This is a genomic window from Roseibium sp. RKSG952 (assembly GCF_009711355.1).
This window is the reverse complement of record NZ_SMMF01000948.1, coordinates 57077-113093: the sequence shown is the minus strand read 5'-3', so window position 1 is coordinate 113093 and position 56017 is coordinate 57077. Positions and strand designations below refer to the sequence as shown.

Here is a 56017-nt window from a genome sequence, read left to right as displayed (position 1 = left end):
AACCGGGATCAGTACCGCTGTGGCGGAGCGGACTGCTTGGTATCTCGGGCAGCTTGCCCACACTGTCACGATGGACGTTCCTTCCTTTTGGGCGCCGCTGAAACTTGTCACCACCGGAGATCCCTACACAATCAGTGCCGCAGAGCAGGAGAAGGCTGCGAAAAATCCGCGCTGGGTGCCGGTGATTTCGTCGTCCACAAGTTCATCAACATGCGCGCACATCACGACAGGCACCGTTTCCGAAGCGGCCTTTACACTGCTGCGTTTCTGCCTTTGGCCGGCGGCCCGCGAGATTTGGACCGAAGGTGTGCTCGGCGGGTCGGGAACGCCCGAAGTCGTTCGGTTTTCAGAACTTCGCTGGACAGAACAGGGCCTGTCCGGGATGGGAATGGTGCCGATCCCGCTGGAAAAACTCGCGGCAAAAGCGCATGAAATGGGTTTTATAACCGGTGTCATGGTTCACACCTTCAATCGTTGGGGCTGGACCACCGCAAACTTTGATATCGAAGGTGAAACCTGGAATGCGGCAGTGGACGCCATGGCAATCCAGAAGGGAACTGATGACTGGGATTTGCTTGATCGCCAGACTGTAGCGTTCCCGCCGGCGGGCTTCGAAAGGATCGGCGGGGATTATTCCCCGAGGGTCAGAGAGGCAGGTGGCGACGCAAATCAAGCGGGGTCCGGCACCACGGCGGCCACAACTGCCAGCGAGCAGGGTGCAGGATCACAAAACCCGCTAGGGGAAGCGGTTTTCTATCCGCCTCCGGGCCTGGAGCGTGTAGGCGTCAACTATTCATCGACGGCAGGTGCGGTTGCCGCCATTTCGGTCAACAAATCCAGCGGGGAGGTCGAGGTTCTTGGCGTGCACCAGGTGCTCGAGTGCGGGCGGCAAGTCGTTCCCGAACTTGTGTCGGGACAATCGGAAGGCGGCATCGTGATGGGGATCGGGCATGCCTTGCGGGAATACCTGCCCCTCTACGAGAATGGGCCGGGCAACGGAACCTGGAACATCAATCGCTATCGGGTCCCGCATGTGCCGGATGTGCCGGTCTGGCAGATCAACACGGACGTGTTGCCTCCCCTGACCGACACCGATCCGCCGAAAGGCATGGCCGAGTTGGGCATGATGCCGGTCGTTCCGGCTATCCTGAACGCCCTCCGGGAAGCCACCGGCCATCGTTTTACCGATCTGCCGGTTACTGCAGAAGACATTCAAAAGGTGCAGCCATGACGCGCTCGACGATTACCGTGACCGTGAATGGAACGCCGCAGGGACCGCATGAGGTCCCGGACGCCATGCGAATGGTCGATTATCTGAACGACACTCTCGGCCTGACCGGAACAAAATTCAGTTGCGGGATCGGGATCTGCCATGCATGCGTGGTCATTGTCGACCAGCCGGACGGAACCTCAAGAACCGAAAGAACCTGCATCCAGGGGGCGGCCGCGTTTGACGGGAAATCCATCCGCACGATCGAAGGCCACGCGAAAAACGGCAAGCTTTCGCCGGTTCAACAGGCCTATGTTGATCACTTCTCGTTCCAGTGCGGCTACTGCACATCGGGCTTTGTCAACGAGGCCACGGTTCTCCTGGAAAACCTGAAAAAGTCCCCGATTGCGAAGGCGGATGTCGAGACGGCAATCGAGGAGGCCATGGGAAATCACATTTGCCGTTGCACCGGATATGTGCGGTACTTTCAGGCCCTGAAGGACCTGATCCTGAATCAGAACGGCTTGACACGGGAAGGGTGAGCGATGGGGAGGGGGATGCGCCTGCTGGCCGGTCTTGTCGGACTGGGAGTTCTGGGACTGGTAGGTTATGCGGGCTTCGCCTGGATCTGGGGCGTGCCCGGGGCGGAAAGCCGGCCGACCTTGACGGCCGAGACCGATATTGACGCTGGCCGGTATCTTGCCGACATGGGGGATTGTGCCGCCTGTCACACCGGTGAGGGAAATGTACCCTCTCTTGCAGGGGGGCGTTCTTTCGATACCCCTTTCGGCAAGCTTTATTCGTCAAACATTACACCGGACAAGACCTATGGCATCGGCAATATGACCTCCGCCGAGTTTTACCAGACCATGGTTTACGGTGCGGATTCGGTGCTGGCGCCGCTCTATCCGGCAATGCCCTATACCTCCTATCACATCCTGACCCGCCAGGAGACAGACCAGATCTTTGCCTATTTGATGTCTCTGGAGCCGGTTGCCTCTCAACCGCCCGCCAATGCCCTGAATTTTCCGTTCAATATACGGCCGCTCATGTTCGGCTGGAATCTGTTGTTTGCAAGCCGTGCGCCGTTTGGTCCCGATCCGCAAAAAGACGCGGTGTGGAACAGGGGGAAATGGATTTCAGAAGGGTTGGGACATTGCGGCGAATGCCACACTCCGCGAAACATACTGGGTGCGATGGAGGGAGGCGACAAGTGGTTTGCCGGTGCGGTGATCGGCGGATTCGAAGCTCCGAACATTCAGCCCGGTGCTTTGGCACAACGTGGCTGGAACCGGGAAGACCTTGTGACCTATTTCGAGAGCGGCGCAGGCCCGCAAGGGTCGGCATTCGGGGAGATGTTCCTGGCAATCAAGGACTCGCTCCGGAAACTGACACATGAGGATCAGGTCGCACTTGCAACCTACCTGATGGACACGGCGTCTGCGTCTCCCACAAAGGGACAGAGTATTGTGTCACAGCTCGGCGCAGCTGCGCATGCCAATGCGTCTGGCCAAGCCTTGTATCTGTCCCATTGTGCTCTTTGTCACGGAGATCAAGGGCAGGGCATACCGAACGCCATTCCGCCGCTTGCAGGCAATTCGACGGTCGCGCAGACCAACGGGTTCAACCTGATCGCCGTCACAGCGAAAGGTCTTGACGCTGAAGACATGTCAGTGATGGCCGGATACGGTCCCATGCCCGGATATCGGGACAAGCTCACCGCACCGCAACTTACCGACCTGGCGAATTACATTCGCGCAGCATTTGCTCCGGACACCACGCAACTACAGCCGCTTTCCCAGAGCGAAGTCGAGACGATCCTGAAATCAGTTCCAGTGGATTGACCGGCCGGACTGGTGATGCGTGGGTGTATGTTAGGGGTTGCTAGCTCGTGCGGGTGTGTCCGGTTCACGTCTGTTTCCTTGCAACCATATTTGGACAAGAAACTACCTGTTCAGGCCATTCGAGGCTTCGTGTTTCAATGCGGATGGACGCGTGGTGTGCCGTGCGTCACAGGTTTGTCGCGGCCAGTTCTGGCACACCGGCGCATGCTTCGCACTCCCGGATGTGCATGGCAACCTGCCGGCATGTCTAACACGGCAATCGCAATGAAACGCCGGGTTTGCTAAAGCCTTTTTCTTGGAATGCGGGAAGTGACAATCGGCTTCCTGCTGTTCAACAAGCAACAGGATAACTGGAGGCTGAATTGTCCGGTCAAGGTAATGCATCAAACCGCAGGGACCATCTTGTGGCGCCGGATGATCCCGACGCCTCTTACGGCACTCTCGCGAAAGCGCTTCATTGGACCATCGCTACGCTGGTTCTGGCAATCTGGCCGCTCGGATTGATGATCGGCTATGTCAAATCAGAATTTGCACCTGATTTCTACATGCTGCACGAGGGGCTCGGCTTCCTGGTGTTATGGTTGATGCTCGTTCGTGTGGGAAACAAGCTGATTTCCGGTTCGCCGCATTTCGAGGGGCCGGCGCTTGAACGGTTTGCTGCCGCAGCAGTCCACGGGCTTCTTTATCTGTTTCTGATCATCATGCCCGTGTCCGGGTTTCTGGCGACCAATGCTCACGGATTTCCGCTGGACTGGTTCGGTATCCTCCCGATCTGGAGCCCGCTCGGCAAGTCTCCGGAGATCGCGGGAACCCTGTCAGCCATTCACGAATGGAGCGCCTGGATATTATTGGGACTGTTTCTTGCGCATTTGGGGGCTGCTCTTTTTCATCATGTCGTTCGGCGTGACAGGACCCTTTCCCGCATGATTTGAGTGCATCGAAGCGATCTCGGCCATGGTCCAGATCGCTACCTCGAGTGGTTGCTGGCGGCCCCGGATGGCGGTGGTCTCCAACGTCGAACGATGGCCGGACCTCATGGATTGCGGGACTTCCGCAAGGACTGCTGACGATATGGCCACGGCTGCGCCGCGCTCCTTGGCAAGATCGAGCAGTCTGCTGGCAACGTTGACGCAATCACCTGTCGCGGCGATTTGTTGCTGGCTTTCATGACCGAGCCGGGACAACACCACCGGCCCCATGTGAAGGCCCACACGAACGCCGGTTATGTCGGGTTGAAGTCCGGCTTCAACAATCCAGCTCGTGGTAGCCCGGGTGAGCGCAAATGCACACTGCATTGCCCGTGCCGCATCGGTGGGCGCTGGATCAGGGATGCCAAAGCCAAGCATGGCCCCATCACCCATGAAATCGAGAACGACCCCGCCGAACCCGGCAGCCTCGTTCACGACGATGGTGTGAAACTGTTTCAGGTAATCGCGGGTTTGTGCCGGCCCGATCCGTTCGCTCAGTCCGGTATAGCCGGACAGGTCCAGAAACAGGATCGGGGCAATCTGCTGCTTCGGGGCGATGAGAAACACGGGATCTTCCGCGATGCGGTGTGCGAGCAAAGGGGATTGGAACCGGCCAAGGGCATCGCGGGCGCGCTGGATTCGGCGGGCCTGGTAGCGATCCGTCACTTGCCGGAGGATACCGATCGCGGCAACCGGAGGAAGGCTGGCCGCGATGGGCAGTGCCGCATTGAGCCAGATGCCTTGGCGGAACACAAACACCGTAGTCGCAAGCCAGACCGTCAGGATGGCCAAGTAAAGGAGGGAGGCAGGCGCGAGCGGCAGAAGAAGGACTGCAAGCATGCCTGTCAGCATCACCGTCACGGCGGCTGCCACATCAATCCGGCGGATATTCAAATCCCGCCGGAGCGGCGAGCCGTCGAGCAGGTTTGCAATTCCGGTTGCCTGAACTTCCACGCCCGGCATGATCGGGTCAAAGGGCGTGTTGAACCGGTCTCCGACAGCTGTCGCGGTCACGCCGAGCACGGCCAGCCGGCCGCGCAAAAGATCGGCTGCCGCAGGGTCGCTGAAAACGTCCAGCGCGCTGATGGTCGGGACGGTTCCGGCTGGTCCATAATAGTTCAAGGCCAAATGCCAACCGAGATCCAGCAGCTGCAGACGGTCGCCGAAACGTATTCCCTCACGGGCAACAATTGGGTCCTCGGCCATGAAATACCCGGCCGCACGCAGGGCAAAGGACGGCTCGGGCTGGCCGTTCACCAGATAAATCAGGGGGATGTGGCGGGGAGTGCCGCCAGGATCCTGAACGATATTGACAAGCCCGACTGACGATTGGGCCGCAATTTTGGAAAGCGGGGCGAGGACCCTGTTGGCTATCGGCACATATGCCCGATGGGTGTTTTGTCCCTGAAATTGCCCGGCGGCTGCAATAACGGACGGCATGGCGGCAAGTGAAAGGCCAAGAGCCGTGTCTTCGTCCGCTGCAGACTGACCATTGAAGAGGATATCGACAGCGATTGCGCGTGCGCCACTTGCCCGTATTCTGTCGATCAATGCGCCCAGCTGGCCGCGCTTGAGCGGATATTGGCCAAGCGCGGAGACTGTAGCGTCATCGATCGCGACAACGGTAACGTCCGACGGTGGCTTGCGCGAACCGCTTGCAAGGATCCTCATGTCGAGAAGGACCGATTCAAACCGGTCCATGATACTGGAAACGCCTGCCAGATGGTTTCTGGCAAGAAATCCCGTCCAGGCCAGGCCTCCCAGCAATGCGAGTACCAGCACCCAGGCGGGTAGGTAAAGCTTCATTGACCGAAGCGGGCGAGCAGACGGGTGACGCGCTCGACGGGCCAGCGCCGGACATCAAGCGGCACGCCGGGCGTAACTTCGACACCCAATCCTTCCGTCAAGAGGACTGGATCCGATCCGTCGCGGCGTGAAACGGCAACTTCGCCCTCGGAGACGAAAACGGCTGTCGTCTCTCCGGTTACATCGACGATGTAAATCGTGCCGCGCACTGCCGCGATGGCGTGCGGGGTCAGAATCTGGAAGGGGCCGCTCCCGGGGTCAACATTCACCAGGACACCATCTTCCGTGATTTCCGCTGCGGCAGGACGGCTTCCTGCCGCTGCGTTGCCGATTTGCAATGTTGCTGCAGCCTCGGCATCCAGAATAAGGCTATCGCCGCATTGGTAGACGACCCTGGGAGGATCTGCGAGCTGGCGGCTGTCACAGCCGGTATTTTCTTGTGCTGCAACCTCTGGGGGAAGATTGAAAAGAATCATGGCGGTTACTGTCAAAATGAATTGAAACCGCATCGCAAAAATTCCTGATGAACACTGGATAGAGTGTAATATGTACACGCAAATCGCTCTTACGCCTAGTGTGGAAGGCATACAGTCAAGGGCAACGCAGGACCGGTTTCCGAACAGGGAGAACAGGCGGATGCAAGCTGGTGAAGAGCTGAACAAGGAGGAACTCCTTGGCAAGAGCTTTGTTTTCGAAGCCCTGAATGAGAAAGCCCGTCGGGAGCTGGCAGGGTTCTCCTACATCAAGCAGTACAGGGCGGGCGAGGTGGTTTTTACCATGGGCGCGCCGGGGCAGAGCATGATGGCGATCGCCGAGGGGGTGGTCCGGGTCAGTGTTGTAACGCCAACCGCGCGCGAAGTGACCCTCAATGACATGAATGCCGGCGAGATTTTTGGTGAAATCGCGCTTCTGGACGGCGGTGAGAGGTCCGCAACAGTGACCGCGCTGACAAATTGCACCCTTGTGGTCCTCGAAAGGCGGGCATTACTGGATCTGCTGCACCATGATCCGAAATTGTCCATCCGTTTGATCGAATTGTTATGCAAGCGGGTTCGCAGGTCGGATGAACGGATGATCGAGATTGCCTTTCTTGATCTCCCGGCGCGGCTTGCCAAGCTGCTGCTACGCTTGTCCGTGACGGCCCCTGGTAGCCCGGAAAAGCCCTTGAAGAAGCTGTCCCAGTCCCAATCCGAACTGGCCGGCATGATCGGGAACTCCCGCGAGAACGTGAACAGGTGTCTGCGGAAGTGGCAGAAGGCGGAGCTGATCGGCCTTGAAAACGGTTGGCTGAAGCTGATTGACCGCGAACGACTTGAAGAAATGGCCGAGCCTGATTGACCGTTTTCAAACGCGTGCTTTCTCGTTGTGCCGGGCGTCACGTGCGTACTCGGCATCGGCCGCGCAGGGATGTTCCATCGGAGGGGAAAAGCTCTGCAGGAAGAACAATTCCTTTTTGAAAACAACGATGTTCTGCATGCCTTTCACAAACGCAGTCGCCTTTGCGGTGACCACTGCGGCTGGTGTTGTCCCTTTTTCTTCTGCAGCCCTTTTGTGAATTCCTTGCCGGTTTCGATGGCCTTGTTTGCCGGCATGAGTATCAAGAGGTGCCATACTGAGAGGGATGTATTTGGAATTGAGATCTGAAGTGCAGCCGGATTGAAAAAGGGCCGGAGAAACCGGCCCTTTCGAAGCACCAAAGCAACTTCCGCTACTTAGTGCTGCCATCCGCATTGAAGGTGTCGAGATAGGCAATTACGTTCGCGCGCTCGTCTTCCTTGCGAAGCTTGAAAGCCATCTTGGACCGTCCGCCGAGATACTTGGACGGATCTTCAAGATATTGCATCAGTTCAGCTTCGGTCCACGGACCGGCGCCTTCCGCATTTTCCACAGCAGCCTTGGAATACTTGTAGCCTTCCACGCTCGCCGGTTCACGGCCTACGATCCCGTTCAGCTGGGGGCCAACCTTGTTTTTTGCACCTTCGCCGACCGCATGGCAGGCTTGGCACTTGCGGAATACCTTTTCACCGGCGGCGGCGTCGCCTTCCGCATGTGCCTGCATGGTCAAAGCCAGCAATGCGGTCCCCGCAATCGTGATAACGCGTTTCATCGATTTCTCTCCCTCGGTTCTTGCGTGCAGGACACGCCTGCAAACTAGACATAATGATAAATGCCGAGACAAGACGTTTCAGACGGCTTGCCCCTGTTTTTCATCAGACTGTGAAGCTATGTCGCATCTGTTTACTTTAGGTAAGTGCTACAAAAATAAGCGTTTTTCCGGATAAAACACTCCTGTCAAACTGCCGCGCGTGTTTGACTTGGCAAGTGCAGCCATTGCTCGAGTCCGGTGTCCCAGTATGGCGACGGGCTGTAGAGACCGGCCAGGAAGTCGATAAATACGCGGACCTTTGCAGGTAGAAACCGCCGGCTCGGGTAGACGGCATGCAATCCGACATCCTTGGACGCGCGATACTCTGGCAGCAGGATCTGAAGTTTGCCTTCCCGCAATTCTGGGCCAATATCCCAGGTCGATCTGAGCGCGATTCCAACGCCAGAAAGAAGGCATTCACGCACGACCTCGCTCGAATTGGTTTTGACCGGAGCGAAGGTCCGCACGGTTTCCAGTCCCTGAGGACCCATCAACCGCCAGGGATCCTGATTGGCAGCTGCAAGACAGACGTGATTGTCCGCAAGATCCTCGATTGTGAGCGGTACGCCCTTGCGGGCGACATATTCCGGTGCAGCCACCAGAATGCGATGGACGGGAGCCAACCGGCGGGCCACGAGGCTTGAATCAGACAGTTCGGCAATTCGTATCGCCAGGTCATACCCGTCGCCGACGATGTCGACGAAACCGTCATCAAGATCGAGATTGACCGAGAGGTCCGGGTTCGTTTCCAGGAACTTGCCAAGATATGGAGCAATGTGCATACGGCCAAACGAAGTGGGTGCCGCGACTTTCAATGTGCCGCGCGCCTGCGCTGAGCCGCGGGAAACAAATGCTTCCGCCTCTTCCACGGACGCAAGGATCGCGACGACCCGTTCAAAGAACCCCTGACCGGCCTCGGTCATGGCGATTTGGCGCGTCGTTCGTTGCAGAAGGCGCGTCCCGAGCTTGTCTTCCAGACGGCGGATACGTTTGGACACAACGGCTGGCGAGAGTCCCATTTCGCGTCCGGCAGCCGACATGCTGCCGGCCCCAACGACCCGCGCGAAGATCTCCATGTCCGTCAAATTGCTCATTTTCTACCGCCCGGATATAAATCTTTTTGCCGTTTTGACATTTCCCGAAGCCGCCTTTTGCGTCAGGATCAGGACGCTGGCCAGTCCATATGCCTTGCCAAATCGTCAATGTTACGCGTGCTGCTCTTATCTGGATCAAATTGGCTTCTGCAAGTAGGGATGCTCAATGTCTGCCATATCAATGCCCGCTCCCGACCAGTCGGTCCTGGATAGACGTTCAGAAATCGTGAAAGCCCTTCAGGCCATTGTTCCCGGAGAAGGCGTTATCTACGACGAGCGCGAAATGCGCCCGTATGAAACCGACGCCTTGACCGCTTATAAACAACTTCCGCTGATTGTCGTTTTGCCTGAAACCGTTGAGCAGGTCGCCGCTGTCCTGCGTTATTGTTACGCCAACAATGTCAAAGTCGTGCCGCGCGGGGCCGGAACCTCCCTGTCCGGCGGTGCCCTTCCGGTCGCTGACGGCGTCCTGTTGTCGATGATGAAGTTCAACCGGGTTCTCGATATCGACTTTCCGAACCGCGCTGTCGTGGTTGAGCCGGGCGTAACCAATCTGGGGATTACACGGGCAGTGGAACATGAAGGGTTCTACTACGCGCCCGATCCGTCTTCCCAGATCGCCTGCTCCATCGGGGGCAACATTGCCGAAAACTCCGGTGGGGTTCACTGCCTCAAATACGGTTTGACCACCAACAATGTGTTGGGCCTCGAAATGGTGCTGATGACGGGCGAGGTCATCCGGCTCGGAGGCAAGCATCTCGACAGTGAAGGCTATGACCTTCTGGCGCTGATGACAGGATCGGAAGGCCTGCTCGGCGTGGTGACCGAGGTCACGGTGCGGATCCTGCAAAAACCCGAGACCGCGCGGGCGCTGCTTGTCGGTTTCCCGGCAAGTGAGGACGCAGGGCGCTGCGTTGCCGACATCATAGGTGCCGGGATCATTCCAGGCGGCATGGAAATGATGGATGCCCCGGCGATCCGTGCGGCCGAAGACTTCGTGCATGCAGGCTACCCGCTGGACGTCGAAGCGTTGCTGATCGTGGAACTCGACGGACCGGAGGCCGAGGTGAACCACCTGCTGGGCCGGGTTGAGGAGATCGCACGAACAAACGGCGCGACCCATTTGCGCGTGTCCGAAACCGAGGAAGAGCGCTTGACGTTCTGGGCCGGGCGGAAAGCGGCGTTTCCAGCCGTCGGACGGATTTCGCCAGACTACTTGTGCATGGACGGAACAATCCCGCGCCGCGAGCTGCCGCGTGTTCTGGCCGGAATGCGGGATCTGTCCGAAAAACACGGGCTCGGGGTGGCCAATGTCTTTCACGCGGGCGACGGAAACCTGCATCCGCTCATTCTCTATGATGCCAACAAGCCCGGGGAACTGGAAGCCGCTGAAGCTTTTGGGGCAGATATCCTTCGGCTTTGTGTGGAAGTCGGCGGCGTCTTGACCGGCGAGCATGGGGTCGGGATCGAGAAACGCGATCTGATGCCGGAAATGTTTTCAGAAGACGATCTCAAGCAGCAGCAGAGGGTCAAATGCGCGTTTGACGAACGTCAGTTGCTGAACCCGGGCAAGGTCTTTCCCGTGCTGCATCGCTGCGCCGAGCTTGGCAAGATGCACGTTCACAAGGGGCAGCTGCCGTTCCCGGACATCCCGCGGTTCTAGTCTTGTATAATGGTGAAGGGGTTTTGATGGACGCGCCGCTCCAGCCGAAAACAATAGAAGATCTGCGTGACGCGGTGCTTTGGGCTGCGGCCGAGGAAACGCCGCTGGAGGTGGTCGGTGCCGGGTCTAAGAGAGGCATTGGCCGACCGGTCCAGTCCGCGCATGTTCTGGACCTGTCGGGCTTGTCCGGTGTTGAGCTCTATGAGCCGGCGGAACTCGTTCTGACTTTGAAGGCCGGCACGCCGATTGCCGAGGTGGAGACGCTGGTCGATGACAGCGGGCAGGAACTCTCGTTCGAGCCGGCCGATTATGGGCCCTTGCTCGGAGAAGATCCCGGTCAGGGAACGATAGGCGGCGTTCTGGCCGCAAATCTTGCCGGACCGCGGCGGATCAAGGCCGGGGCGGCACGCGACCATATTCTCGGAATGGAAGCCGTGTCCGGGCGGGGGGAGATCTTTAAGTCGGGAGGGCGCGTGGTCAAGAATGTGACCGGCTACGACCTTCCGCGCGCTTTGTGCGGATCCTGGGGCACTTTGGCCATTGCCGGTGTTGTGACCCTGAAAGTCAATCCGAAACCGCAGACCAGTGCGAGCCTTGTTTTGACGGGGCTGAACGACCGGGACGCTGTTACTGCCATGTGCAAGGCGATGGGGTCTTCCTGTGAGGTTTCCGGCGCGGCGCATTTACCCGGCGGATCCGGGCGCGACGGTGCCCGGACACTTCTGCGGCTTGAAGGATTTCAGGAGTCTGTTGCCTACCGGCTTGAGCATCTGCGCCGGATGTTCGAGGCACAGCATCCGGCTTCGGTTCTGGATGAAGCGGATTCGCTCAAATCCTGGCGGTCCATACGAGATGTCGAACCGTTTTGGTCTCTGGAGGGGCCGGTCTGGCGGATCTCGGTAACACCTACCGAAGGTCCATCCGTTGTGTCGATTTTGTCGGACCAGTTTGATCTGGACGCGTTTTACGATTGGAGTGGTGGTCTTGTCTGGCTGGTTTGCACGGACGGCGATTTGCATGACGCAGACATTCGCAGGGCTCTTGCACAGTCGGGTGGCGGGCATGCGACCCTTATCAGGGCAACGCCATCCCAAAGGCTGAGCACCGAAGTGTTTGAACCGCAACCGGGCCCGCTCAAGGCCTTGTCAAAACGGCTCAAGGACCAATTCGATCCGAAAGGGATCTTGAATCCGGGGCGGATGGGTGCTCACATCTGAAGGTGAACAACTTCTGATACACGGCAGACTTTTCACACGGCGGGAGGAACTGAAGCGATGGAACAGTCCGATACCGTTGCCAGCTACACGGAAGCCGGCCGGAAAAATGTCACGCTCGTCTACATTCTGATCCTGTTGGGTTTTGTGATCGGGTTGTCGCCGATCATCGGCGTGATCTTTGCCTATCTCAATCGCGGCAAGGGAGAAGGCTGGGTCGACAGCCACTATACGTTTCAGATCCGGACCTTCTGGATTGCGCTTATCGCCAGCTTCATCAGTATGCTGCTTATGATGATCGCCATAGGCTTCATACTGCTCATTCTGGTTGCGATCTGGACAATCATCCGCTGCGTCAAGGGATTGCAACTGGCCTCAAGAGGCGATGCCGTGCCCGATCCGGGAACATGGATGTTTTAAGCGGGGCGCTTGAGATAAAAGGGCCCGCCGTTAGTGCCGGCGGGCCGGATTTGGGTCAGTTGGTCTTCACGTTGAACGGTGCCTTTGCGATGCCTTTCTGGCATGTCACGCGCACATCATAGACATATCCGTCGCGCTGGTTTGTGGTGTTGCCGATGTTCCACTTGTTGTTCTTGGCCTTGTTCTTCCGTGCGGCGACCGCATCCAGCTCGAAATAGGCCTTTGCGGTGACAGTCCAGTCCTTGCTCAGGATCTGGGTGCGCGACAGGCCCGACGCCCGTTTCGTGTCATAATGTGCCCGGCAGACCTGCAATGGCGTGCCGGTCTTCCATTTTACCTTGGCGACGGGAATGACCGGGTCATGTTCGATCACGACAGTGCGCTTGGTGCCGTTGGCAACTGCACGATGGGCAAAGCTCTTGCTCCACAAATTGCCGTCTGCTTCGAAATATAGCACGCCCTGGAACGAGCCCAGTTTCATGGCGACGATCCGCTTGCCCGATGTGGCTTTCGCATATAGCCGAAGAAGGAAGCGATGCGAGTTTGTCTGGATACTCTGGTACCCATGCTGATTGGCTGTGACGATGATCGGGATCACGTCGATACCGTCCCGTTTCACCTCGACCTTCTCGATCCAGTCCTTTGCCTGTGCGGCCGAATTTGCTGTCATCAAAGTAGCGGCGGCAACTGCGAGCATTCCAAGAGTTCTGAACATCATTGTCTTGATCCACTTCAAGGTTCATGTCTCGCCCACGGCCTCATCAATAGTTGAAAGCATTTGAACCGGAGATGAGCCTTCTGTTCAGGCACCATTCATGCGCGTAGGCAGGGAAGAAGACTTTGTCTTCAGGGGGCAAAATTCTCCGGCGATTTACCTGCTATTGTGACGGGGTGGCCTTGTGCGTGATTTTTCGGGCCACTACGATCCGGGCGCGGACGCAAGAGGGCTTTGAGGGAGAGAGACCGGCGCATGCAAACGAACTTCACGGCGGAACAGCTGCGGGACAGTCATGTGGCCGAATCGGAGAAGATCCTGCGCAAATGCGTTCACTGCGGCTTTTGCACGGCCACATGCCCGACATTTACGCTTCTGGGCGACGAGCTCGACAGCCCGCGCGGCCGGATTTACCTGATCAAGGACATGTTGGAGAACGACCGGCCCGCGGATGAAAAGGTGGTCAAGCATATCGACCGTTGCCTGTCCTGCCTTGCGTGCATGACGACCTGCCCGTCTGGCGTCCACTACATGCATCTGGTTGACCATGCACGGTCACATATTGAAAAGACCTACAAGCGGTCTTTCTCCGACCGGCTTCTGCGCGGAATATTGGCGTTTGTCTTGCCCTATCCGTCACGTTTCAGACTGGCTTTGACCGGTGCTGCCTTGGGGCGGCCCTTTGCCGGACTGTTCAGGTCGATGGGAGGGCCGTTTGCGAAGATGGCCGCCATGCTGGAACTGGCGCCCCGTAAAATCCCGAAAAAGTCTTCCATTAACGTTCCGGTGAACTTCAAATCGCAGACCCCGGAGCGCAAGGGACGGGTTGCCATCCTGTCCGGCTGCGCCCAGCCGGTGCTGAAACCTTCGATCAACGAGGCCACCGTCCGGTTGCTTCAGCGGTCCGGTTATGACGTGGTTTTTGCCAAGGATGAGGTTTGTTGCGGGGCGCTGGTGCATCACATGGGCAAGGAAGAGGCCGCGCTGGAGAACGCGCGCCGGAATGTCGATGCCTGGACCCGTGAACTGGAGGGAGATGGCCTGGATGCCATTCTGATCACCGCGTCGGGCTGCGGGACCACGGTCAAGGATTACGGCTTCATGTTGCGCGAGGACCCTGATTACCGCGACAAGGCGGCGCGCGTTTCCGGTCTGACCAAGGACATTACCGAGTTCCTCACGGGGGCGGATCTGGGCAAGCCGGTGGTGGCAACCGATCTGTCGGTTGCCTATCATTCGGCCTGTTCCATGCAGCATGGTCAGAAAATAACCCGGCAGCCCAAAACCCTGCTTTCGGCTGCCGGGTTCAAGGTCAGGGATGTGCCCGAAGGCCATTTGTGTTGCGGGTCGGCCGGAACCTACAACATTCTGCAGCCCGAGATCGCCGGAAAACTCCGGAACCGCAAGGTGGCCAATATCGAAAAGACCCGGCCGGACCTGATTGCGACCGGCAATATAGGGTGCATGACACAGATCGGACTGGGAACGGATATTCCGATCATCCATACGGCTGAATTGCTGGATTGGGTTTACGGCGGTCCCCGGCCCGAAGCCTTGCCCGGCCAACTTGAAACTGTGAAAGCCAACTGATTTCAGTTTTGGAATTTGCCGCATAGGCCCTATTCTTGCCATTCAGGATTGCGAGGGGCGATGTCTGCGGGTGGTGAAAATACGGCGATTGTCAGTCTGGGAATGTCTTGCCAGAGTGCGCGGCAAATCCGGACGAGCATTGACGTGCTGTCCGCGGCGCTGGGCGAGCAGGTTAAGCCAAACCGGTCTTTTTTTGACGGGCTGATCGCGCCTATCGGTGGCATGTGCCGGTTGTTTGAAGACGGCTTCCCGATCTTCTCGCGCGAGCAGATATTGCCGGGGCCGGGCGAGCCGACATGGCAGCCCTACGGGATCCGGTTTCTGCATCATTTCCGGGATGAGGCAGGGACAGCGGATGTTCTCGTACATTTTGAGGAGAACCTGTCCCGTTTCAGCTACTTGCGTCAAAAGTTCTTGAGGCTGCGGGATCGGGCAAGAGTGATTTTTGTGGTGTCCAACACCCAGAACAACCTGCCGGATGTCGCGCAGAAAACGGATATCCCGGCAATTGCCTTTTCCGACCGGGAATTGGAGAGGCTGCAAAGAGCCGTTGACGGGTTTATGGGCCGCTCCTGCGAATATCTGATTGTCAGCTATCCAAGCCGGTACAAGGGGCGAAGCCTGCCGGATCTCCACCTCCTGGCGCCCGATGACAGTGAGTGGACCGGTGACAAAACCCAATGGCGGGCGCTGTTCAAACGCTATTTCGGGCAGACCAGTGTGATGCCGGTTGCGGTCTGAACCCTTCGCGCAACCGATTTGTACAGCCGGCTCAGATTACATGCACTTTTGTACCGATCTGGACCCGATTGTAGAGATCGACAACATCTTCGTTCCGCATCCGGATACAGCCTGAAGAAACCGCGCGGCCAATAGACCAGGGCTCGTTGGAGCCATGAATGCGGTAGAGCGTCGATCCAAGGTAGAGGGCCCGGGCCCCCAAGGGGTTGTTCGGACCGCCGGGAACAAAGACCGGGAGGTCCGGACGCCGCTTGCGCATTTCGGCCGGAGGCCGCCAATCCGGCCACTCGGCCTTGCGCGTCACCGAGTGCGTTCCGGCCCACTCGAAGCCGGGCTTGCCGACCCCGACACCATAGCGCATGGCAGTGCCATCGCCCTGAACGAGGTAGAGAAACCGTTTCCGGGTGTCGATCACGATTGTTCCGGGGTCGTGCGGCCCGGCGTAGGTGACAAGCCTCGGCAGGAATTGCGAGGCGATTCGGGGCGGGCGGGCAACGGCTGCATTCTGGAGAGCGTCATCCTGCCGGGGGGCGGTCTGACGGCGCAAACCGGCAGATGGCTGCATGCGGTTGTTGAAACCCGGGTCCGTCGCGGTCCCGCGCCGGGACGGCCGCTGCCGCGGTTGGAACTGCCCGGCCCAGGGCTCCGTCTGTTCGGGCGCAAGCAGCAGCGGCGGGGCGGCGAGACGGCTCGAACTGCCTGCCCACAAAGCGCTTCCCGTTGCCATCAACGCTGCTGCCGCCAGACCCAGGATCCAATTCAATCGCATCATGTTCATGTGCTGACCCAAACCGTTTGCCGTTCCATTGCCGGTTCGTCTGTTTGCCCGCTTCAGAGTGTACCAGAAGAGTGAACAGCGATTGAACGTTGTCTGAAAACCGCGAGACCGCGTGGTTTTTGCTGCTTTGCAAGTCTGCGGCCAGCCCCTGATCCGCTATTGCACGCGCCGCCGCGCATCCCTGGCGATCAGTGGCAGAAGGGTTTCGATCTGTTTGGCGGACATCCCCGGGGCGACCCGCGGATCATAGAGCATGTTCATCAGGATCTGGTCGTAGACGGTGAAGCGGCTGTGACGGGAGCTGTCGTTGAACACAGAGTGGACCAGGGCCTCGTCGTCATTCATCGGGCCCAGCCCCTGCAAGACTTCTTCGACGAGACAACGCCGGAAAAGGAACTCACCTTCATCGGAGACAATGACGGCGGCCGAGCGCTTGATCCCTCGTCTACCTGAAACCACACGGACGAGGCATCTTCCTGGAACTTCCGCTCTTTGGTCCTTGTAGATATCGCGTTTGACAACCGCTTCATACTGGTTGCGATCGACAACATAGATCTGGAAGTTGGCGTGGTTCGGGCTTGCAGCAAAAGCCGTTGTCAAACCGTCGATCTTCCGGTCGATTTCCCCGATGAAACGCCGGACGGTCGCCGAGCGGTCCCGGGATGCGAAATTGTGGACATAAAAACGCACCGGAACCGTGAATTTCTTGACGAGATAAGGCTGCCATGTCCACGCGCGGTATTCGAGTCCGAACACCGTTTTATTGAAACCGGTCAGGATCTCCTCGGTCGAAAAGCTGTCGGATGCCGCTTGTGTGGAAACGGTGAGCGTCACGCTCGCAAGGATGGCAGCAATAAAACGACAGGCAGACCGCATGTTTCGAAATGGTCCAGGTTCTCGATCATTGGAGACTTTACACGATCCCGGAGAATTCGGGACAGTCCAGATTTGTTTAACAGGGCCAAAGCGGTGACGAAGGACCGATGAGAGTGCAACCATAGCGAAAGCGGATACCATTAGGAAACGGAATTTCCAGTTTGTCTCATCAAGTTGCAGACCTTGTAAAAAACACTTATTGAGCAATACTTCCTTAAACATCCAAAAGTTACGACTATTGGCGTCGCGAGCAGCTGCTTGGTACAACACGGGAAAACACGGGAGAGGGCATGGCCGCTGTCAAGAAGTCATTTCGGGCAGAAAGCCTGATACGGATGAATGCAGGTGCCGGCGACGATCCGGCGGCCGAGAACTACCGGCGGCACAATGAATTGCTGTCTGAAATCGCCTCCCTCAAGGAACTGATTCTCAGTGGAGATGCTGGGCAGGGTGAGCAGCTGGATGCGGACGCGGTCAGCCGTAAGTTCATGGCCGAGTTTCGCAAAGAGCTGTCCGAAGCGGCAAAGCTCAAGGTCGAACTGGATGCGATCTACGAGGCGATTGCCAAGACCAAGCATGAAATCGCCACGCTCCACTACACGACCGGACAACGCGGCGAGGAAATGAACCGGGTGACGAACGAACTTGATGCGGTCGTCAGCGGAACCGAGGGCGCAACCGAGACGATCCTGGCGGCTGCGGAGTTTATCGACGAGACAGCCAACACGCTGTCCGCCCGTCTGCAGGCCCAGGACTCGGAACTGGCCGGAGACATTCAGGACCGGGTCATCCAGATTTTCGAGGCCTGCAACTTTCAGGACCTGACAGGGCAGCGAATCACGAAAGTGGTCGGCACCTTGCGGTTCATCGAGGACCGGATCATCCGCATGATGGATATCTGGGGCGGGATCGAGAGCTTCAAGGAAATCGAACTCGAGCAAAAGGCAATGGCCAACGGCGATGCATCCCTGTTGAACGGCCCGGCTCTGGAAACGGACATGGATGTCGCAACCCAGGACGATATCGACGCCCTGTTTGCGTGACTGAACCGCAGAAGCTATCGCCAGAGCGGAGGCTTTCCCTTGATAGAGGCAGATTGCTTGATGCCATTTGCAAAACATGGCAACATGAGAACAAAACATAAACATAAAGAGGCTTCATGCCGGACCAATCAATTCGACGCAGCCACGACCCTGTCACCGGACTGATTCCCGGTGCCGACGGCAAGGCAAGATGCTGGTGGCACGGCGATCTTGACGACTACCGTGCCTATCACGACACAGAATGGGGCTGGCCGGTCTCCGATGACCGGCGGCTGTTTGAAAAAATCTGCCTCGAAGGCTTCCAGTCCGGCCTGTCCTGGCTGACGATCCTGAGAAAGCGGGAAAGTTTCCGGGCGGCGTTTGACGGTTTCGATTTCGAAAAGATCGCCCGGTACACGGAACAGGATGTCGAGCGCTGTCTGGCGGATGCCGGGATCGTCCGGCACCGGCGCAAGATCGAATCGACCATCAACAATGCGCAGCGGGCTCTGGAACTGCAGGCCGAGTTCGGATCGCTGGCTGCCTATGTCTGGGGGTTTGAACCGACACCGGAAACACGGCCGCAAATCCTGAGCTTTGATGTTGCCAGGACGCTTGGTCAGACGGACGAAAGCAAGGCTTTGTCAAAAGACCTGAAAAAGCGCGGCTGGAGTTTTGTCGGTCCGACCACGATCTATGCCTTCATGCAATCCATGGGGATGGTCAATGACCACCTGGAAGGCTGCTGTTGCCGCCAGCCGGTCGAAGAGGCGCGCAATGCCTTTCAAAGGCCGGGCAGGGGATAGGTCTTGTCAAGCGCTGGCTGCGCTGTCGACCTTGGCGCGCCAGCGGGGGCCATCGGGATCTGGCGTGTGGTCCCGGTAGACGTGACACTTTTCCCTGTTGCGTCAGGGCGCGAACCAATTGCCAAAGGGTGCTCGAGGCGGCACATTCACCGGAAGTGCCTCTGTATGAAGTCCCAGAAAAGCGCTGCAAGATCAGGTTCCGCCACTCGGGGGACCCAATCGTCCGATCGAAGGCCGTGATGTCAGATCAGGCCTCAACTGTCAAAGCGAAGCCATGACGAACCTGCCGACCCGGACCCGGAGCGCTGAAAATCGCCAAACTCGAGGTTTGCGCCCCCTCGTCCGGCTGACCGCGTATGCCTTCCTTCTTCAGGGCGTTGTCTTTGCACTGCTCATCGTTTTCTTGGCGGGTAACCTCCGGTTTTTCGTGCCCACCGCCAGTGTCATATGGCCCGAGTTTCTCAACGAGCTTCAAGCAGCCCCGGCACAGTTTCTCGTGATCAAGGCACTTATGCTCGTCTTGCGGACGCTTTACGGCGTCTCGATGATTGGCTTCGCGCTCGTCTGGTGGCGCAACAACAGATCAGCCGCCGTCCTCGTGCTCTCTTTTGTTTTGGTGTCTATCCCTGTGATCAACGCTGCGCAGCTCATGGGGATGGCTCTCGTACCCCTGGCCAGCAACTACGCCACCGCCGCAAACATCAACGACACCGTGGCCATGGCCGCAATTGGAGCTTCCGCCAGCGCTATTTACACCGTCGCCGAGTATCTCGACACGTTTGTCAACGTCGTTCCCTTCATCGGCCTGCTCGCCAGCCTTTTCTGGCTCTCGACCAGGGTCGCGGGGCTTGAGCGGATCAAATGGATTCTTCCGCTGCTCATCGTTTTGCCATTCAACAAGTTTCTCGACCTGCCGCCATCCTTGCAGCTTGGCGCTGGTCTGCTCAATGTTGTCGCAACCGGAACCTACTTTTTCCTGATGGGCTGGTTCATCCTCAGGGGCGAGTACCGTGACAAACGCTAGCGCACGACCCGCTGCTTCAACGGTTTGAACAGGCGATTGTCCCTGGAAAACACGTAGTCGAGTGTTTCGACGGTAACGGTTTCCGCACCTTCCGAAATCAGGGCCTCCGCACAGGCTGCAACAGCGTCTTTCGGGCACAGAAGATGCAACAGCTGGGAATCGGGCGTAGCCGAATAAGGTTGAATGGCGCCGACACGGCTGGCTGCGCGCAATGCAGCGGTGCGATCCTTTACAGAGGCCTTGACCAGTTTCGAGTTGCGGGCCTGTTCTTCCGCCGCCACCCGGTCGAGGATGGCCCGCGCACCGGCAAGGGCCGTTTCGGACCAGTCGGCATTGATGGATGCGACGAGATTGGCCTGGCTTTTCAGGATCACGCCGTCGCGCGGGATCTTGAGATTGTTCGCCTCGAGTGTCGACCCGGTGCTGGTGATGTCGACAATGAGTTCCGCAGTATCCGCCGCAGGTGCACCTTCGGTGGCTCCGGCGCTTTCCACGATCCGGTAATCGGCAATACCCTTTTCCGCGAAGAAGGCGCGCGTAAGGTTCACGTATTTTGTGGCTACCCGGAACCTGTTGCCATGGCGGCCGCGGAAATCCGAAGCCACGTCGCCGAGGTCGGCCATGGTCTCGACATCGATCCAGGCCTTGGGGACAGCGACCACCACATCTGCATGACCGAAGCCCAGCGGAGAGACAACGTGGACGGCCTTGTCGGGATCGGGAATGCTTTCATAAATCAGATCCAGTCCGGTGATGCCGAAATGGACCTTTCCCTCTGCAAGCTCACGCGCGATCTCGGAGGCCGAGAGGAACGCGATCTCGACCGACTCCATGCCCTTGATGGCGCCGCGATAGTTCCGCGCGCCGCCCGGCCGGGTGACCTTCAGCCCTGCGCGGGCAAAGAAGTCATGGGTGTTGTCCTGCAAACGCCCCTTGGATGGTATGGCGATGACTAACTTGCTCATGCCTCGTCTCCCAATGCTTCGGCGACGCGATCAAGCCATATCGAGAAACCGGTTGCCGGTACCTCGCTGTCGGCTCCCAGAAGCTTCAAAAGTTTGTCGTAACGCCCGCCGCCAACCAGTTGACCGGCGACAGTCTGGCCCATATGCATCTCGAAGACAAACCCGGAATAGTAGTCGAGCCGCCTTCCGAAATCGGCGGCAAAAACCAGACGGTTGGTGTCGAATCCGGCGGTTTCCAGTGCGGCCAGGCGCGCTTTGAAGTCGGCAATCGGACCGGAGAGATCGATCCCGGTGTCGTTTTCAAAATGGCCGAGAGCCTCGACGGCTGCCAGTGCCTTGCCGTTTATGCCGAGGTACTTTTTAAGATGCTCCGCGGCAGGACGGTGATCTGCGGACCCGTCGGCAAGTGCTGCCTGTTCGAGAAAACGGTCTGCAATCTCGCTCGGTGTCCGGCCGCCAACGGCGGAAATTCCGGCAATCGACAGCAAGTCTTCCACGACTGCATGTGCGGCTTTGGGATCAGCACCTTGAAGGGCCGACAGGAAGCCGAGGCGGACGGCGCGGTTGTCCTCGCTTCTGTCCGCGTTTCCGGCCATCCGGCTGATAGCCTCGTTCAGTTTGTCCGTCTCGCCGAAACAGTCGCGCAAGCGTCTCTGCCAGACGGAGGGCAGGCCGACACCGCCGAGCACGGCCGCAAAGAGGGCTTCATCGCCGATCCGGATGTCGAATCCGGACAGGCCAAACGTCTCGAGGGCCTGAACAGCGAGAAGCAGCATGTCTGCATCGGCCTGAAGCCGATCAGTGCGCCCAAGGCTTTCGGCACCAAGTTGCGGGATTTCGCCCGGGCCCGAGGGTCTCTGGCGGAACACGGTGCCGTTATAGCAATAGTCGACCGGATAACCGGTTCCGGCAGTTTCGAGATGAAGGCGGCAGACGGGAATTGTGAAATCGGGCCGCAGGCACAGTTCCGCACCATCCGCCCCGCTGGTCAGGTAGAGCCGCCGGCGCATGTCTTCGCCGGTCAGGTCGAGGAACAGGTCTGCCGGTTGCAAAAGCGGCGGCTCGACATGGCGATGGCCGGACGAGATCAATTGCTCAAGCACTCTCGATATGGTCGCGTCGCGTGTCTGCGCTGCCCCTGTCATCCGTCTAGCCCTCTTGTGCGCGTCGCCGGTCTTCGGCCTGGCTTGCAAGTATGTCCTTGACCGTCTTGACCAGCTGGTCTTGCGGTATCGTGATTTGCGCCGGGCGGCTTTCCCGCCAGGTCACGTTGTCGGTGATTTCTTCCGACAGACGTTTGCCCTCGATCAGGTCCTTGATCTGAAGCTCTGCAGCCGTGCGCTCATCCGAGCCCTGAATGATCGCGATCGGACACCCCCGGCGGTCGGCATATTTCAGCTGGTTGCCAAATTTCTTCCAGTTGCCCTGATACATCTCCGCGCGGACTCCGGCGCCGCGCAGATCCTGAACCATTTTCTGATACCGGCCGAGTGCTTCTGTCTCGCCGTCCATGACCGTCACGAGAACCGGTGCCACCACATCCGTGGTGTTCAGCTTGCCGAGGTTCTTCAAGGCCGTCATCAGACGCGACACGCCAATGGAAAAGCCGGTTGCCGGAACATCCCGGCCGGTGAAGCGCTTGACCAGTCCGTCATAGCGCCCGCCACCGCCGACAGAGCCGAACTGGACGACTTCGCCCTTTTCATTGGTCACGTCGAACAGCAACTCGGCCTCATAGACCGGGCCGGTATAGTATTCCAGCCCGCGCACAACGGATGGGTCGATCTTGATCCGGTCCGGGCCATATCCGCAGGCTTCGAACATGCCGGCCATGACGTTCAGCTCTGTCTGACCCTCATTGTCGATGTCCGCCGTGCCGGAAACAAAGCCGACAATGGTCTCGATTGCATCTGCAGAAAGCTCCGCTCCCTTTGTGAAGTCGCCGCTGCCGTCCTTGCGGCCTTCGCCCAGAAGCAGGCGGACACCTTCGATGCCGAACTTGTCCAGCTTGTCGATGGCGCGCAAAACTGTCAGGCGGCGCTCTGCGTTTTCCTCACCATCAAGGCCGATAGACGCCAGAACCCCGTCCAGAACCTTCCGGTTGTTGACCCGGATCACATACTGGCCGCGCGCAATGCCGAGGGCTTCCATCGTGTCGGCCATCATCATGCACATCTCGGCATCCGCCTGCACGCCCGGCGCGCCGACCGTATCGGCGTCGAATTGCATGAACTGGCGGAACCGGCCCGGGCCGGGCTTTTCATTCCGGAACACATAGCCTGCCCGGTAGGTCCGGTAGGGCATCTGGATTTCATTGATGTTTTCCGACACATGACGGGCCAGCGGCGCGGTCAGGTCATAGCGCAGGCTCATCCATTGCTCGTCGTCGTCCTGAACGGAAAAGACGCCTGCATTCGGCCGGTCGGTGTCCGGCAGGAACTTGCCGAGGCAGTCCGTATATTCGAAAGCCGGAGTTTCCACCGGATCGAAGCCATACTGCTCGTAGACCTTGCGGATCCTGGCGATCATCTCGTCCGTTGCCCGGATGTCGTCGGCGGAGCGGTCGACAAAGCCACGCGGCAGGCGAGCCTTCAGTTTTTGTTGTTTTTTGCCCATCGGTGTGAAAGTCCTGGCGAGGAAAACGGAATGGCCCGCAGCCGCATGGAAACGGTCCGAAAACCATGAAAGAACAGATTTCAGCGTGTCCTAGACGAAACCCGTTTTCAGGGCAAGGTCACGCGCCTGCCCGCAGGTCCATTAATCCGGCAAAGCGTGCCGGCTGGACCGGCTGCCTCATTTTTGCCTTCCCCAAGGTGATAACGGCACAATATACCCGGCCTGCCACCGTTCGCGTCCGGCGCAAATTCTTGCAATCCGCACAAACACGGTTATGGTCCGCGCACTTTCTGAAACAAAACCCGGTACATGCGGCGGCCTTCCGAGGGCACAGGCGCAAGAACAAGCGACATAATTGAATGCACGAGATGGCGGATTTCCAAGGCCGCGCAGCAGGCGCAGATCAAAGAAACGGATTCGCCCGACTTCTGGCCGGGGTGGATCAGGCTCTGGAGCCGGCCGAGGTGACGGTTGTCCTGCCGACGTTCAATGAAGCTGAAAACATTCCGGTTGTTATTGATCTCATAGATCGGGCGCTCACCGGGGTTGCCTGGGAAGTGATTGTTGTTGACGACAATTCGCCCGATGGCACTACGGAAACCGCCCGCAGGATCGCTGCAGAGGATCGAAGGGTTCGTGTCATCCGGCGTGTCGGGCGGCGCGGGTTGAGCGGCGCGTGTATCGAAGGCATGTTGGCAAGCTCGGCGCCATTTGTCGCCGTCATGGATGCCGATCTTCAACATGACGAGACCTTGCTGCCCAAAATGCTCGCGGCCATCCGCGAGGGAGACACCGATCTCGTGGTGGCGAGCCGCAAGACCGAGGCGGGCAAGGTCGGCGAGGGGCTGTCGGCGGTGCGGGCCTGGGGCTCGAACATTGCCAATGGCCTTGCACAGAAGCTGCTTCACGTCACCTTGAGCGATCCGATGAGCGGGTTTTTCATGATCCGCCGCGAAAGGGTTGAAGAAGTCGCACCGAAGCTCTCGATTCAGGGCTTCAAGATCCTGCTGGATATCGTCTCGACGTCGAAAGGGACCCTGAAGACGAAAGAGCTGCCGTTTACATTCCGCGAACGCCAGCACGGCGAAAGCAAACTCGATACGCTGGTGACGCTGGACTATTTCGGTCTTTTGCTTTCCCGCTATTTCGGCAACATCATTTCGACCCGTTTCCTGATGTTCGGGCTCGTCGGGGCAAGCGGGCTTGTGGTCCATCTCGTCGCCTTGCGTCTCCTGCTGGTGTTTGGCGGTTTGAGCTTTGACCTCGCCCAGACGGCGGCGTCCTTCATTGCCATGACGTCCAACTTCTTCCTCAACAACCAGCTGACCTATCGCGATCGGCGATTGCACGGTTTCAGGGCGATCATCGGGCTCTTGTCGTTCTATGCGGTCTGTTCTGTCGGGGTTCTGGCAAATGTGGGGGTTGCAAACCTGATCTATCTGGATCCGAGCTACTGGCTCGTCGCGGGCGCTGCGGGTGCGATCATGGGGGCGGTGTGGAACTACGCTGCGAGTTCCGCCCTGACCTGGCGCAAGAGCTGACGAGGCCCGCGTGCACGCTTCATCTTCCGAATCCCGGCTGCCGTTTTTCCTGCAATCCGGCTTCCTGATCCTCTTTGTCGGGCTGCTGACCTTGCTGAAATTCTGGTCGGCATCCCATGCCAATTTCGTCGAGGACGAAGCTTACTACCGGCTCTGGGGGCTTTATCCCGCGCTCAGCTATTATGATCATCCGCCGATGATCGGATGGTGGATCTGGGCAGGGCAGCAGATTTTCGGCGACACCGTGATCGGCGTCCGGTTTCTTGTCGTGCTGTCATCCGCGCTTGGGTCGTTGTTTCTGTGGCGTACCGCTTACCTGCTGTTTGACGAGCGAACGGCCGGCTGGGCGGTTTTGTTCTTGAACACCAGCATTCTGGTTGGTGTCGGCGGCATTCTGGCGACCCCGGACGCGCCCTCGGTGTTCTTTTGGGGGCTGGCCCTTTGGAGCCTTGCCGAGCTGATCCATTCCCGAAACGCCTATTGGTGGCTTGCAGTTGGGCTGTTTGCCGGGCTTGGGCTGCTGTCCAAGTATTCCGTGTTGTTTTTGGGCGCGGGTATTGTTGCCTGGCTTCTTTGGGTGCCGCAGGCGCGCCGGTGGCTCGGCTGCTGGCAACTTTGGGCCGGTGGTGCAATCGCGGTCCTGTGTACCGTTCCGGTCATCTACTGGAATTCGCTCTATGATTGGGCAAGCTTTTACAAGCAGTTTGGCCGCGCAGAAGGCGATGACTGGACGCTCAAGTACTACCCCGAGTTTGTCGGCGGACTTTTGGGGCTGCTCAATCCTCTGATTGCCATTCTGGCGGTTGCCGGATTCTGGCGGTTGTTGCCGAAACTTGGAGCAAAGGACACCAGGGTATCGCTTCTGCTTCTGTCCGTCGTTCCGTTCCTGCTTTACCTCACCTATCACTCGGCCCATGCGAGGGTTCAAGCCAATTGGCCCGCGCCGCTGTTCCCAGCGCTTGCGATGCTTGCGGCCGTGTTTGCAGCACAGGCCTCGGCTCGGGTCTGGCAAGGGGTGGCAAAGACCGGGGTGGTGCTCGGAGTTGTCGTGGCGATTGTCGTGCAAATCCATGCCGTTCACGCATTGAACGGCGCCCTTGGCCGCAAGGATCCGACCTCCCAACTCCGGGGATGGCACGAAATCGGGTTCCGGCTGGAACAGATCGTGCGCGATACCGGGGCTTCTTACATTCTGACAAGCGGCTACGGGCTTAACGGGCAGCTTGACTTCCTGATGCACAGTCACCTGCCGGTCTATCAATTCAACGAGAGGATCCGGTATGTCATGATGCCGGAGCCAGATCCGGCCCGGTTCAGGAAAACCGGTCTTTATGTCGCCGAGGCGCGCCGTGACCGCAGCAAGGATCTGACCGCCCATTACGACCATGTCGTCGAGATCGCCCGCTTGCCACGCACTGTTCGTGGCGTGAAACTGGAAGATCTCGTTGTTTATGAGTTGACAGGGTTTAAATCGGACCCGATTGACCCGGTCGTGCCCCGTCCCGGAAAATAGATCCTGCATCCTTCGCCATGACATCCTGGCCAAAGCGGGATGTCACAGTCCGATAGGGCTGCACCGAAACGAAAAAACGGCTCCGGCGGGGGACGGAACCGTTTTTCGGGGAGGTCAGAAGCGGTGGGGTTCCCGCTTCCATATTTGTATATATAGGATTAATCTGAGCTCGCGCATGTGATGTTTGTCACATGACGCAGATTTAATCCGGTAAAGCGTCCGGATTTCAGTGTCGCACCAAGGGGGGTGGGGTGGCAGCTATTCAGGACTTTCTCAAGAACAGTTTTTCGCTTGAAGGGCTTGCGGAGGATCTTGCAAGCGAGCTTGCAAACCTCGCCCGGCCAATGAAAATTTCAGCCGGAACCATCCTGTTCGAGAACGGGGATCCCGGAAACGGCTTTTATGCGGTTCTGGAAGGATCTCTCAAGGTCTCGATCCTGTCTGTCGATGGCGACGAGCAGCTCTTGGCGGTCTTGGGACCGGGCGATCTGGTGGGAGAACTCGCCTTGCTGGATGGCCGGCCCCGGTCCGCAACAGTCATCGCATTGAAGGAAGCCCGGCTGGCCTTCGTCGACAAATCCGCGTTCGAGCGGTTTGCGGATCAGAATCCGGCCGTTTACCGGCATATGCTCTACATCGTCGGAAAACGGCTCCGGCAGTCGAATGACGTTTTGGCGGCCAGATCATTCCTGCCGTTGCCGGGGCGGGTGGCGCAGGCACTGCTGCAGTTGTCCGATACGTTCGGAAAACCGATCGACGGGGGGCGCGTCCTGATCCACTACAAGCTGAGCCAGGCCGACATAGCCAACATGGCCGGGGCCGCGCGCGAGAATGTGAGCCGGGTGCTGAACGACTGGAAACGTTCTGGGACCATCAGCCGGATTTCAGGCTATTACTGTCTCGAGCAGCCCAAGCTTTTGGAACAGGCCGCTTCACTGTAATATCATCCGCCACGATCACTGTCCCGACGGCTTTGCGACAATCTGGGTGCCGTGCAGCATGTCGGCCAGGGTTTGCTGATTGAGGTGCTCGATGAAGGCCTCGGCGGCTCCGTTCATGGCGGTCTTCAGGGCGCATCTTGGCAAGAAGACACATCCGCAGGGCTCGGACTTCAAACAGGCGACCACGCCCATGTCCGGCTCGAATGCGCGGACCACATCACCGATCCGGATGCTGTCCTGCGTCTTCAGTAGCCGAATGCCGCCGCCACGGCCGCGTGTCGCTTCGATCAGTCCGGTTCGGGCCAGCTGGGCAACGAGTTTCATGACGTGTGACTTGGCGAGGCCGAGCGCCTTGCTCAACTTGTCAACCGTCTGCGGTTCATCCGTCTGTCCCAGAAACATCAGGATTCTCAACGCAAAATCGCTTGCTTGGCTCAGGCGCATGGCGGTCTTTCAAAAACATTCATTTCAGATGTTGATTTTATGTGATCCTGGTGCGATATAAAAGATGCATTTTATATGAATGTTAGGAGGGGCGAATGACCCAAACCTTGCACAAGCAACCTGTTGGGCATTCAGGGGAGCCGGATCAATCCCGGCCCAGGTTCGACAGGATCGACCCCGAGACGATCGCCGTCATGGTCCGGACTTTTTACGGGGCCGTACGCAAGCATCCACGTCTTGGCGAGATCTTCGAGCGGCGGCTGGAAGGCAAGTGGGACGAGCACCTGTCGAAGATGGACCTGTTCTGGCAGTCCGTTCTGCTCAAGACCGGGGTTTACAAGGGTAAACCCGTTCCCGCCCATCTCAAGCAGAAAGAGCTTGTGAGCGGGGACTACGGCGAGTGGCTGGTGGTCTTTCGCGGTGTCATGACCGAACTCTTCGAACCGCCGCTTGCTGCGGAAATCATCAAATACGCCGAGCGCATCGCTCAAAGTCTCTGGCTGGCCACATTCGGGACACCGGGCGCAATCCCGCCCGAAAACCTGAGCTCTGCCTCCCCGTTTCAGGAGACCTCACATGCTTGAAACCATTGTTCTTGTTGCGGAAGTCCTTGTCTTCATCTGGTTTTCCGTCTTCTCGATCATGCTGTTGTCCATGTATCTGGATTCGCGCAACATGCCGAAACCCGTCCTGAGCGGAGCCGGACGCGTTCTGGTGTCCAATGCCCGGGTCGCCTTCGGGGTCGGCCTTGTCGCCCTGACGGTTCTGACCATCTGGGAAATTGCGAGACTGCCGGAGGTCATGGGCTGATCATGCAGAAAACATCCAAGCGCGCGATTTTTTGGCCCGTCTTTCTGATCTGGGTCGCCGCACCCATGCCGTTATGGATCACTTTCCTTCTGGTGATGATCTACGGATAAAGGTTCTTTCCCTTCTCGTGTCCGCTCGCTACTGTCTGTTTGAAATGGTCACGGGAGAGCGGACTTGAGCGACGAAACACCTATTGGCGACTTGACGCTTCAAACCATGGCAATGCCGGCCAATACCAATGCGGCCGGGGACATTTTTGGCGGCTGGGTGCTGTCACAAATGGATTTGGCGGGTGGAATTGCCGCCGGTCAGCGGGCGGGCGGACGGGTCGTCACCATTGCTGTCGACAAGATGAAATTCATCCGGCCGGTTCATGTCGGGGATGTGTTGTGTATCTACAGCAGCATCGCGCGGATCGGGACATCGTCAATGGAAATCCGCCTTGAAGCCTGGGCCTTGCGTCACCGGTTCGGCCAACGCGAGAAGGTCACCGAGGCCAACTTCACCATGGTTGCCGTTGACGAGGACGGGCGCCCGACACCGATCCCGAAGGTGCCGGTTACCCTTTAGCCGCAGGGCGCGGGCGGCGGCGATTGAGAATGTCGGCAAAAAGTGGTTCGTCGACGATGCAGGTGCAGCCACTCGCCCAGAACTTCAGGAGTGTTTCAAGCCGCTGGAGCTTGTCTTGTCTTGGAAGCGGGGGGGTGTGGCGCGGCAGACCGCCCAGGATTTTCAGGCTGTCGATGCGGGCCAAAACGCAACTTTCTGCAGCGTCTTCCCAAACATCAGACCGGTCGGCAGCGTTCCCGGACAGAATGCCGTTGCAATCACTGTGTGCGATCAGCTGGGCAGCGCGGCCCGCGATTGGATCCTGATACAATAAATCCTCCGTCGGTTCCCCGAGGAGGACTGGCGCATGTTTATGCCTAACCGCTTGATTGCCAATGCGTCTTTCAAAAAAGCGCGTCAGCCACATCCCTGAATGCGGAAACCACCTTGCCCGGCCGGCAGGTTGGCGAGGGCGCCAGCCCTTCTCTTGATGATGGCGGCCTTATGCCATGGCTTTTGAGCCTTGGCAATACGGAAGAACCGCGTGCCGGACGCGTTCTGCAAGCAGTCCGGCAAGATCGGCGATATGTTAGGAGCGTGAGCCGGGGGGCGCGCCCCGGCTCGATCTGGGAAGCGCGCGTGATCAGAGGTCGGAAACCTTGACCACAAGCTTGCCCTTGTTGGTGCCGTCGAACAGTTTGCCGAAGGCGGCTGGAGCGGTTTCTAGACCGTCAACGATGTCGAGCCGGTACTTGAGCTTGCCCGCCTGCATCAGCTTGCCGAGTTCCGCGAAGATTTCCGGATATTCGTCAAAGTGATCGGTCATCACAAAGCCCTTGAACGTCAGGCGCTTGCGGATCAGTGCCGTGAGGTCCGGGTATTCGTCCGCACGTTCACCGTTGTAGACGGAGATGAAGCCGCAAAAGACCATTCGGCCAAAGGCCTTCATGTTGTTGAGCGCGGCCGCGAACGGCTTGCCGCCAACATTTTCAAAATGAAGGTCAAGACCTTCCGGAGCGAACTCGCGCAGGCCTTTCTCCAGATCGTCGGTCTTGTAGTTCAGAGCTGCATCGAAGCCGAGGTCGTCGACCAGCCATTTGCATTTCTCGTCGGTACCGGCAATCCCGATCACTCTGAGGCCAAGCGCCTTGCCGATCTGACCGACCAGCGAACCGACCGAGCCTGCTGCGCCTGTGACACAAAGCGTTTGACCGGCTTTCGGTTCGCCGGTCTTCACAAGACCATGATAGGCGGTTGCGCCTGCGAGGCCGAAGACACCCATATAGGCTTCCATCGGGACGGTCTGCGGGACGACATTCAATTGGCCCGGAGCAACATCGAGATACCTGGTCCATCCGGTAAAGCCGCTGACCCAGTCGCCTGCCTTGTAGGCGTCCGTCTTGCTCTCTTCGACAACACCGATGCCGAGCGAGCGCATCGTGTCGCCAAGCGGGACCGGCGGAACGTAGGAATCGGTGCTGGGGGAAACCCAGCCGCGCATGGCAGGGTCAAGCGATACGTATACCACCCGGACGCGTGCCTGTCCGTCTGCGAGAGGAGAAAGCTCTTCCTCGATCCTGTCGAAGTGTTCATCTGTCAGAAGGCCTGTGGGCCGTTCTCTCAATGCAAGGCGCATGTTCTGCATATTTGATATCCTTCCTTCACTGTTGTCCGGAATAGGGCTAATCGCGGGCTGTCCGGCAGACACTTTCAGTAATGCGGAGGCTTTTCGGCTTGGTGGGCGGGCAGCACGTTTTCCATCAGTTCTTCAAACTGATCAGTCATCGAGAGGACGCGCCGTTTGAGCCTTTCGATGTCGCGTGCTTGCTCGATCACAACCTGATTGAGATCATCAATCGTGTTCACCGCGTGGGCGAGATCAATTTCAAGTTTCTCGATCCGGGCATTCTGATCGTCAATCATTGTGTCTTCCTGTGATGTGCCGGCTTGTCGGGCGAGAATCAAAAACAGCCGTGATCATTGATTGAGTTTGTCAGCCGGACTGCATATTCATCGTGATATTACGATCAATGGGAAAAGGGAAGAGGGTACCCGTCTGCTTTGGGGTTTAGATGGCACTTCCAGCCAAATGGGAGCGTGCCATAAAGAGCTGTTTTCCGGGTGCGTTGTTCGATTTTGTCAAATAAAACACAAAAATACCCCTTGAAATTGCAATAATTCCATAAATTAGAGGCATGGTTTGAACGATCTGAAATATCGGTCATAGTGACAATATTGTATACCATTACATACAAAATATATCGAAAGATGTGAGGGAATTTTCTTGTCAACGTGAAAGGGCATCCAATGGTCAAAGTACTGGTGCCTGCTGGCGCTCTCGGTCTTGGCTATGATCGAAAGGCATTGGCCCGCGGGCTTCGCGAAAACCCGGATATTATTGCCATCGACGGTGGCTCAACAGATAGTGGACCGTATTATCTCGGGACCGGAACATGCAAGTATTCCAGCGGATCGGTCAAAAGCGAGTGGCGGGAACTGATTGAAGCCCGGGCACAGGCAGGTGTTCCGCTTCTGATTGGCAGCGCAGGCACATGTGGTGCTGATTCTGCGGTTGACTGGATGGCTGCAATCACCCGCGAGATCTGTGCCGAGCTCGGGATCAAGGTCCGGCTCGCGGTCTTGAAGTCCGGCCAGGATGCTGCCGTCATGTCTGAAGCTCTTGAGAACGGCCGTATCTCGCCCCTTGAGGCCGCTCCGGACATTTCCGCTGATACATTGCGCGAATGCACCAATATCGTGGCGCTGGCCGGGGCCGAGCAAATTCAGGCGGCACTTGATACGGGCGCAGATATCGTCATTGCCGGCCGGACCACGGACACGGCCCTGATTTCCGCTTTGCCTCTGGCGCGAGGCTGCCATCCGGGTGCAGCCTGGCATGGGGCCAAGATTGCAGAGTGCGGGGCGCTTGCAACCACAAGCCCGGAAACCGGAACCATTATGGTCGAGTTCGATGAAACCGGATTTACGGTGACCCCGATGGCCGAAGAGGCGAGGGCGACCCCGCACACGGTGTCGGCTCACATGCTTTATGAGAACACAAACCCGTTTGTCCTGTTCGAACCCGGTGGCCATCTTGATGTTACGGCATCGACCTACACGCCGCTGGATGAGCGCCGTGTGCGTGTTGAGGGAAGTGAATGGATCACGGCCGGCAGATATACGGTGAAACTTGAAGGCGCGCGCCGGGCAGGCTACCAGACCGTCTCTCTCACCCTCGTGCGTGATCCGCGCTACGTCGCCAACATTCATGCATGGTGTGACAAGGTTTTGGACACCGCCGGGGTGAAAGCCCGGGAGCGGGTCGGCGGTGACTTCGACATCCAGCTCCGCCTGATCGGACTGAACGCCACGCTAGGGGAACTGGACAAGCAAGCCGCATCTGGAACGGAGATCGGGATTCTCGCGATTGCCACAGCCGGGACGTCTGAGGCAAGCAGGGAAGTTGCCAAAATCCTGAACCCTTATCTCCTGCACCATCCGCTGACAGATCAGGAGGAAATGCCGACATTCGCGTTTCCGTTTTCTCCGGCCGAGTTGTCACGGGACGTGCTTTACGAGTTTTGCCTTTATCACGTGCTGACGGTGGATGATCCGATGGCCCCTTTCCGGCTCACAGTTGAGGAGATCGGACAATGACACAATTGAAGGAACTGGTGTTCGAGGTGCGGTCAAAGAATGCAGGACCGTTCTGGCTGACCATCGACATATTCTGCGGCAGTGAAAACGCCTATCGGGATGTGTCGGAGCGGCTTCAAACCGCATCCGTGGCTGCCGCTTTCGACGTGGCTCCGCAAAAACTCAAACGTTTCGATATCGAAGCCCTTTTTGCCATCAAGTTCAGCCTGCCGCGCCCCGTGATACAGGGGTCGATCCGGGATCGTGACATGCACGGCGCTTCCTACGCGCAAATCATCCGGCAGCTTGAAGTCTGACAGGCAGTCCGATGCCTGTTTCCGGTCCGAGGTTATGGGGTCCTAAACAACGAGACTCCACTGATCGAAGGGCCCGCACACTCTCAAGATCTTGACCAAGCAACCGCGGACATCACAAGCGCCTGTTTGCCGCGTCTCTCCTGTATGCATCAGCATTTTTTGCGTCATGAGCCGACAGGAGGCCACCCGTGCCAGTGCAAACGGATCCCACTCTTCAACTGATTCAACCCGGCAATGTCGGATTTGGAACCGTCCGGCTGGTTAACGGCGCGTATTCGACGAATTTCCAGTACAATCTGAGTTTGCTTCCGCTCCAGATGCCGAGCGGCTACTTTGCCGAAAACACCGGCTTCTCCGACATGTCGAGCCGTTTGCGGCCATTGCACGAGCACGGTTTCGTATCTGTCGTGGGCAATTTCAAGCTTTATTTCGCCGTTGCCGGTTTGCCGATGAACAATCCGCGCAGCGCCTTGACCACCAATCTCGAACTGGTCGGAGGGAATGTCTACAAGAGCAAATATTATGTATTTGCGAAACTGGGGGTGAACTACACCGACTTTCAGGCCGCTCTTGCAGCCATGCACAATCAGGCGACCATGCTGACCACCGATCAGCTCAGGGCGGCCAATGGGAACCAGAGTGCCGGCGGGCCGACAGGAATTGTCTACATCACCGCCGGTGATCTGCAAGGCACCTATTGGGCGCGCAAGAATTCCGGATGGGAGTTTTCGGTTTTCCCCTCCGACGTCAACGGGATCTACCGGCCCATGAGCCTGATGGATTTTTCCATCGCTCCCAATCAGGTCGCAACCGCGCGATTGAGCGGAAATCAGTATGCCCAGAGCCTGCAACTGATCCCGACGGAGAGCAACAGGGTTCACTCCGGGCATTCGATCATCGATCCCGCCAATCTGGCCGCCTATTATGGCGCGCAAGCCTATCCGAACGGTGCCGGAGGCAATATCGCCGGAGGGACTGTTTGGGCCAACCTGAGCCGATTGGGGAACTACAAACAGTATATCGGACTGGCCTCCAACGGTGCGGTGGCTCCGGGGCCGACTGAAATCATGGCCGGACAGGAATACTATTCCCAGGACATGTTCCGCTATGTCTATCCGTATCGCCAGCAATTGTCGTCAGCAGATGCAAAAACCGCTCAAACCGCTGCTATCGCAAACATGATCAATGCGTTTGTGAACAACTAGCGTTGTCAATACAAAAAGGGCGGTCCGAGGACCGCCCTTTCCGACAAGGTTTTGAGCTGCAGGCTTCTTAGAAGCCCATGCCGCCCATGCCGCCCATGTCGCCGCCCGGCATGGCCGGTGCTGCTTCTTTCTTCGGTAACTCGGCAACCATGGCTTCGGTCGTGATCAGCAGGCCTGCAACAGAAGCTGCGTCCTGAAGAGCCGTACGGACAACCTTGGTCGGGTCGATGATGCCGGCTTCGATCATGTTGACGAATTCTTCGGTCTGAGCGTTGAAGCCGAAAGTCTCGTCGTCGTTTTCCTGGATCTTGCCAACAACGATGGAGCCTTCGACACCAGCGTTTTCAGCGATCTGACGGATCGGAGCTTCCAGAGCGCGCAGGACGATCTTGATGCCAGCTGCGATGTCGGCGTTGTCGGAGGACAGCGCTGCAACGGCCTTCTTGGCGCGCAGAAGAGCGGTGCCGCCACCAGAGACGATGCCTTCTTCGACAGCTGCGCGCGTTGCGTTCAATGCATCGTCGACGCGGTCTTTCTTTTCCTTCACTTCGACTTCGGTCGCACCGCCAACGCGGATCACAGCGACACCGCCGGCAAGCTTGGCAAGGCGCTCTTGCAGCTTTTCACGGTCGTAGTCGGAAGTGGTTTCCTCGATCTGTGCCTTGATCTGGGCAACGCGGCCGGCGATGTCGTCCTTGGAACCAGCGCCATCAACGATGGTGGTGTTTTCCTTGGTGATCGCAACCTTCTCGGCGGTGCCGAGCATGTCGAGGGTAACGTTTTCCAGCTTGATGCCGAGATCTTCGGAGATCACGGTGCCGCCGGTCAGGATCGCAATGTCTTCCAGCATGGCCTTGCGGCGGTCGCCGAAGCCCGGAGCCTTGACAGCAGCAATCTTCAGACCGCCGCGCAGCTTGTTGACGACGAGAGTTGCCAGTGCTTCGCCTTCGACGTCTTCTGCAATGATGAGCAGCGGACGGGAGGACTGAACAACGGCTTCCAGGATCGGCAGCATGGCCTGCAGGTTGGACAGCTTCTTTTCGTGCAGCAGGATGTACGGCTTTTCGAGGTCAGCCAGCATCTTTTCTGCGTTGGTCACGAAGTAAGGCGACAGGTAGCCGCGGTCGAACTGCATGCCTTCAACGACTTCAAGCTCGGTCTCGAGAGACTTGGCTTCCTCGACGGTGATGACACCTTCATTGCCGACCTTTTGCATGGCTTCGGCAATGTCAGCGCCGACCTGTGCGTCGCCGTTGGCGGAGATGGTGCCGACCTGGGCAACTTCTTCCGACGTGGTGATCGGCTTGGAAGCAGCTTCGAGTGCCTTGACGGCTTCAGCAGCAGCAAGATCAACGCCGCGCTTCAGGTCCATCGGGTTCATGCCGGCGGCAACAGACTTTGCGCCTTCCTTGACGATGGACTGAGCCAGAACAGTCGCGGTGGTGGTGCCGTCACCAGCGATGTCGTTGGTCTTGGATGCCACTTCGCGCACCATCTGTGCGCCCATGTTTTCGAACTTGTCTTCAAGTTCGATTTCCTTGGCAACGGAAACACCGTCCTTGGTGATGCGCGGTGCGCCGAATGCCTTGTCGAGAACGACATTGCGGCCTTTCGGGCCGAGGGTCACCTTTACGGCGTTTGCGAGGGTGTCCACACCCTTGAGCATGCGCTCACGGGCGTCAGAGGAGAACTTTACGTCCTTAGCAGCCATTTCTGGATCTCACTTAAGTCTTGAAATTCGAATGGAAATCAAAAAGCGGTTCGCTGATTTAAGCGATCACGCCCATGATGTCGGATTCTTTCATGATCAAGAGGTCTTCACCGTTGATCTTCACTTCGGTGCCGGACCACTTGCCGAACAGAACGCGGTCGCCTTCCTTGACATCAACCGGGATCAGCTCGCCGCTGTCCTTGCGGGCACCGTTGCCGACGGCGACGACTTCGCCTTCCTGCGGCTTTTCCTTAGCGGTGTCCGGGATGATGATTCCGCCAGCGGTCTTCTCTTCGGAATCTACGCGGCGTACGACAACACGATCGTGCAGTGGACGAAATGCCATTTTGACTGTTTCCTCTCATGAGCGCGCCCCATCCGGACAGGCAGCACGCGGAACATGATTATTAGGGTTCAACACAAGACAAAGTTACGCCTTGCGGCTGTTAGCACTCCCTCAAGGCGAGTGCTAATCGCCCTTCAGGATTTATGAACCAGGGCGCGGATTGTCAATGGTGGGGCAGATGAATTTTTAGTGGCAGGCCGCCAAAACGCCCGCACACGTTCTGGCGGTGCAATTGGTCCGAAAACCGCAGATCCCAAGGACTAGTTTGAAGGGGTTATCGTGAAGGGGAGGGTAAAGCTGCCGGTCTTGCCGTCGACCTCGTCCCGGTAAGTTGCTTCCAGCTCATACGCACCCGCCGGCAGACCCTCGAACTGGAATGTCAGTGCAGTTGACAATTCATGCCGGGCGTCGCGGCCGCTCTGCGTGTATGACGTGAACCGTTCATCCTGGACGAGGACCTGACCGGTTGCATTCAATAGGCGAAATCCGACCGACAGGTCATAGGTTGCGCGATCATCCGTCTTCACAAAGCCGAAGCCGACAGGTTCGGCATAGATCATCAATGGTTCGGCTGGAGAAAACGCAGCGGTCTCCCGGGGGGTATAAAGGCCGTAGCCCTTGGCCGGTGCCGCGGTAAATGTTGCCTCGGTAAACACGAGGTCAGAGGCTGCCCATGCGCGTTCATAGGCCTCGTAAGCTGCTTTGAAGTCTTTGTCGGGTCCCGGTACTGCCGGAGCGCTCGCAAGTCCGATGACAGGTCCCGTGACAATAATTCCGCAAAATGCCGCCGCCCGGCACACACTCCTCAAGACGAAGCGTCCGTTCATTCAGTCAACCCCCGGTGCGTGCACCCATTTTGTTCTCAATGTCTTTTCGAGGCCGGTATAAACGGCTTGTGCACGGGACACAAGAAGTAGACCAGAGGCAAAACGAGATGCTGGTTAACTGATTTTCTCGAGCCAAGACTGGCGCTTGCGGTAAATTGTCGAGGGGCTTATCTCTAGGGCGGCGGCGGCCATCGCGATGTTGCCGTCAAATGCTTCCAGTGCGGTTTCGATAATCCGCCGTTCCTGTGCCCAAAGAGGCTCGATCTTTGCGAAAGGTCGGTTGGAGGCTGCCGAGCGCGCCCGTTCGCGGGATAGGTCGACCACAGTATGGGACCGTCCGGCCGGATCCCGGATGATCAGAGGCAGCATATGGAGTTCCACCGCATGGCCGTCATTCATGACGACGATCTGGCGGATGGTGTTTTCCAGTTGCCGGATGTTTCCCGGCCAGCCGTAGGCCAGCAGGCACGCCTCTGCGTCGGCGTCAAACCCCACGAACTGGCGCCCTTCTTCCCTGGCATGGCGCTCGAGAAAGAAGGTTGCGAGGGGGACGATGTCTTCACGCCGCTCCCTGAGCGGAGGGAGATGGATCGGGAGCACATGCAGGCGGTAGTAAAGATCCTCGCGGAACCGGCCCGCGGTTATCTCGTTGAGCGGATCGCGATTGGTGGCGCAAATGATGCGCGCATCAACCTTGCGGATCCTGTTATCGCCCAGCCGTTGGAAGGTCCCGGTCTGAAGAAACTGCAAGAGCTTGCTCTGAAGCAGCAGATCCAGTTCGCCGATCTCGTCCAGGAACAAGGTGCCGCCATCGGCCTGTTCGACCGCACTGGTTTGTTCGCCTGTTCCGTTGGAGAATGCCCCGAGGGACGAACCGAATATCTCGCTTTCTATCAAGTCATTCGGAATTGCGGCGCAGTTGATTTTGACAAAAGGTTTGCCGGACCGGTCCGAGCAGTCATGAATGGCACGGGCGCAAAGTTCCTTGCCTGTGCCTGACTCTCCGGTGACAAACACCGGTGCCTGAGACGGGGCAATGCGGCGGATTTGCCCGCAGACGCCGCGCATGATGCCGTCGTGCCCGTCGAGCATATTGATCGACAAGATGGATTGAGCGTTTACTGCCGAATGTATCTTGGAACTGGCAATGGTCCCGTTCTCACCAGCATCCGCCGGTTTTCCCGCAATTCTCCACCCGGTTCCGTCCTTGCGCTGGTCGAGCTGAAACTCGACTTTGGCGCATAACGTATCCAGGCTGAACGGCTTTGTCAGGAAATCGTGTGCCCCGGACCGCATGGCACTGACCGCTCGGGAAACGGACCCCCTTGCGGACACGGCAATAATGACCGTTGTCGGGCACCGGGCCGCAAACGGCTCCAGCGCCGCTTCATCTCCGATCGTCTCCAGATCCAGGATGAGAATGTCCGTGTTCTTGTCTGCCAGATCCCGCAGGCATGCCGCCGGATCGGTGTAGAGGACCGGATCAGCGCAATTCCCGGCAATTTTTTGATGCACGGCAGCGGTTCGTTTTGCCTCTGCAGGCAGGGCATCCAGAACACGCATGACCAAGGGCCGGTCAAAACCCGAGCAACTCCCCATTCCTGGGTATCTCCCGTACAATTAGACTTGTTAGCCCGCCCAAGAGTGGCCGACGGCCAAAACTGCGCCTAACAGGGTAAACAAACCGTTTTCACAAACGGGTAGGTGGCAAAATTCAACAAGCTCTTGCGGGGCTCGTTGCTGCAACATTCGGTTGGTGGGCCATTGGGTTCGGCTTTGTATCAGCAAAGCGTTCTTCAAAAACAGGATGTCCCACGTCCGAAAGCAAGTGCCGGTCTCCGGAAAGATGCAATTTCGCATCGGACTGTCATGGAGCCAGCCTCTTCTGAGCAATTGTGGGTCACGCGATTTGACCAACCAAGGAAAATCAAAAAAATGATAGTTGCACAAAATTGCTCATCAATGAGTCGCAGTGGTGGCCGTTTCACGGCCTAAATGGGGGACAACTTGATAAAACTCCCGATCTTTTCCCCGCCTGAAATCGGAAGCGGTTAACCTTTCAACGCATCATCAAGACACGCATGTTGATTCGAGTAGAGAGCCTGAGGGCTATGGGGCGTCTAGCGGCCATCTTTGTATTGTTTTTTGTGGGGGGGATCGCTTTTGCATCGGCGGCCTTGCTCATGTTCCATTTCGGGCGTCCCTTTGGTGAGGCGGTTGCCTTGGGCCTCGCCTTGATGTGCACGATGATCGTCATTCATTTCGCGGTTGCGCGGGCGCAGGAACGCAAGGCGGTCGCCGAGGCTTTCGCCCGGCTGGAAGATCGCATGTCAGATTTCGACGAGGATCTCGATACAGTCGAAAGCCGCGTTACCGGAGTTGAGCAAACTGTCCCGGACCGTACACGGGCCGAGATGGATCCGCTGTTTGCGGAGGTCGAGTTGCTCGGATCGCTGGTCAAGCAAATGGCCGAAGCGATGTCCGACCTCGAAATCCGGGTCGAGGAGCAAGCGGCGCTCCCGCCACCTCCGCAACAATTTGCGCTTCCGCGCCAGGAGCCGCAGGCATTGTTCGCTGGAACCACAGCGGGAAAAGGGGCATTGCCTCGAAAAACACAGGCGGGTCCGGCAGACAATGACGGCGTCCCTCCGGCCCGAAACGGTGCGCGCAAGCCGGGCCGCAATCCCTCGCGCGCGGATGGGAAGACCGGCGCCGCAACTGATCCCGCGATGCGTGAGTTGATCCAGGGCGCGCTGGATGCCAACCGTGTCGAACTCTACCTCCAGCCGATCGTGTCCCTTCCACAGCGGCAAGTCCGCTATTACGAGGCCTTCACGAAATTGCGGGATGCAGAGGGGACCCTGCTCAATGCCGCAGTGTTTACGCCGGAAGCAATTCGCAGCGGGATGATGCCTCGCATCGACAATCTCTTGCTGATCCGTTCGCTTCAGGTTCTCAAACGGCTGTCGAGCCGCAACCGGACAACCGCGCTTTTTTGCAATATATCGGCGCAGTCGCTGGCCAATGAGGCCCTGTTTCCCGGGTTTCTCGAGTTTGTCAGGTCAAACCGGAGCTATTCCGAAACACTCGTGTTCGAGTTTTCGCAAAGCGATGTCGCGGCCATGGGTATTGTCGAGATGGAAAGCCTCAATGCCCTTTATGAACTCGGCTTCCGGTTCTCGATCGACCGGGTCGACAATCTCAAGATGGATTTCAAGGCTCTGGCGCAACGCGGCTTCAAATATGCAAAGCTCCATGCGGATTATCTGATCGGCCGCAGGAACGCCAATCACGGGCATATTCACCCGGCGGATTTCGGAGACCTGCTCAATCGGTACGGGGTCGACCTCATCACCGACCACGTGGAAACCGAAAGTCAGGCGCTCGAACTGCTGGATTATGAAGTGCGGCTGGCGCAGGGCTATCTGTTTGCTCAGCCGCGTCCGGTCCGGGCAGAGGTTTTACAAGGTACGCCCGCACCGGTTTCGCGCGAAAAGGCGGCCGGTGCGGGTTGAGTTTTTTGCTGATGACCGGCAGCCTTGCGGTCAGTTGGACTCGGGGCCGACCGTTATGATGGTCGGCTCTTGTCCTGCCAGAAGCCGTTGAGCGACCTGCTGGACGTCTTCCAGAGTGACGGCTTCGATCTCGTCATTCCGCCGATCAAAATAGTCGATACCCAGATCCGCATTTTGCAGGGCGACAAGCTGACCGGCGATCTTTCCGGACGTGTCGAAGCGCAGGGCATAGGACCCGGTCAGGTAGCGCTTGGCCGCTGCCAGTTCTTCTTCGGTCGGACCTTCATTTGCCATGCGTTCGATCTGGTCAAGCATGACGTCAATCGTCTCGTTGGCCCTGTCGGCACGTGTCGCAGCTGACGTGATGATCATTCCGGCCTTGTCATAGGGGACAAGAGAGCTGCTTGCGCCGTAACTCAAACCGCGCTTTTCACGGACTTCCTCAAATAGCCAGGATGTAAAGGTCCCGCCTCCGAGAATGTGGTTCATGACGAAGGCGGCCTGATAGTCGGGATCATCCCTCTCAAGCCCGGGCAGGCCCATCATGACGGTGGTTTGCGGGACGGGTAGGCTTCGCGCGACCGTCTGGCCGAGATTGAGTTCGGCGTCTTCGATCTCCGGCAGATCGGTATCTTCTGGCAGGCTGCCGAAAACCTCATCGAGCAGCGGCCCGAGGGTTTCCGCGTCAATCGCGCCAACAACCCCGATTTTCAGTCCATCCCTTGAAAAAAGCAGATCGCGCTGAGACGCGAGTTGCTCGGAAGTCAGCTCCTCCAGGTCGGCCTCGGTTCCGTTTGTCGGCTTTGCGTAAGGATGGTCGCCGAGCATGGCTTCCATGAAGCTGCGTCCGGCAATCGCATTGGGCTGCTTCTGCTGACGGCGCACTTGTGCAATCAACTGGTCCTTCATGCGATCCACGGCCGTTTCGTCGAAGCGCGGGTCATTGACGGCAAGAGCGAGAATGTCGAACGCTTCGTCGGTTGTCGGGGTCAATGTGCGCAAGCTGCCGTAAAACCGGTCCTTGGTGGCATTGAAACCGATGCTGACGGCAAGTTCCTCCATCTTCGCCTGAAAAGCTTCGGAATCCATATCGCCGGCGCCTTCGTCAAGGGTCGATGACAACAAGGTGGCAAGGCCTGTCTGGCCTTCCGGGTCCATTGCCGCCCCGCCCTCAAAGGAAAAATCCATGGCAACAAGGGGAACAGTCCGGTCCTCGACCAGCCAGGCCTCGATGCCATTCGGGCTGACCACCCGCTCGATTTCGACTGCCTGAGCCGCCAGCGCAGATGCAGACAACAGCATCACGCTCAGGCCGAGAGTTCGGACGGCCTTCTTTTGAACAAAGGATCTGATCATCAATTAGCTCCGGTCGCTCTCGGAAGATGGCGTGTGAGCGGTGGTACCCGCGGGTTCTGCGGGAACGGTTTTCAGGTAGCCGGTTACCGGAGGTTCGGTGAGGTATCGTCGCGCGGCACCCGCCACGTCTTCGGCAGTGACACTATGGATCTGCTTTGGCCAACTCTGGACATCGTTAACGGTCTGGCCGGTCGTAAGCGCCGTGCCGAAGATCCGCGCAAGTGCCGTCTGGCTGTCCTGGGCATAAACGGCATCGGCCACGATGCGGTGTTTGGCTTTAGAAAGTTCCTCGTCCGTCACGCCGTTTTCCGCCACGTCCTGCAGGATCTCTGTGACACGCGCCTCAACACGATCCAGATCGATGCCCTCTGCTGCCGTCGCATAGACATAAAGCTGACCGTCATCCAGCGCACCACCGCGGTAGTAGCTTCCCGCGTTGAGAGCGATCCGCTCGTCAAGAACGAGCGCCTTGTGGAGACGGCTCGTGGTGCCGCCACCCACTATGTAGGACAGCACATCCAGCGCTTCTGCCTCGTTGCCTGCCGCCGTATTCGCGCTTGGCACAATCCATGTTTGCGACAGCGAATCCTGCTGGATTCTTGGATCCGCCAGCGAGATGTCCCGTTCGCCCGGCAGGGGCGGTTCAGCGGACCGTATCCGCGGGCCCGGATCGGCGCGCCTTTCAAGCTTGCCATAGGTCTGTTCGGCGAGTTTGCGAACCTCCTCGGCATCAACATCGCCGGCAACAACGAGAATGGCGTTGTTCGGGGTATAGAACCGGTCGTAGAACGCGAGCGCCGCTTCCTTGTTCAGTGCCTCGATCTCGCTTTGCCAACCGATGACTGGCGAGCCGTAGGGATGATTGACGAAGGTGATGGCGTCGAGGGCTTCCCTCAAACGGGCCTGCGGACTGCTTTCAACCCGCGAACGGCGTTCCTCAAGCACCACGTCCCGCTCGGGCTCGACGACCTCGTCTGTGAGGACGAGGTTCGCCATCCGGTCCGCCTCGAGTTCCATCATCAGGGGCAGGTGCTCTTTGGCGACCCTTTGATAATAGGCCGTGTAGTCCGAGCTGGTAAAAGCGTTTTCCTGCCCCCCCAGATCCGCAACAATCTTGGAAAAGGCACCATCCGGGTTTGCGGTCGTGCCCTTGAACATCAGGTGTTCAAGAAAATGCGCCACACCGGACTGGCCTTCCGGCTCGTCGGCAGACCCAACCTTGTACCAAAGCATGTGGGTCGCGATCGGGGCCCGATGATCCGGGATAACCACCACTTCAAGCCCGTTGTCGAGTGTGAAATGACTGACATTGGGAGCGATCGCCAGACTTGAAGACTTGTCGGCACCCGCTGCGGTTTCCGTTGGAACCGGTGTCCCGGCAAATCCGGTACCAGCGCCTGACACCAGCAGGATGCCGAAGGCAAGCGCCGAGGTGGTGGAGAGCAGTGCTTTCCTGCTTTTTCGCAAGGTTGACCTCCTCAAGAGAAACTCCTTGTTCGGGCAAACATAAAAACCCGGTAACCATTCCCCACGCTTTATAGGGTGGGGGAGGTTCCGGGTCCCATTACTTTTTCGTCAGGTATGTGTGTCCGGTCTATTTTCCGGCGCCGCGCTGGCAATGACCGCCGCCATCCTCCAGACAGCGCATGTCGAGCGGTGCCGAATCATATTCGTCCCGCACCTTTTCCTGGTCGACCTTGACGACTTCCGGCATGGGTGCGTCGGGAGACGGCACGCTGTACTCGGTTGGCGGATCGGTCAGGTAACGGCGCCGGGGAAGCTGGTTTTGCGTTGCAATTGTCGAATCCCTTGAGAGCGCGGTGGCCGCCTCACCCTGTTGGCGAAGCTGTTCCGGCGTCATCTTCTTGCCGGTGATGAACTCGTCCGAGCCCCGGCTGGCACTGGCTTGCTGCGCCGGAGCACCCTCGATCTTGATCCCGCGCATCTGCTCCGGGGTCAGGGGTTCGTTCCGCATCGTGCCGGCTCCCGCATAGAGCGCCTTGATATCTTCGAGATCCTGGTTTTTCTCGTTTTGCGGCCAGTTTTCCGACGCCCGGCCAGCTGTCTGGGTTTCTGGCTGAGGCAGGGAACCCGGATTGGACGGCATCGCAAGCGGCGCGCGAGGCTTGTACTCGATTGGCTTTTCGTTCGGATCAACCGCTCCCAGACCGGACATGACGCTGTTGACCAGCGCAACATCGGGGGCCTGATTCGTGCCGTCGGCTGCCTGACACGCTCCCAGAGCGATCAGGCCAGCAAGCGCGGCACCGGTTTTAAACGAGGGGAGTGTCATTCGCAGAGCCATCGCGACCTTCAATGATTCGTACCGGTTGCAGAAATCGGAATACGCACAACTCGACGCATATGCTGCATTTGCGGCTTATTTTGGACTATCCTGGAAACTGTCATACAGGAGTCCGATCACCCCTGCAACGATCCACACATCCGCCAGGTTGAAGACATACCACGAGAACGTGCCTGCGTGGAAATGGACGAAGTCCACCACGGCACCATGTGTGAGGCGATCCAGCCCGTTTCCGAATGCCCCTCCGATGATTAGGCCGAGGGAGACCGCCACCAGGCGGTTGGTGGCGCGTGTCCCCCACACCCACAGGAAGCAGGCGGCAATCACCGTCACGCCGACCAGCACCAGCCGCCCGATCTCGGTATATTGCTGAAACAGCCCGTAGGAGATGCCCCGGTTCCACACCAGAACGATCTCGAGAAACGAAGTCAGGTCAACGGGGCCGTTGACGCCGAGTTTGAAGCCGTAAAGCAGCCAGAGCTTGACGGCCTGGTCGATCACAAAGCCAGCGATGGCGATTGCGAGCACCTGATGGCTGAAGCGGCCCCAGATCCAGGACCGCTTTTGGTGTTGTTCCATCCCGGTCATGCGGCTGCGTGATGCGCGTCCCACTCGCGCAGGGCATCTGCATCGCGCAAGGTGACATCCGGATACTCAGGATCCGTACCGACCTCGGGAAGGATCTTCCAGGATCGGGCGCACTTCTTGCCTTCCGCAAGTCCCGGAACCACCGCAACACCGGGAGTATCGTCCAGTGTGAAGGCGTTGGCCGGGGCAGGGGCGCTGGTGACTGTCAATTGGCTCGTAATGGCGATGTCGGTCATATCCTTGCCTTCGATGGCAGCCAGGAGATCGGGATCGGTGACATGAACGGTCGGGTGGGCCTCGAGAGACGACCCGATGCGTTTTTCCCGCCGCTCGATTTCAAGCGCGCCGGTAATCACACGCCGAACCGTCTTGATCCGGGCCCACTTGTCCGCCAACGCCGTGTCCTGCCATTCGGCGGGAACGACCGGGAACTGTTCCAGATGAACCGATGTGTCCGTTCCAAAGCGCGAGGTCCAGGTTTCCTCCATGGTGAAGGGCAGCATGGGCGCCATCCAGGTGACAAGACAGTTGAACAGCTTGTCGATGACGTAAAGGGCGGACCGCCGGCGCAGGGACGAGGCGGCATCGCAGTACAGCGCATCCTTTCGGATGTCGAAATAGAAGGCCGACAATTCCACCGTCATGAAATTGAACAGGCTGTGGAACACCCGCTTGTAATCGAAATCCTTGTAGCCTTGCCGGACCAGTGTGTCGAGTTCCTGCAGCCGGTGCAGCATCAGGCGCTCCAGCTCAGGCATGTCGGCCAGAGCGACTTCTTCGCCGCGGGCATGGGCCAGGGAACCGAGCATCCAGCGCAAGGTGTTGCGCAGCTTGCGGTAGCTGTCGACATTTGTCTTGATGATTTCAGGGCCGATGCGCTGGTCTTCCGCATAGTCCGAAGACGCCACCCACAGCCGCACGATGTCCGCGCCATACTGCTTGATGAGGTCTTGCGGAAACACCTGGTTGCCGAGGGACTTCGACATTTTCCTGCCGTCTTCGGCCATGGTGAAGCCGTGTGTCAGGACTGCGTTGTAGGGGGCGTGGCCGCGGGTCCCGCAGCTTTCCAGCAGCGAGGAGTGGAACCAGCCGCGATGCTGGTCGGAGCCTTCGAGATAAAGGACGTAATCCTTGCCGCCGAGGCCTTGGCGGTGCGGGTTCAGGTCATCGCGCTGTTCCATGCAAAAGGCATGGGTCGAACCGGAATCGAACCAGACATCGAGAATGTCCGCCACCATGTCCCAGTCGCCCGCATTGTGGTCATTGCCGAGGAACCGCTCCTTGGCGCCATCGGCGAACCACGCATCGGCGCCTTCCGTAACAAAGGCTTCATAGATCCGTTGGTTGACCGCCTCGTCTTTCAGAACCTCGGCCGTCTCCTTGTGAATGAAGACCGTGATCGGAACGCCCCAGGCACGCTGCCGGGAGAGCACCCAGTCGGGACGGTTTTCGATCATCGACCGCAACCGGTTCTGGCCTGAAGCCGGGACAAACCGGGTCTCGTCGATCGCGTTCAACGCACGGTTCCTGAGCGTGTCGCCCTTTCCGCCCAGGTCCTTGTCCATATAGACGAACCATTGCGGGGTGTTGCGGAAGATGATCGGCTTTTTCGACCGCCAGGAATGCGGATAGGAGTGCTTCAGCCGCCCGAGGCCGATCAGATTTCCGGCCTCCTTCAGCCGTTCGATCACTGCCTTGTTCGCCTTGCCCTTTTCACCCTTGTGGGTGATCACCTGATTGCCTTCGAAGCCCGGAGCTTCCTTGGTGTAGTAGCCGTCATCGGCAACGGTGAAGGGGATTGCCGTGTCGATGCCGCGCGCTTCGATCTCCGCGCGATTGTGTGTCCAGACCTCAAAGTCGTCCACACCATGGCTCGGCGCGGTGTGCACGAAGCCTGTACCGGCGTCGTCGGTCACATGATCCCCGTCGAGCAGGGGTACATCAAATTGGTAGCCGCCAAGATCAAGCTCCGCCAGCGGGTGCGCCAGGGTCATCGTGGCAAGCTCTTGCGCGCTGACTTGCCGGAGCCGGGAAAAATCGGTGATGCGCGCATTCTTGAACACATCCCCCGCCAGAGCATCGGCGAGGATCAGCGTGTCGCCGGTCTGGACCCAGTTGTCGTCCGGGAGCCCGTCCTGCGTGACCTCGTAAAGGCCGTAGGAGATCTTGTCTGAGAAACACACGGCACGGTTGCCCGGAATGGTCCAGGGCGTCGTGGTCCAGATGACAACAGATGCGTCCAGAAGCTGTTCGACGGCCTGCTCGTCGCTGCCGCCCGCCGAGGTGACCGGGAATTTCACCCAGATCTGGTCGGACTGGTAGTCCTGATACTCGATTTCCGCCTCGGCCAGAGCAGTCTTTTCGACAACTGACCACATGACCGGTTTGGAGCCGCGGTACAGCTGGCCGGACATCGCGAATTTCATCAATTCCCTGGCGATGACCGCCTCGCTTTCAAAGCGCATGGTCAGGTAGGGATTGTCCCAGTCGCCTTCGATGCCGAGCCGTTCGAACTCGGTACGCTGGATCTTGATCCAGTGGTCGGCGAAGTCCCGGCATTCCTTCCGGAATTCGTTGACCGGCACTTCGTCCTTGTTCTTCCCCTTTGCGCGGTACTGTTCCTCGATCTTCCATTCGATCGGCAGGCCGTGACAATCCCAGCCCGGAACATAGTTGCTGTCATAGCCCATCATCTGCATGGAGCGGGTGACAATGTCTTTCAGGGTCTTGTTCAGGGCATGGCCGATGTGAATGTGGCCGTTGGCGTAGGGAGGGCCGTCATGCAGGATGAACCTGTCGCGTCCGGCTGCCTGTTCGCGCAGCTTCCGGTAAAGCTCCATGTCCTGCCAGCGCTTCAGGATTTCCGGTTCCTTCTTCGGCAATCCGGCGCGCATCGGGAAATCGGTCTGGGGCAGGTTCAGGGTTTCGGAATAGTCGCGTGTCGCTTTTTCGGTCATGGCTCGTTCGATCTTTGGTCAGACGCGTCGTTTTGCGCGCCCGGAAATACTGCGCTGATAGCAAAAAGGGCCTTGAGAGTGTTTTTTCAAGGCCGAACACCCCGGTCCCGGGCCACCCTGCCGGGTGTCAGCCGCGGGCCGGGCCAATAATTCGCAGCCCGAGAGGCCGACACTGCCCAGTCATATGATTGCCGATCAAAAACATGCCCGCCGACATAACAGCACTTCGTCCGGGAATAAAGACAGAGGCATCAAATTGACGGGCTTTGGTCTCAACTCTTGTTGTCCGAACCCAGTTTTGCGGTTTGCTTCACTGTCATCCGAACGGTGTCAAGCGGGTATCGAGTTCGGTGAGCGGGCGAAGACTGGCGAGTGCGGCCCTGGCTTCTGCACTGTCGCGGTCCATCTGGTCTATCAAGGCGTCAGCGCTGTCGAACTTTTCCTCGCCGCGTAAATAGGAAACAAGATGAACGCGCAGCGTTTCACCATAAAGGTCGCCGTTGAAGTCAAACAGAAATACCTCGAACAATGCCGCGCCATTGTCGAAGGTCGGACGGCGGCCGTAGCTGGCGACACCATCATAGTTCTTGCCGTTGAGCGAAACCTTCACAGCATAAATGCCATGCTTTAGCGGGCAGCCCTCAGGAAAACGCAGATTGGCCGTCGGATAACCGAGGTCCCGGCCACGTTTGTCGCCATGCTGGACGACCGCATCGACAAACCAGCGATAGCCGAGCAAGCCGTTGGCAAGGGCAATGTCTCCGGCAGCCAATGCGTCGCGGATGCGGGAGGAGGAGATGATCTCGGCATTCTCGTCGGTCTCCGGATGGACAATGGTCACGCCGAAACCTTCGGCCTCGCCGCTGGCCTTGAGGTAATCGGGTGTGCCTTTGCGCGCCTTGCCGAAATGGAAGTCGTGTCCGGTGACGGCGTGCGTGATCGAGAGCGCCGAAATCAGGATATCGGCGACAAAGTCCGAAGCCTCGACGGAGGCAAACTCCTTGGAAAAGGGGAGGACGAGCATGCCGTCGAGCCCTTCGGCTTTCAGCACTTCGGCCTTCTGGACTTCGGGCGTCAGGCGAAACACCGGGCTGGCCGGGTTGAAAACCGTACGCGGATGCGGTTCGAACGTCATCGCATAAACCGGCCGGTTCATGTTGCGGCCGATCTCCAGTGCCGTGTTCAGGACCGCGCGGTGCCCTCTGTGAACGCCGTCGAAATTGCCGATCGCGACAACGCCGTTTTTCAATGTGTCCGGAAATGCCGAAAGGCCGTTCACGTGATGGAAGTCGCCGAGAGAAGGTGTCGGCATGGGGCATTAACCTTTTTGCGCAAGTCATGAAGCAGGCGGCGGCTGCGCCACCACACGAGGTGGAAGAGCCGCCAACGGCGCGGAAACTGGCCTCTTGCGCGGAAAAGGTCAAGCTGGGGGATTTGGGGCTTCCGGTTTTTTTACGAAGAGAAACCGTTCCCTGTCAGGTTTCCTCGCGGCGCGGCACCTTGACGAGCGCTTCTCCTTCCAAAACGGCTTGTTCGCCGACCTTGCAAACACATGTCAGGCGCGCGCGCGATCCCTTTTCCATCAGTTCGGCGACGGTGACGGTGACGTCGACATCGTCACCGATCTTGACCGGTGCCTTGAAGTTGAGGGTCTGGGAAAGATAGATCGCTCCCGGTCCCGGCAGCCTCGTTCCAAGGACAGCGGAAATCAGACTCGCCGTATAAAGACCGTGCGCGATGCGGGTCTTGAAGGGGGTTCTGGCCGCAAAGTGTTCGGACAGGTGGATCGGGTTCCGGTCACCGGAAACCTCGGCAAAGCCCACGACATCGGTTGAGCTGACATGTTTCGTTATTGTCTCGGACATTCCAGGTTCGAGGTCTTCGAAACACAGCTCTCTAAGTTCAAGAATTGCCACCAAACAGGATCCCAAGCGTCATTTGTTATACATCAGGCCACGTTACGAAAGCGGCATCAGGGCGGCAATTGGGCTTTCGGTGGAGAAAATCACGAGGCTTATTAACGGTCTTTTCAGGGACACCGCTTACGTTATAGTAAATATGGGGAGGCGGGGACACTTCATGAGTGTTCTCTCCTTTAAAAAGTCAGAACGCGTTTCTTAGGCCCATGGCCACGGGCCGCGCAAATTGACAGTATGGAGCAAACGATGGCCCTTGATCTTCAGATGCCGGTCCTCGTGGTCGATGACTACAAGACGATGATTCGGATTATCCGGAACCTGCTCAAGCAGCTTGGCTTTCAGGATATTGACGATGCGGCGGACGGCACCGAAGCACTGGAAAAAATGAAACAGCGCCGCTACGGCTTGGTGATCTCCGACTGGAACATGGAGCCGATGACCGGCTACGAGCTGCTGAAGCAGGTTCGATCCGATGCCGGATTGAGCAAGACTCCGTTCATCATGGTGACCGCTGAATCCAAGACGGAAAATGTCATCGCCGCAAAAAAGGCCGGCGTGAACAACTATATCGTCAAGCCGTTCAATGCGCAGACGCTGAAGGGCAAGATCGAGGCTATCTTCTCGGATTGATGGTTTCGCTGTTGGCGGCAGCCTTTTGAACGGGGGCTGGCCGCCAGAAAGCATTTGGGGAAGATAATGCTGGTGCATTGCACCGGCGCGGTTGGTGCTTTCCGGAATTTTTATAGTCGGCGGGCGCCCTCGGGAAGGCTTCGTTATGGCCGCAATGACAAAAGAAAATGTAGCCCGGATTGTCGAGTTTCTGGAAGAAAACAGGAAACGGGGCGGAGCGGTTTCGCTCACCGACGTGATGCAGCTGGCGGAGATCATGTCCGGCTCGATGCAGGACTACCTGTCCGCGATCCAGCCGGCCGTCACAGAGGAACTGCGTAATATCGCTTCTGAAATTTCGCGCATGAAAGAGGAAATCTCGCAACTGCGCGCAAAGGACATGACCGCCAGCAAGATCCCGGCAGCCGGTCGGGAGCTTGACGCGATTGTTGAAGCGACCGAGGAGGCCACCAACACGATCATGGAGGCTGCCGAGGAAATCATGTGCGCGGACATCACCAATCCGGCGGCCTATCAGGAGTTCGTCAGCGGCAAGATGATTGCCATCTTCGAGGCTTGCACGTTTCAGGACATTACCGGTCAGCGGATCTCAAAGGTCGTCACCACGCTCAATTACATCGACGAGCGCGTATCGACCTTTATTGAACAATTGCGTATCCCCGAAGAACTGGCGGCCGTTGCGGATGAAACCACCGAAGACCGCCGCCGCCGTGATCTGCTGCTCCATGGGCCCCAGCTGAACGGCGAGGGCGTGTCACAAACCGATATCGACGCGCTTCTGGGAGATGCGCAAGCCGATATCGACAAATTGTTCGATTGAGCTGATCCCGAAAAGGTTATCTACCAAGTCAGGCGCGGGATCGCGGCGCGGGCCCGCAGACCTTCTTCAACCAGCCGGGTGCGGATGAGATGTTCTTCCGGAGCATCGACCGGTCCGAAGTCGGCCGAATGAATGCCGGCGGTAACAAACAGCACATCCAGGTCCTGGGATACGGCACCACGAATATCCGTCGGGAGGCCGTCGCCGATTGCCAGAATTTTCTGGGGGTCGACCGGTTCGCCATGGAGTTTTTCGACGCGTTTGTAGGCGGCTTCGTAGATCGGTTTGTGCGGCTTGCCGAGGATCGACACCTTGCCGCCGAGGTCTTCATAAAGTCGCGCGAGCGCACCCGCACACCAGATCAGGCGATCCCCGCGCTCGACAACAATATCCGGATTGGCGCAGATCATTTCCAAACCTCTGTCGACCAGAGGAAGGAACCGCTCCCGGTAATCGTCAGGCGTTTCGGTATTGTCATCGAACAAGCCGGTGCAGCTGATCGCTGTGGCCTCGTCTTCCGTGCCAAGAACAATCCCGGTTCCATCGTAGATTGGCAAGTCCCGTTCCGGGCCGATATGCGCGACCGTCTGTCCGGCATGGGCGTTCAATAATTCCCTGGTAACATCGCCAGAGCTGACAATGTCGTCATAGGCGGTGTCCGCAACGCCAAAACGTGCCAGTTGTTCGCGGATCGGTCCGGCCGGGCGCGGGGCGTTGGTGATCAGAACCACCTTGCCGCCGGTCTCCGCGCGATAGGCACTCAACGCCTTGTGAGCTTCCTCAAAGGCTGCAACGCCGTTGTGCAGGACGCCCCAGACGTCGCAAAGGATGGCAGAGTATTGGGAAGCAAGGGCACGAAGCCCAGGAATGAGAAGCGGTGCGGAAACTGTCATGTCGGATCACTTGCGGCGTGGGCATCTGCTAGGATATTGCAGAATCGGTCGGAACTCGCGGCGGACCATATAGGATGCGGTGCAGCAGGGAAACCGCAGAAGGACGGAATATGCAAGTCAGACAGCTCAGCGAAGACGTGATCAACCGGATTGCCGCAGGCGAGGTGGTTGAACGGCCCGCCAGTGTTGCCAAGGAGCTGATCGAAAATGCTGTCGATGCCGGGGCAACTTCGATCGAGGTTGTCACCGCCGGCGGCGGCAAGACTCTGCTGCGGGTCTCCGACAATGGCCTGGGCATGCGCAAGGAGGACTTGCATCTCGCCGTGCGGCGCCACTGCACCTCCAAAATCACCGAGGATGATCTGTTCGATATTCGAACCCTTGGTTTTCGCGGCGAAGCTCTGCCGTCGATCGGCTCGGTTGCGCGTCTCAGCATCCAGACCCGGCATCAGGACGAACCCCATGCCTGGGCGGTCACGATCGAAGGCGGCGCCGAGCAGCCGATTGCACCGGCAGCCCGGAAAAAAGGCACTGTGGTCGAAGTCCGCGATCTGTTTTTTGCAACACCGGCCCGGCTCAAATTCCTCAAATCAGACCGCGCGGAAGCCTCTGCGATTACCGAAATCGTCCGCCGGATCGCGCTTGCCTACCCTGAGATCGGTTTTTCCCTGTCCGGCGCGGACCGCCAACCGCAAACCTGGGCACCAGCCGGACCGGAAGGCCGTCTGGCCCGGATCTCGCAGATTCTCGGCAAGGATTTTGTCGACAACGCAATGGAGATCGATGCCGAACGGGAAGGGGTCCGGCTGACCGGTTTTGCAGGTCTGCCGACATATAATCGCGGCAATGCCCAGCAGCAGTTCTTTTTTGTCAATGGCCGGCCGGTCAAGGACAAGCTGTTGCTGTCGGGGCTGCGCGGTGCCTATGCCGATGTTCTGGCCCGCGACCGCCACCCGGTGGTGGTCCTGTTCATTGATCTGGAGCCTGCCCTGGTGGATGTGAATGTGCATCCGGCCAAGGCTGACGTGCGCTTCCGGGACGGGCAGCTGGTCAGGGGGCTGCTGGTCGGCTCGATCAAGCAGGGATTGGTCACCTCCGGACACCGGTCGTCGACTTCAAATGCTGCTGTTGCGATGGAAGCGATCCGGGCAACCGGCTTTACCGGGCCTGCGTCCGCGCCCAGACCGGCAGCGGCCTATGCGCCACCGCGATATGAGCGGCAATCCGGTTTTTCCGCTCGTGATTTCGCCCCGGTCCCGGCGGCCACCGGGTTTTCCGAAACACCGGCCACATCCGCTCCACATCTTCACCAACCGGCCATTGCGTCCGTGATCGAGCCCTCGGCGGATGCGCGTGCATTTGGCGAAGCGTCGCAAGAAGACACGGCGACGCGGTTGCCTCTGGGGGCGGCGCGCGCACAAATTCATGAGACTTATCTGATCGCCCAGACCGAAGACGGCATGGTCATCGTCGATCAGCATGCGGCCCATGAACGGCTGGTATATGAACGGTTAAAGGAAAGCCTCGCGCAAAAGGCGGTCGCCCGGCAATTGCTGTTGATCCCGGAAGTGATCGACTTGCCGGAAGAGGATGTAGCGCGTCTTGCCGAACGGGCTGGGGATCTGGAAGCCGTTGGTCTGGTTCTGGAACCTTTCGGACCTGGTGCGATTGCGGTCCGTGAAACACCGGCCATGCTCGGAGAGATCGACATTCAGGGACTGGTGCGCGATTTGGCCGATGAGCTTGCGGAATGGGAAACGGCCGAGACGCTGAAAGAACGCCTTGATCATGTCGCAGCCACGATGGCATGTCACGGGTCGGTGCGGGCAGGACGGCGGATGCGTCCGGAAGAAATGAATGCGCTGTTGCGGGATATGGAGGCAACGCCTTTGTCAGGCCAGTGCAATCACGGACGCCCGACCTGGGTCGAGCTGAAGCTCAACGATATCGAACGGTTGTTTGGCCGCAAGTAGACACCTGTTACCGCAGAGGAATGGCAGAGCGAAGGGAGATTGACCGCCTTGAAAAAACGAATCCGGGGCAGGCGCGTTGTCATTGCGATTGCTGGGGCTTTGGCCATTCTGTACGTGCTGGCCGGCACAGGAATGTATGCCTATCAGCGGGACTTCGTATTCAAGCCAAGCGCAGACCTCAAGACGCCGGACCAGGCCGGACTTCCGAATGTAACGGCACGAACCGTTCAGATGGCCGATGGAACGGACCTTCTGGTTTGGCAGGCGCCTCCGGCAAACCTGGAGCTTCCGACGGTGCTTTATTTTCATGGCCAGAGTGGCAGCATCTCGGATCGCGACAAACGTTACGCGCAAATTCTCGATTCAGGATACGGCCTTCTGGCCGTGAGTTACCGGGGCTTTGCGGGCAGTTCGGGAGAGCCATCGGAGGAGGCTTTTGTTCGGGACGGGATCGAGATTTTTGACCAGCTGCGGGCTGATGGGGCCAACGTCATAATTCATGGTGAATCACTGGGTACGGGTGTCGCGGCGGCGGTTGCCAAAGCGCGTCCGGACACGAGGCTTCTGGTTCTGGAAGCTCCCTATACCGCAGCGGTCGACATTGCGGCGGAACGCCACCCCTGGCTTCCGGTGTCGCTCCTCATGCGCGATCCGTTTGTGACGCGGGATCGCCTGCCGGATGTGGCGTCTCCGGTCCTGATCGTGCATGGAACGCAAGATCGGATTATTCCCTATGAACATGGAGAGGCGCTCTACAAGATAGCGCCGGAACCAAAGCGCATGCTCAAAATTGAAGGCGCAGGCCATGGGAACTTGTGGCCCTCCGGGCTTTGGCCGGCAGTTCTCAAGGCTGACAATGACTTTAACGGTTCCTGAAAACGCGGCGCAAAACGGGCAGAACGATTTCCGGGTGCGCTGGGACAGCTTGCGTTCTGCTGCCGTCAGAAGGTCCTTTGGAAGCGGATTGTGGCGAAGATTTCATTCCGGTCGACCTGGCCCGAGGCCTGACTGAAATCAAGGTCACGGTACTGAACCTCACCGCCAATCAGAAATCCCGACGCAGGTTCCCAGAGAACGTTCGGCGTGACGTCCCATTGGGTGAAATCATAGGCGCGGGTATCGCCATCGACATTATGATAGCCTGCATCCAGATTGAACTCGACCGTCTCGGTGATGCCTTGACGGACCCCGCCATAGATGTTCCAGGTCTTGGTCGTATTGGTGGAGGATCCAGTGTAGACGGCATCCGTAATCTGATCGTCCCAGCCGGTTGTACCGTATCCGCTGGCCCCGTCGGTATAGACACCTTGAATGGCCAGGTTTGTTCCGGTCAAAAGCCGGTCAAGTTCGAGTTCCACACCGCCGCCAACCGCCCAGCCGACCTGACCGCTTGCAGACGGGTTCTGGAACCGGACATTGTGAAGCGCACCCATGACCTGGGCGGCTCCCCAATCCCGGTCGACACGCAGGTTTGCCACAATGTCCGGCCAATTCTGCCCCGCATAGCCGTCGTCCACAGTACCAGGTGCAATCAGGTTGGTTTCGCGAAAGGTTGCGTCCTCCACGGAAACCGTCGCTGAGAAACCATCACCAAATGCTGCTGTGTAGGCAAACAGCGTCGATGTCAGATCGGTATAGGTTTCCAACTGCATTTCAAGCGCGAAGCCGGTCCAGAAGTCGAAGTACGAATCTGTGTACCCAAAAGTTAGGCCGCCCCACTGGA

55 protein-coding genes and 1 riboswitch (2 of these 56 cut by a window edge) are annotated in these 56017 nt (G+C 58.4%); of the genes, 27 read left to right on the top strand and 28 right to left on the bottom strand.

Annotation, left to right across the window (positions count from 1 at the left end):
- The 4 genes from E1297_RS49935 to E1297_RS32105 form a co-directional block, all read left to right on the top strand.
- Positions 1 to 1231, top strand: the end of a protein-coding gene (locus E1297_RS49935) for a xanthine dehydrogenase family protein molybdopterin-binding subunit (protein WP_209016123.1). 1754 nt of this gene lie to the left of the window's left edge; only the last 1231 of its 2985 coding nucleotides appear in the window; its start codon lies off the left edge, out of view; its stop codon occupies positions 1229 to 1231.
- Entirely contained in the window at positions 1228 to 1752 is a 525-nt protein-coding gene (locus tag E1297_RS32115) for a (2Fe-2S)-binding protein (protein WP_155145240.1), read from the top strand. The genes E1297_RS49935 and E1297_RS32115 overlap by 4 nt, the downstream gene beginning before the upstream one ends.
- Before the next feature lie 15 nt (positions 1753 to 1767).
- Positions 1768 to 3054, top strand: coding sequence for a cytochrome c (locus E1297_RS32110; RefSeq protein ID WP_196223455.1), 1287 nt, complete (start codon positions 1768 to 1770; stop codon positions 3052 to 3054).
- Positions 3055 to 3458: 404 nt separating this feature from the next.
- Positions 3459 to 3986, top strand: a complete 528-nt coding sequence (locus E1297_RS32105) for a cytochrome b (protein ID WP_368669766.1) — start codon at positions 3459 to 3461, stop codon at positions 3984 to 3986.
- On the opposite strand, the gene E1297_RS32100 is transcribed toward E1297_RS32105, so the two are convergent.
- Entirely contained in the window at positions 3900 to 5828 is a 1929-nt protein-coding gene (locus tag E1297_RS32100; protein ID WP_155145234.1) for a CHASE2 domain-containing protein, read from the bottom strand. The two genes, E1297_RS32105 and E1297_RS32100, sit on opposite strands and share 87 nt — an antisense overlap.
- Positions 5825 to 6337 (bottom strand): FecR domain-containing protein, encoded by a 513-nt coding sequence (locus E1297_RS32095; RefSeq protein ID WP_196223454.1) that lies wholly within the window; start codon positions 6335 to 6337, stop codon positions 5825 to 5827. Before E1297_RS32095 ends, E1297_RS32100 begins: the two co-directional genes overlap by 4 nt.
- 127 nt (positions 6338 to 6464) lie before the next feature.
- Here E1297_RS32095 and E1297_RS32090 point away from each other — a divergent pair, with 127 nt between their 5' ends.
- Positions 6465 to 7166, top strand: a complete 702-nt coding sequence (locus E1297_RS32090; protein ID WP_155145230.1) for a Crp/Fnr family transcriptional regulator — start codon at positions 6465 to 6467, stop codon at positions 7164 to 7166.
- Between the two features lie 6 nt (positions 7167 to 7172).
- On the opposite strand, the gene E1297_RS49930 is transcribed toward E1297_RS32090, so the two are convergent.
- The 3 genes from E1297_RS49930 to E1297_RS32075 all read right to left on the bottom strand — a co-directional run bounded on the left by E1297_RS49930 (position 7173) and on the right by E1297_RS32075 (position 9068).
- On the bottom strand, positions 7173 to 7559 hold the full coding sequence (locus E1297_RS49930; protein WP_155145228.1) for a hypothetical protein: 387 nt from the start codon (positions 7557 to 7559) through the stop codon (positions 7173 to 7175).
- Positions 7537 to 7935 carry a cytochrome c family protein gene (locus tag E1297_RS32080; RefSeq protein ID WP_155145226.1) on the bottom strand — a complete coding sequence of 133 codons (399 nt, stop codon included), beginning with the start codon at positions 7933 to 7935 and terminating at the stop codon, positions 7537 to 7539. Before E1297_RS32080 ends, E1297_RS49930 begins: the two co-directional genes overlap by 23 nt.
- A gap of 185 nt (positions 7936 to 8120) precedes the next feature.
- On the bottom strand, positions 8121 to 9068 hold the full coding sequence (locus E1297_RS32075; RefSeq protein WP_155145224.1) for a LysR family transcriptional regulator: 948 nt from the start codon (positions 9066 to 9068) through the stop codon (positions 8121 to 8123).
- A 166-nt stretch (positions 9069 to 9234) separates the two neighbouring features.
- Here E1297_RS32075 and E1297_RS32070 point away from each other — a divergent pair, with 166 nt between their 5' ends.
- The 3 genes from E1297_RS32070 to E1297_RS32060 are packed head-to-tail and all read left to right on the top strand — an operon-like array spanning position 9235 to position 12365.
- Positions 9235 to 10731, top strand: coding sequence for an FAD-linked oxidase C-terminal domain-containing protein (locus E1297_RS32070; protein WP_155145223.1), 1497 nt, complete (start codon positions 9235 to 9237; stop codon positions 10729 to 10731).
- A 26-nt stretch (positions 10732 to 10757) separates the two neighbouring features.
- On the top strand, positions 10758 to 11948 hold the full coding sequence (glcE, locus tag E1297_RS32065) for a glycolate oxidase subunit GlcE (protein ID WP_155145221.1): 1191 nt from the start codon (positions 10758 to 10760) through the stop codon (positions 11946 to 11948).
- 57 nt (positions 11949 to 12005) lie between these two features.
- Positions 12006 to 12365 (top strand): DUF4870 domain-containing protein, encoded by a 360-nt coding sequence (locus E1297_RS32060; RefSeq protein ID WP_155145219.1) that lies wholly within the window; start codon positions 12006 to 12008, stop codon positions 12363 to 12365.
- Between the two features lie 55 nt (positions 12366 to 12420).
- Here E1297_RS32060 and E1297_RS32055 read toward each other — a convergent pair whose 3' ends face one another.
- A complete protein-coding gene (locus tag E1297_RS32055) occupies positions 12421 to 13083 on the bottom strand; it encodes a hypothetical protein (RefSeq protein WP_155145216.1) in 663 nt (220 codons plus the stop codon).
- A gap of 252 nt (positions 13084 to 13335) precedes the next feature.
- Here E1297_RS32055 and glcF point away from each other — a divergent pair, with 252 nt between their 5' ends.
- The gene (gene glcF, locus E1297_RS32050; RefSeq protein ID WP_155145214.1) at positions 13336 to 14670 is read left to right on the top strand and encodes a glycolate oxidase subunit GlcF; all 1335 of its coding nucleotides are present in this window, start codon (positions 13336 to 13338) and stop codon (positions 14668 to 14670) included.
- Between the two features lie 60 nt (positions 14671 to 14730).
- Positions 14731 to 15411 (top strand): hypothetical protein, encoded by a 681-nt coding sequence (locus E1297_RS32045; RefSeq protein WP_155145212.1) that lies wholly within the window; start codon positions 14731 to 14733, stop codon positions 15409 to 15411.
- A 31-nt stretch (positions 15412 to 15442) separates the two neighbouring features.
- On the opposite strand, the gene E1297_RS32040 is transcribed toward E1297_RS32045, so the two are convergent.
- Positions 15443 to 16183 (bottom strand): L,D-transpeptidase, encoded by a 741-nt coding sequence (locus tag E1297_RS32040; protein WP_155145209.1) that lies wholly within the window; start codon positions 16181 to 16183, stop codon positions 15443 to 15445.
- 162 nt (positions 16184 to 16345) lie between these two features.
- Positions 16346 to 17065, bottom strand: a complete 720-nt coding sequence (locus tag E1297_RS32035; protein WP_155145207.1) for a DUF2927 domain-containing protein — start codon at positions 17063 to 17065, stop codon at positions 16346 to 16348.
- A 290-nt stretch (positions 17066 to 17355) separates the two neighbouring features.
- Between E1297_RS32035 and E1297_RS32030 the strand changes: the two genes are divergently transcribed.
- The 3 genes from E1297_RS32030 to E1297_RS32020 all read left to right on the top strand — a co-directional run bounded on the left by E1297_RS32030 (position 17356) and on the right by E1297_RS32020 (position 19917).
- Positions 17356 to 18108, top strand: coding sequence for a protein phosphatase CheZ (locus tag E1297_RS32030; protein WP_155145205.1), 753 nt, complete (start codon positions 17356 to 17358; stop codon positions 18106 to 18108).
- A 116-nt stretch (positions 18109 to 18224) separates the two neighbouring features.
- Positions 18225 to 18893 (top strand): DNA-3-methyladenine glycosylase I, encoded by a 669-nt coding sequence (locus E1297_RS32025; protein WP_155145203.1) that lies wholly within the window; start codon positions 18225 to 18227, stop codon positions 18891 to 18893.
- 274 nt (positions 18894 to 19167) lie between these two features.
- A complete protein-coding gene (locus E1297_RS32020) occupies positions 19168 to 19917 on the top strand; it encodes a hypothetical protein (protein WP_155145200.1) in 750 nt (249 codons plus the stop codon).
- Here the strand turns inward: E1297_RS32020 and hisG are convergent.
- Genes hisG through hisS form a run of 3 tightly spaced genes read right to left on the bottom strand, consistent with a single transcriptional unit; the run spans position 19914 to position 23498 of the window.
- Positions 19914 to 20882 (bottom strand): ATP phosphoribosyltransferase, encoded by a 969-nt coding sequence (gene hisG / locus E1297_RS32015; RefSeq protein ID WP_155145198.1) that lies wholly within the window; start codon positions 20880 to 20882, stop codon positions 19914 to 19916. The two genes, E1297_RS32020 and hisG, sit on opposite strands and share 4 nt — an antisense overlap.
- Positions 20879 to 22027, bottom strand: coding sequence for an ATP phosphoribosyltransferase regulatory subunit (locus E1297_RS32010; protein WP_155145196.1), 1149 nt, complete (start codon positions 22025 to 22027; stop codon positions 20879 to 20881). Before E1297_RS32010 ends, hisG begins: the two co-directional genes overlap by 4 nt.
- A gap of 4 nt (positions 22028 to 22031) precedes the next feature.
- Positions 22032 to 23498, bottom strand: a complete 1467-nt coding sequence (gene hisS, locus E1297_RS32005) for a histidine--tRNA ligase (protein ID WP_155145194.1) — start codon at positions 23496 to 23498, stop codon at positions 22032 to 22034.
- 368 nt (positions 23499 to 23866) lie between these two features.
- Between hisS and E1297_RS32000 the strand changes: the two genes are divergently transcribed.
- The 3 genes from E1297_RS32000 (at position 23867) to E1297_RS31990 (ending at position 27493) form a co-directional block, all read left to right on the top strand.
- Entirely contained in the window at positions 23867 to 25039 is a 1173-nt protein-coding gene (locus E1297_RS32000; RefSeq protein ID WP_155145192.1) for a glycosyltransferase family 2 protein, read from the top strand.
- Between the two features lie 10 nt (positions 25040 to 25049).
- A complete protein-coding gene (locus E1297_RS31995) occupies positions 25050 to 26552 on the top strand; it encodes a glycosyltransferase family 39 protein (RefSeq protein WP_209016122.1) in 1503 nt (500 codons plus the stop codon).
- Positions 26553 to 26803: 251 nt separating this feature from the next.
- On the top strand, positions 26804 to 27493 hold the full coding sequence (locus E1297_RS31990; RefSeq protein WP_368669763.1) for a Crp/Fnr family transcriptional regulator: 690 nt from the start codon (positions 26804 to 26806) through the stop codon (positions 27491 to 27493).
- A gap of 15 nt (positions 27494 to 27508) precedes the next feature.
- Here E1297_RS31990 and E1297_RS31985 read toward each other — a convergent pair whose 3' ends face one another.
- Complete coding sequence (locus E1297_RS31985) at positions 27509 to 27937, bottom strand: Rrf2 family transcriptional regulator (RefSeq protein ID WP_155145191.1); 429 nt, start codon at positions 27935 to 27937, stop codon at positions 27509 to 27511.
- A 95-nt stretch (positions 27938 to 28032) separates the two neighbouring features.
- Between E1297_RS31985 and E1297_RS31980 the strand changes: the two genes are divergently transcribed.
- The 3 genes from E1297_RS31980 (at position 28033) to E1297_RS31970 (ending at position 29317) form a co-directional block, all read left to right on the top strand.
- A complete protein-coding gene (locus tag E1297_RS31980) occupies positions 28033 to 28521 on the top strand; it encodes a group III truncated hemoglobin (protein WP_196223453.1) in 489 nt (162 codons plus the stop codon).
- Positions 28514 to 28747, top strand: coding sequence for a hypothetical protein (locus tag E1297_RS31975; protein ID WP_155145189.1), 234 nt, complete (start codon positions 28514 to 28516; stop codon positions 28745 to 28747). The genes E1297_RS31980 and E1297_RS31975 overlap by 8 nt, the downstream gene beginning before the upstream one ends.
- Positions 28748 to 28963: 216 nt before the next feature.
- Positions 28964 to 29317 (top strand): acyl-CoA thioesterase, encoded by a 354-nt coding sequence (locus tag E1297_RS31970; RefSeq protein WP_155145265.1) that lies wholly within the window; start codon positions 28964 to 28966, stop codon positions 29315 to 29317.
- Here the strand turns inward: E1297_RS31970 and E1297_RS31965 are convergent.
- From E1297_RS31965 to E1297_RS31955, 3 genes are all read right to left on the bottom strand, one after another.
- The gene (locus E1297_RS31965; protein WP_155145187.1) at positions 29307 to 29627 is read right to left on the bottom strand and encodes a hypothetical protein; all 321 of its coding nucleotides are present in this window, start codon (positions 29625 to 29627) and stop codon (positions 29307 to 29309) included. The genes E1297_RS31970 and E1297_RS31965 overlap by 11 nt on opposite strands.
- A 44-nt stretch (positions 29628 to 29671) precedes the next feature.
- Positions 29672 to 29795: riboswitch (SAM-I-IV-variant riboswitch) on the bottom strand.
- Between the two features lie 144 nt (positions 29796 to 29939).
- On the bottom strand, positions 29940 to 30941 hold the full coding sequence (locus E1297_RS31960) for an NADP-dependent oxidoreductase (RefSeq protein WP_209016121.1): 1002 nt from the start codon (positions 30939 to 30941) through the stop codon (positions 29940 to 29942).
- A 65-nt stretch (positions 30942 to 31006) separates the two neighbouring features.
- Positions 31007 to 31219 carry a SlyX family protein gene (locus E1297_RS31955; RefSeq protein WP_155145185.1) on the bottom strand — a complete coding sequence of 71 codons (213 nt, stop codon included), beginning with the start codon at positions 31217 to 31219 and terminating at the stop codon, positions 31007 to 31009.
- 384 nt (positions 31220 to 31603) lie between these two features.
- On the opposite strand from E1297_RS31955, the gene E1297_RS31950 reads away from it, so the two are divergent.
- From E1297_RS31950 to E1297_RS31940, 3 genes are all read left to right on the top strand, one after another.
- Positions 31604 to 32953, top strand: coding sequence for an acyclic terpene utilization AtuA family protein (locus tag E1297_RS31950; protein WP_155145182.1), 1350 nt, complete (start codon positions 31604 to 31606; stop codon positions 32951 to 32953).
- Complete coding sequence (locus E1297_RS31945) at positions 32950 to 33249, top strand: DUF4387 family protein (RefSeq protein ID WP_155145180.1); 300 nt, start codon at positions 32950 to 32952, stop codon at positions 33247 to 33249. Before E1297_RS31950 ends, E1297_RS31945 begins: the two co-directional genes overlap by 4 nt.
- A 188-nt stretch (positions 33250 to 33437) precedes the next feature.
- Positions 33438 to 34454 (top strand): hypothetical protein, encoded by a 1017-nt coding sequence (locus tag E1297_RS31940; RefSeq protein ID WP_155145178.1) that lies wholly within the window; start codon positions 33438 to 33440, stop codon positions 34452 to 34454.
- Between the two features lie 67 nt (positions 34455 to 34521).
- Here E1297_RS31940 and groL read toward each other — a convergent pair whose 3' ends face one another.
- From groL to E1297_RS31920, 4 genes are all read right to left on the bottom strand, one after another.
- On the bottom strand, positions 34522 to 36165 hold the full coding sequence (gene groL, locus E1297_RS31935) for a chaperonin GroEL (RefSeq protein WP_155145176.1): 1644 nt from the start codon (positions 36163 to 36165) through the stop codon (positions 34522 to 34524).
- Positions 36166 to 36223: 58 nt separating this feature from the next.
- The gene (gene groES / locus E1297_RS31930) at positions 36224 to 36511 is read right to left on the bottom strand and encodes a co-chaperone GroES (RefSeq protein ID WP_155145174.1); all 288 of its coding nucleotides are present in this window, start codon (positions 36509 to 36511) and stop codon (positions 36224 to 36226) included.
- A gap of 260 nt (positions 36512 to 36771) precedes the next feature.
- Positions 36772 to 37338: a hypothetical protein gene (locus tag E1297_RS31925; RefSeq protein WP_155145173.1), complete on the bottom strand. Its 567-nt coding sequence runs from the start codon at positions 37336 to 37338 to the stop codon at positions 36772 to 36774.
- 114 nt (positions 37339 to 37452) lie between these two features.
- Entirely contained in the window at positions 37453 to 38937 is a 1485-nt protein-coding gene (locus E1297_RS31920; protein ID WP_155145171.1) for a sigma-54 dependent transcriptional regulator, read from the bottom strand.
- A 512-nt stretch (positions 38938 to 39449) separates the two neighbouring features.
- On the opposite strand from E1297_RS31920, the gene E1297_RS31915 reads away from it, so the two are divergent.
- Positions 39450 to 40853, top strand: coding sequence for an EAL domain-containing protein (locus tag E1297_RS31915; protein WP_155145169.1), 1404 nt, complete (start codon positions 39450 to 39452; stop codon positions 40851 to 40853).
- Positions 40854 to 40883: 30 nt separating this feature from the next.
- Here the strand turns inward: E1297_RS31915 and E1297_RS31910 are convergent, their stop codons facing one another.
- The 7 genes from E1297_RS31910 to E1297_RS31880 form a co-directional block, all read right to left on the bottom strand.
- Positions 40884 to 42209: a pitrilysin family protein gene (locus E1297_RS31910; protein WP_155145167.1), complete on the bottom strand. Its 1326-nt coding sequence runs from the start codon at positions 42207 to 42209 to the stop codon at positions 40884 to 40886.
- Positions 42210 to 42212: 3 nt separating this feature from the next.
- Positions 42213 to 43676, bottom strand: coding sequence for a pitrilysin family protein (locus tag E1297_RS31905; protein ID WP_244327956.1), 1464 nt, complete (start codon positions 43674 to 43676; stop codon positions 42213 to 42215).
- 127 nt (positions 43677 to 43803) lie between these two features.
- Positions 43804 to 44514 carry a hypothetical protein gene (locus tag E1297_RS31900; RefSeq protein ID WP_155145165.1) on the bottom strand — a complete coding sequence of 237 codons (711 nt, stop codon included), beginning with the start codon at positions 44512 to 44514 and terminating at the stop codon, positions 43804 to 43806.
- A gap of 75 nt (positions 44515 to 44589) precedes the next feature.
- The gene (lspA, locus tag E1297_RS31895; RefSeq protein WP_155145164.1) at positions 44590 to 45093 is read right to left on the bottom strand and encodes a signal peptidase II; all 504 of its coding nucleotides are present in this window, start codon (positions 45091 to 45093) and stop codon (positions 44590 to 44592) included.
- Positions 45094 to 45098: 5 nt separating this feature from the next.
- A complete protein-coding gene (ileS, locus tag E1297_RS31890) occupies positions 45099 to 48059 on the bottom strand; it encodes an isoleucine--tRNA ligase (protein ID WP_155145162.1) in 2961 nt (986 codons plus the stop codon).
- Positions 48060 to 48375: 316 nt separating this feature from the next.
- Positions 48376 to 49371 carry a bifunctional riboflavin kinase/FAD synthetase gene (locus E1297_RS31885; protein ID WP_155145160.1) on the bottom strand — a complete coding sequence of 332 codons (996 nt, stop codon included), beginning with the start codon at positions 49369 to 49371 and terminating at the stop codon, positions 48376 to 48378.
- A 163-nt stretch (positions 49372 to 49534) separates the two neighbouring features.
- Positions 49535 to 49924: a MaoC family dehydratase gene (locus E1297_RS31880; RefSeq protein ID WP_155145258.1), complete on the bottom strand. Its 390-nt coding sequence runs from the start codon at positions 49922 to 49924 to the stop codon at positions 49535 to 49537.
- A gap of 300 nt (positions 49925 to 50224) precedes the next feature.
- Between E1297_RS31880 and E1297_RS31875 the strand changes: the two genes are divergently transcribed.
- Both E1297_RS31875 and E1297_RS31870 read left to right on the top strand, forming a co-directional pair.
- A complete protein-coding gene (locus E1297_RS31875) occupies positions 50225 to 50608 on the top strand; it encodes a response regulator (RefSeq protein WP_155145158.1) in 384 nt (127 codons plus the stop codon).
- Positions 50609 to 50753: 145 nt separating this feature from the next.
- Positions 50754 to 51428: a protein phosphatase CheZ gene (locus E1297_RS31870; RefSeq protein WP_209016120.1), complete on the top strand. Its 675-nt coding sequence runs from the start codon at positions 50754 to 50756 to the stop codon at positions 51426 to 51428.
- Between the two features lie 20 nt (positions 51429 to 51448).
- On the opposite strand, the gene E1297_RS31865 is transcribed toward E1297_RS31870, so the two are convergent.
- Positions 51449 to 52321 carry a TIGR01459 family HAD-type hydrolase gene (locus E1297_RS31865; RefSeq protein ID WP_155145156.1) on the bottom strand — a complete coding sequence of 291 codons (873 nt, stop codon included), beginning with the start codon at positions 52319 to 52321 and terminating at the stop codon, positions 51449 to 51451.
- A gap of 110 nt (positions 52322 to 52431) precedes the next feature.
- Between E1297_RS31865 and mutL the strand changes: the two genes are divergently transcribed.
- The gene (gene mutL, locus E1297_RS31860) at positions 52432 to 54294 is read left to right on the top strand and encodes a DNA mismatch repair endonuclease MutL (protein WP_155145154.1); all 1863 of its coding nucleotides are present in this window, start codon (positions 52432 to 52434) and stop codon (positions 54292 to 54294) included.
- A 48-nt stretch (positions 54295 to 54342) separates the two neighbouring features.
- Positions 54343 to 55170, top strand: a complete 828-nt coding sequence (locus E1297_RS31855; RefSeq protein ID WP_209016119.1) for an alpha/beta hydrolase — start codon at positions 54343 to 54345, stop codon at positions 55168 to 55170.
- A 65-nt stretch (positions 55171 to 55235) separates the two neighbouring features.
- Here the strand turns inward: E1297_RS31855 and E1297_RS31850 are convergent, their stop codons facing one another.
- On the bottom strand, positions 55236 to 56017 hold the 3' portion of the coding sequence (locus tag E1297_RS31850) for a porin (RefSeq protein WP_155145153.1). The gene runs 388 nt beyond the window's last position; only the last 782 of its 1170 coding nucleotides appear in the window; its start codon lies off the right edge, out of view — the gene reads right to left on this strand; its stop codon occupies positions 55236 to 55238.

Excerpts from the sequence above, each read along its gene's own strand:
- E1297_RS32115 (WP_155145240.1), top strand. The coding sequence starts at position 1,228 with ATGACGCGCTCGACGATTACCGTGACCGTGAATGGAACGCCGCAGGGA.
- E1297_RS32110 (WP_196223455.1), top strand. The coding sequence starts at position 1,768 with ATGCGCCTGCTGGCCGGTCTTGTCGGACTGGGAGTTCTGGGACTGGTA.
- E1297_RS32100 (WP_155145234.1), bottom strand. The coding sequence starts at position 5,828 with ATGAAGCTTTACCTACCCGCCTGGGTGCTGGTACTCGCATTGCTGGGA.
- E1297_RS32095 (WP_196223454.1), bottom strand. The coding sequence starts at position 6,337 with ATGCGGTTTCAATTCATTTTGACAGTAACCGCCATGATTCTTTTCAAT.
- E1297_RS32090 (WP_155145230.1), top strand. The coding sequence starts at position 6,465 with ATGCAAGCTGGTGAAGAGCTGAACAAGGAGGAACTCCTTGGCAAGAGC.
- E1297_RS49930 (WP_155145228.1), bottom strand. The coding sequence starts at position 7,559 with ATGCGGATGGCAGCACTAAGTAGCGGAAGTTGCTTTGGTGCTTCGAAA.
- E1297_RS32080 (WP_155145226.1), bottom strand. The coding sequence starts at position 7,935 with ATGAAACGCGTTATCACGATTGCGGGGACCGCATTGCTGGCTTTGACC.
- E1297_RS32075 (WP_155145224.1), bottom strand. The coding sequence starts at position 9,068 with ATGAGCAATTTGACGGACATGGAGATCTTCGCGCGGGTCGTTGGGGCC.
- E1297_RS32070 (WP_155145223.1), top strand. The coding sequence starts at position 9,235 with ATGTCTGCCATATCAATGCCCGCTCCCGACCAGTCGGTCCTGGATAGA.
- glcE (WP_155145221.1), top strand. The coding sequence starts at position 10,758 with ATGGACGCGCCGCTCCAGCCGAAAACAATAGAAGATCTGCGTGACGCG.
- E1297_RS32060 (WP_155145219.1), top strand. The coding sequence starts at position 12,006 with ATGGAACAGTCCGATACCGTTGCCAGCTACACGGAAGCCGGCCGGAAA.
- E1297_RS32055 (WP_155145216.1), bottom strand. The coding sequence starts at position 13,083 with ATGATGTTCAGAACTCTTGGAATGCTCGCAGTTGCCGCCGCTACTTTG.
- glcF (WP_155145214.1), top strand. The coding sequence starts at position 13,336 with ATGCAAACGAACTTCACGGCGGAACAGCTGCGGGACAGTCATGTGGCC.
- E1297_RS32045 (WP_155145212.1), top strand. The coding sequence starts at position 14,731 with ATGTCTGCGGGTGGTGAAAATACGGCGATTGTCAGTCTGGGAATGTCT.
- E1297_RS32040 (WP_155145209.1), bottom strand. The coding sequence starts at position 16,183 with ATGATGCGATTGAATTGGATCCTGGGTCTGGCGGCAGCAGCGTTGATG.
- E1297_RS32035 (WP_155145207.1), bottom strand. The coding sequence starts at position 17,065 with ATGCGGTCTGCCTGTCGTTTTATTGCTGCCATCCTTGCGAGCGTGACG.
- E1297_RS32030 (WP_155145205.1), top strand. The coding sequence starts at position 17,356 with ATGGCCGCTGTCAAGAAGTCATTTCGGGCAGAAAGCCTGATACGGATG.
- E1297_RS32025 (WP_155145203.1), top strand. The coding sequence starts at position 18,225 with ATGCCGGACCAATCAATTCGACGCAGCCACGACCCTGTCACCGGACTG.
- E1297_RS32020 (WP_155145200.1), top strand. The coding sequence starts at position 19,168 with ATGACGAACCTGCCGACCCGGACCCGGAGCGCTGAAAATCGCCAAACT.
- hisG (WP_155145198.1), bottom strand. The coding sequence starts at position 20,882 with ATGAGCAAGTTAGTCATCGCCATACCATCCAAGGGGCGTTTGCAGGAC.
- E1297_RS32010 (WP_155145196.1), bottom strand. The coding sequence starts at position 22,027 with ATGACAGGGGCAGCGCAGACACGCGACGCGACCATATCGAGAGTGCTT.
- hisS (WP_155145194.1), bottom strand. The coding sequence starts at position 23,498 with ATGGGCAAAAAACAACAAAAACTGAAGGCTCGCCTGCCGCGTGGCTTT.
- E1297_RS32000 (WP_155145192.1), top strand. The coding sequence starts at position 23,867 with ATGGCGGATTTCCAAGGCCGCGCAGCAGGCGCAGATCAAAGAAACGGA.
- E1297_RS31985 (WP_155145191.1), bottom strand. The coding sequence starts at position 27,937 with ATGCGCCTGAGCCAAGCAAGCGATTTTGCGTTGAGAATCCTGATGTTT.
- E1297_RS31980 (WP_196223453.1), top strand. The coding sequence starts at position 28,033 with ATGACCCAAACCTTGCACAAGCAACCTGTTGGGCATTCAGGGGAGCCG.
- E1297_RS31975 (WP_155145189.1), top strand. The coding sequence starts at position 28,514 with ATGCTTGAAACCATTGTTCTTGTTGCGGAAGTCCTTGTCTTCATCTGG.
- E1297_RS31970 (WP_155145265.1), top strand. The coding sequence starts at position 28,964 with ATGGCAATGCCGGCCAATACCAATGCGGCCGGGGACATTTTTGGCGGC.
- E1297_RS31960 (WP_209016121.1), bottom strand. The coding sequence starts at position 30,941 with ATGCAGAACATGCGCCTTGCATTGAGAGAACGGCCCACAGGCCTTCTG.
- E1297_RS31955 (WP_155145185.1), bottom strand. The coding sequence starts at position 31,219 with ATGATTGACGATCAGAATGCCCGGATCGAGAAACTTGAAATTGATCTC.
- E1297_RS31950 (WP_155145182.1), top strand. The coding sequence starts at position 31,604 with ATGGTCAAAGTACTGGTGCCTGCTGGCGCTCTCGGTCTTGGCTATGAT.
- E1297_RS31945 (WP_155145180.1), top strand. The coding sequence starts at position 32,950 with ATGACACAATTGAAGGAACTGGTGTTCGAGGTGCGGTCAAAGAATGCA.
- groL (WP_155145176.1), bottom strand. The coding sequence starts at position 36,165 with ATGGCTGCTAAGGACGTAAAGTTCTCCTCTGACGCCCGTGAGCGCATG.
- groES (WP_155145174.1), bottom strand. The coding sequence starts at position 36,511 with ATGGCATTTCGTCCACTGCACGATCGTGTTGTCGTACGCCGCGTAGAT.
- E1297_RS31925 (WP_155145173.1), bottom strand. The coding sequence starts at position 37,338 with ATGAACGGACGCTTCGTCTTGAGGAGTGTGTGCCGGGCGGCGGCATTT.
- E1297_RS31920 (WP_155145171.1), bottom strand. The coding sequence starts at position 38,937 with ATGGGGAGTTGCTCGGGTTTTGACCGGCCCTTGGTCATGCGTGTTCTG.
- E1297_RS31915 (WP_155145169.1), top strand. The coding sequence starts at position 39,450 with ATGGGGCGTCTAGCGGCCATCTTTGTATTGTTTTTTGTGGGGGGGATC.
- E1297_RS31910 (WP_155145167.1), bottom strand. The coding sequence starts at position 42,209 with ATGATCAGATCCTTTGTTCAAAAGAAGGCCGTCCGAACTCTCGGCCTG.
- E1297_RS31900 (WP_155145165.1), bottom strand. The coding sequence starts at position 44,514 with ATGGCTCTGCGAATGACACTCCCCTCGTTTAAAACCGGTGCCGCGCTT.
- lspA (WP_155145164.1), bottom strand. The coding sequence starts at position 45,093 with ATGGAACAACACCAAAAGCGGTCCTGGATCTGGGGCCGCTTCAGCCAT.
- ileS (WP_155145162.1), bottom strand. The coding sequence starts at position 48,059 with ATGACCGAAAAAGCGACACGCGACTATTCCGAAACCCTGAACCTGCCC.
- E1297_RS31885 (WP_155145160.1), bottom strand. The coding sequence starts at position 49,371 with ATGCCGACACCTTCTCTCGGCGACTTCCATCACGTGAACGGCCTTTCG.
- E1297_RS31880 (WP_155145258.1), bottom strand. The coding sequence starts at position 49,924 with ATGTCCGAGACAATAACGAAACATGTCAGCTCAACCGATGTCGTGGGC.
- E1297_RS31875 (WP_155145158.1), top strand. The coding sequence starts at position 50,225 with ATGGCCCTTGATCTTCAGATGCCGGTCCTCGTGGTCGATGACTACAAG.
- E1297_RS31870 (WP_209016120.1), top strand. The coding sequence starts at position 50,754 with ATGGCCGCAATGACAAAAGAAAATGTAGCCCGGATTGTCGAGTTTCTG.
- E1297_RS31865 (WP_155145156.1), bottom strand. The coding sequence starts at position 52,321 with ATGACAGTTTCCGCACCGCTTCTCATTCCTGGGCTTCGTGCCCTTGCT.
- mutL (WP_155145154.1), top strand. The coding sequence starts at position 52,432 with ATGCAAGTCAGACAGCTCAGCGAAGACGTGATCAACCGGATTGCCGCA.